This window comes from Paenibacillus sp. NPDC057967, assembly GCF_042887015.1.
GTDB lineage: Bacteria > Bacillota > Bacilli > Paenibacillales > Paenibacillaceae > Pristimantibacillus.
The window spans coordinates 171956-229379 of record NZ_JBHVQB010000004.1; the positions used below are offsets into that span (position 1 = coordinate 171956).

Below are 57424 nucleotides of genomic sequence, written 5' to 3' on the forward strand. Positions count from 1 at the left end.
CATTCGCAACGTCGCTTACTTCCGCGCGCGTCGGCCGCGGATTCACCTGCATCGAATCCAGCATTTGTGTCGCCACGATGACAGGCTTGCCCGCCAGATTGCACTTCTGGATCATTTCCTTCTGGATCATGGGAACGTCCTCTGCCGGAATCTCAACGCCCAGGTCGCCGCGGGCAACCATGATGCCGTCGGACACCTCAATGATCGCATCCAGATTCTCGACGCCCTCTTGATTCTCAATTTTGGAAATAATCTGAATATGACTTGCGCCTGCATCCTCCAGCAGCTGCTTTACTTGCAGCACATCCTCCGCCTTGCGCACGAACGACATCGCAATCATATCGATGCCTTCTTCCACACCGAATGCGATATGCTTAATATCCCGATCCGTTACTCCCGGCAGCGTCGTGCGAATGCCTGGCAGATTGACGCCTTTGCGCGGCTTAAGCGGACCTCCGTTCAGCACGCTGCATATGATTTCCGTATCTTCCACCGCATCGACGCTAAGCTCGATCAAACCATCATCGATCAAGATTCTATCGTCAGCTTTGACTACCTTCGGCATATCCGGGTAATTGACGGCCACACAGCTGCCATTGCCCGTAATCGGTCTGCTGGTCAAAGTCAGCTTGTCGCCTGCTTTCAGCTCGTAGCTGCCTTCCTCCAATGTACCGATTCGAATCTCCGGTCCTTTAATGTCCATCATGATCGCGACGATAGCCGGTGCCGCCGCTGCCGCTTCGCGGATCAAGGCGATGCGCTCACTATGATCGCTAAGCTCGCCATGCGCCATATTCAAGCGGGCTACGTTCATGCCCGCATTCATCATTTCCTTAAGTATCGATATCGAATTGCTGGATGGTCCCATCGTACATACAATTTTCGTCAGACTCATGTCGTCATCCCTCCATCATTAGCTTCGTCCATTGTAGAGGAAATAAGAGACAACGTACATGCACTATAGTATGATAGATATACTATAGTATGATTCGGGGTGTCGTATGCTGTCGTTCGAAGGAATGTGCCAACATCAAGGAATGAACTGGTACGAAGAGCGTACCGTGCAGGACGGCTCCGCTGTGCTTGTTGTGATGACTTATGGAAAATGCGTCTACTGGATCAATGGCGAGAAGCTGCTGCTGGAGAAAGGCGACTTTATGTTCATTGCCCCTGGCTCGGGCTATTACGGCAAGAGCGTGCCGACCGTGTTCCATGAGCAGTTTGTTTTATCGTTCCGCTTAGGGATGGCGGATGAGATTGATCCCTTTCCGGTATCCGGTCCCTTCATTATGGCCAAGGCCGGCTGCTACGATATGATGATCGAGAGGCTTCGAACCGTATGGAAGGAGTGGCAAGAAAGCTTGCCCTATGTCAAGCTGCGAGCCGCAGCATTGACGCTGGAGGCTCTGGCGCTATGGGGCCGGGAGCTGGGTCGGGGCGAGCAGACCGCTATGTCACAGCAGCATATCGAGCGGATGAAGGCTTATCTGCAGGATCACTATCGCGGCAAAGTGACGAAGGAGCATCTGGCAGAATGCATAGGCAGATCGCCGAATCACGCGGCAACCCTGTTCCGCCAAGTGACGGGTCAGACGATCAGCGAATATGTGCATAGCCTCCGCATGCGCACAGCGGTCTATATGCTGACGGAATCGCTGCTGACCGTATCGGAGATTTCCGACTACCTGGGCTATTCCGACATCACGTACTTCCAGCGCGTCTTCAAGCGTACGCTAGGTCACTCCCCTTCAGCGTATTTAAAAGAACGCCGCCAGCACGTATAATGGGGAGATAACCTCTTCATTGGAACCTAACAACATTTCGGAGTGATCCTACCATGAATACATTCTTAGAGAACGGGGTCGTGCGATCCGTCTGTCCGTTCGACTGCCCCGATACATGCGGCCTTCACGTCACGCTTCAGGACGGACGCGTAACGAACGTGACCGGCGATCCCGATCACCCCGTTACCCGGGGTGCTATATGCAACAAAGTAAGGCAATTGCCCGATCGTGTCCATCATCCCGAACGTCTACTTTACCCGATGCGAAGAACCGGCCCGAAGGGCTCTCTTCAATTCGAGCGCATCAGCTGGGATGAGGCTTACGACGAGATTACGCGCCGAATGACTTCAATTATGGACGAGTATGGAGCCGAGGCTATCCTTCCTTACAGCTTCTACGGCAATATGGGTGTGCTGAATGCTGAAGGCATGGATCGCCGCTTCTTCCACCGCCTGGGCGCTAGCAAGCTTGACCGCACAATCTGCAATGCCGCAGGCTCAAAGGGCTATAGCTATACAATGGGCGGCTCCATTGGCATCGATCCCGAGGAAACCGTCCATACGAAGCTGTTCCTCATCTGGGGCGCCAACCTGGTCTCCACCAATATGCACCAGACTATGCTCGCTACAGAAGCTCGCAAAAACGGGGCGCGAATTATTCATATTGACGTTCATCGCAACCGTACCTCTACTTGGGCGGATGAATTCATTCTGCTGCGTCCAGGCAGTGACGGTGCGCTGGCTCTCGGCATGATGCACATTCTGATCCGCGACGGTTATGTGAATGAGAGCTTTATCCAGCATCATACCGTCGGTTATGACGAATTGAAGCTTGAAGCAGCGAAGTATCCCCCTTCCGTAGCGGCTGAGCTGACAGGCATTCCTGTCGAGAAGATAGAGGAGCTGGCCCGCGCCTACGGCACGACCACCCCGTCCTTCATTCGGATCGGCAACGGGCTGCAGCATCATGACAATGGCGGCATGATCGTCCGCACGATTGCTTGCCTCCCTGCCTTGACAGGACAATGGGCCGAGATCGGCGGCAGCGCGATGAAGGGCAATAGCTGGTATGCCCGAATCAACAATGCCGCCATCGAGCGGGAAGATCTGCTGCCGGACCCCGATGTGCGCACCGTCAATATGAATCAGTTGGGCGATGCGTTAACTGCGCTTGAGCCTGCGGTTCGAATGCTGTTCGTCTACAACAGCAACCCCGCTATCGTCGCGCCTGACCAGCGCAAAGTGAGAGAAGGGCTAATGCGGGAGGATCTGTACACAGTCGTGCATGATCTGTTTCTGACGGATACTGGCAAATACGCGGATATTGTCCTGCCGGCAACCGCCCATCTGGAGAATTTGGACTTATATAGCTCTTACTGGCATCATTACGTTCAACTCTCCAAGCCAATCAAGCCGCCTGCGGGCGAGAGCCAATCGAATTTTACGCTCTTCAAGGAATTGGCTCTTCGCATGGGCTTTGAGCCGGAGCTGTTCGATCTGTCCGAAGAAGACATGATTCGTATCGCACTGGACAGCAAGCATAATCCGCTGTTGAAGGACATCACTTTCGAGGCTTTGGTGGCGCATGACTGGATGAAGGCTGGTGACGGCACACGTTATCCGAAGATGGACGATCTGCCGACACCTAGCGGCAAGATCGAGCTTTATTCCGAGGCGATGCGCGGAGCCGGACTACCCCCAGTTGCGACCTATACACCGCTTGTCGAACCGGAGCATTACCCGTTCCTGCTGACGACCGGGCCTAACCACAGCTATATCAACTCTACCTTTGCCAACCAGCCCAAGCTGCAGAAGCTGGAGAAGCGACCGACGCTCCATATGCATGCCGATGATGCCGGCAAGCTTGAGCTTGCCGACGGAGAACGCGTACTGGTTCGCAATGATCGCGGTGAGCTACAATTGACGCTAAAGGTCGGCGGAGATGTGCTTCCCGGTGTCTTGGTAACGCAAGGACTGTGGTGGGACGACGACACGGAAGGTCGCAGCGCGGTGAACGCCCTTACACCGCAGCGCCTCGCGGATATGGGCGGCGGAGCTACCTTCTTCTCCAACCGGGTGGAAGTGGTCAAGCTCCCGGTAGCTGAAGTGAAATAAGAGACTGAACGAATCCGTGGAAGGATACACACAACTTGCCTATAAGATATAAGAAAGCGCCGCTGTATGGAATATACAGTGGCGCTTTCTATATGCAGCGATCAGGATTTGAATTCAGGAACGCGGTAAGGCGGCTCTTCGCCTTGCAAGACAGCTACAAGATTGTGAGCGGCAAGCAACGCCATGTCTTCTCTGGTCTTCGCCGTGCCCGAGCCGATATGCGGCAGCAGCAGCGCATTAGGCAGAGCAATCAGCGGATGATCTGCAGGGAGCGGCTCCTGTTGGTAGACGTCCAGTCCAGCCGCACGAATAGTCCCCTTTTGCAACGCTTCAATCAGTGCCGGTTCATCTACCGTAGCCCCGCGGGAAGCATTAATGAAGATGGCGGAAGGCTTCATCAGGCCGAACTCCCGCTTGCCGATCAACCCTTTGGTTTCATTCGTTAATGGCGCTAACAATACAACATAATCCGATGCAGCCAGCAGCTCGTCCAGTGCCATATAGGTGGCGTCATACTTCGCTTCCGCTTCAGGCTTGCGGCTGCGGTTATGATAGTTCACCTTCATCCCGAAGCCGAACGCTGCCCTGCGGGCAACTGCTTCACCGATGCGTCCCATGCCCACAATGCCTACCGTGGCGTGATGCACGTCTACACCGAACAGATTGTCATTGTCCCCCCGCTTCCAGAGGCCTTCTCTGACATAGCGGTCAAGCTCCGCTACTCGGCGGGCGCTGCCCAGCATTAGCGCGAACACGAGATCCGCTACCGTCTCATCCAGCACCTCCGGCGTATGCGTCCCCGTGACGCCATGACGCTTCATGGCGTCGATGTCGAAGTGATTATAGCCGACGCTGATCGTGCTTACAGCTTTGAGCTTCGGCGCTGCCGCCAGCAGCTCGTCATCAATGCGCCTGCCCCCCGTCAAGTATCCTTCCGCAGCGGCAATCCGCTTATAGAGCTCTCCCCTTGGAATGGTATCCTCTTCCCCCCAAGCATCAACTGTACAATGCTCCAGCAAATAATCCATAACGGCATCGGAAATAGCATAATCAACAAAAATGTTCGGCTTCATACATGTGCTCCTCTCTTGTTGCTACGGCGCAGCAAGAGGCGAGTAGCCTGTCTCTGCCACAAGCTTTTGCCCTTGCTCCGACCGTATCCAGTTAATCAAAGATTCGACATGAGGATTGCTAGTTCCTGCCGTTACGGCATAGAACGGACTGCTGAGCGGATAAGTTTCGTTCACAATGCTTTCCCTGCCAGGATAGGCGCCATCTACAGAGAGCAGCTTAATCTCTCCGTTTCCAATCATTTCCGTAGCATAATACAAAAACGTAAACCCGATCGCATTCGGATAATTGCGATAGTCCGCTGTTTGTGCAATAATTCCGCCCATTCCTGACGCTACATCTTTCCTGGGCGGATGCGCCAAGCTTCTCCCCTTCATGAGCCGCTGCAGCGCAGATTGGCTGCCGCTGCCCTCCGGGCGCTGGAACGCTCTAATGGACGCATGTTTGCCGCCCAGCTCATCCCAATTCGTAATAGTCCCGGAATAGATGTCCTGAATCTGCTCCGTTGTCAGCCCGTTAACCGGATTGTCCGCATGCGTAAAAAACACAAACGCTTCCCTTCCGATCGGCGTCAGCTTCAAATCCACGCCAGCAGCCAGCGCGTCGCCGCGCTGCCGTTCGGACGGTTCAGCCGCAAAGATGATATCCGCTTCCCCAGAGATAAGACTGTCGTAGGCTTGACTCGTCTTCGTGGAGCGAACCTCGCTGCGGATATGATCATATCCCTTCTCGGGATATACGGCCATAGCGAACGCCGAATAGAGCGGGTACAACGCAGTAGCCCCGTCCATAATGGGCAATTCGTCTTTGATTCTAAGAGTGGACGGCTCATCCAGCATTACTGCCTTGGAACCGCGGACGAACGGCTCATAAGCGGCAAGATCGACCTCGCTCTCCGCTACCGTCGGGATGTTGTTGTGATACATCCGGTTCATCTCATAACCGAATATGACAGCGCCCAAGACGAGCAGCAGGCCCGCCATGCAAGACCAATACACTTTGCGCCTCAACCAATTCCCCAATCCGACCACCAGCATGATCGACAGTACGACGCATATGCTAAAAATAATCCAGATATAAAACAGTCTGACTCCGGACAAGACAGCGAAAATATAAACAAAAAAGCCGACAATCCAGATGAGAGGCACAAAAAACAGCCCCGTCAGCACCTTCGACCAAATCGATTCCTTTGCAGCCAAGCCTATCACCTATCCCCTCATAGACATTTCTTTCTATTTATCCACTATAAGGAAATTCCTGGCTTTAGAACAGTACTATTTTGCACTGGTACCGGGTCCTTTGAACCAACCCCGAATAAAGGCCAGAACACATAGCAGGATGGGAAAAATGACAAATCCGATCAGGATATAGCTCGTTCCCGTATTCCCGATAAACGAAGCGACCGTTTGAAAGTCCGGCCCTACCCAAAAACATACGAACAGCAGCAGCAGTCCAACTGGCATGACAATAATTTCGGGCTTCTTAAGCCGAAAGGTTTCGGAGATGCCGCGCGTAATGGCATAATAGTAAACGCTGATTTTAATATACTCGCCCAGCACCCACACCATCATCACGATGGCTTCCAAATGCTCGAAAAACTCGGCGTACGCAATATAGCGTGCCGCCATGAGGACGGGGTAGGTATAATAGCCCGTGCTTTCGCCTACCAGCATGAAGACAGCCAGATTCGACGCCAGCATCACAAACGTAATGCCGGTGACACACCAAAAGCCCCACTTCTTAATGTTGTTTTTGTCGCGTACTAACGGGAGAATATAGACGGCAAGCAGCAATTGGCTGAACCAGCCATCCACAACCAGCGAGCCTTGAAGGACTGGCACGGCACCTCTCTCCAGCAGCGGCAGAAGATGATGGGGATTCAGCTCGGGGATTAGAAGAACGAGAATGAGCACGGTAAACAACGTGATGATCGGCACAAAAATTTGTCCGGTTCGCGCAATGACCTCGAACCCCCTTCTTACCGCCCACCCGCATAAAATAAGCATGGTGCCGATTATGACAACGATTGGCGTCTTGAGGAAGAAGTTCGATTCGATAAATTCAGCATAATCGCGAATGGAAATCGCCACGATGTGGAATTGGAACACGATGAACAGGACGCTGATCATTTTGCCAGGATAAGTTCCAAAGAGGGATTCCAGCAGCCTGACGATTGAGCCCTCCGGCGCGAGCTTGAACAGCTGGTATGCCAGCCACACGACCAGATACCCCACTCCCATCCCAAGCAGCGGGGTCAACCACATATCCTTTGCCGATAAGCGGGTTGTAATGGACGGCATCAGCAGCACGGTTGAGCTGAGTACGAATTGAAACATAATAATCGCAAGCTGAAGCGAGGAGATTTTTCCGCTTAGCATCTCAGTTCACCGGCTCCAGCAGCGGCCTCAGCGGGCTCAAGGCCTGTTCTACCCACTCCGTCATATTCGGAAGCTGCGGATCAATCGCGAGACCTATCGTTAGCGCCAGACTTAAGAACAGCAGCGTGCAGGCAATCCAGGCGTCCCGCTTTTGCAAGCCGCGCCAGGTGCCGTTCATATAACCTAAAGCGAGCGCGAATAACCAGACGAGCAGCATTAAGGGGATGGACATACGCATATCACTCCATTGGGATGTTATTGATTTGCTTCACAAGCGCTCCGGGTCTGCGGATCTGAATGTTGACTTGCGTATTTGTCTCGATCCTCCGGAAGGTTTCGCTCCATTCCGACTTGGCAGCCGCCCATTGCTTCGGGTATTTTCTTCGGTATAGCTTGCTGTATCCCAGAATATCCGATTTATATTTTTGCTGAATCACATTCAAGGATTTGTCGATTTGGTTCTTAATCATCTGCTCGAATAACGTCTCCATCTCCACAAGCTGCTCCGTTACGGAATAATCCAGACGGCTCGCATTCTGAATCAGATTCCCTTCACATTCGATGACCAGCTCCATATGCCATTTGCCGCTGCCGTCAATCTTAGGAATAAGCCTGGACTTGCTTGTCGTCAAATGCACGGCTATCGTTTCATCCTTGGCAACGGCCGCAGTCAGTATTGTGCTCGGTTTAATCTGATTCGTAATCCAGAAATAGCCATGCGTCAGCTCATGATTGAGACTCCCGATCATCTGGCCTTTCTTAAAGATCGTCAGTCCTTTGAAGTACGGCACATTCGCATTGCGCAGATGCTTTTTCTCCGACATGACCGCACTCGTCAGAATATAGGGGATCGTATAAGTCTGCTCCGGCGTCTCCACGATCTGTTCCATAACCGTCTTCAAGTCGACATCGATACTGACCTCTGTCTTCGATAGCTCCGTCAGCGCCTCCATCAAGTTCTGATCCAGTCTCGGTATGACCCCCATCGTATCGATCGCCTTGCCTTGCGTCACGTAGATGTTCGTTCTTTCTCTTGCGCGCACATAGCGCAGGAAGAAATCCAGATCGTCATTGAACCCTCGTTCTGCCCGCTCCTTCCCGAACACATACACATTGTTATGGCCCCAATACAAGCGGCGTGAGAGCCTCTCCTGCAGCTTCGACATGGCGTCAGCCATCGAGGTGCCTGTGGCGCTGGATACGAGAATATTGCCGTTCTTCCTCTCGGATTCCATCCCTTCTTGTCCGCTTCCTGATTCATTGCCGCCGGGAGACGGCAGATAGATCTCGACAGATAGCTTCACTTTATTGTCCTTCTCCTGATCAATGCCTGCGCCCAAAATGATGGCGATATCATTCACCTCAATCCGGTCCCAGCAGCCCGTAAGAAGCGCGATTGCCGAGATAGCCGCAATAACACGAATGAGATTGCGCGCCTTTGTCATCATGTCTGCATCTCACTCCTGTTTTCGATGCAATTTGGATACGTGCATACCCGGCTTATTGCGCTTCCCCCCTCCGCTGTTCGTCAGCCTTGGCCGCCTGCGCGGAAGCCAAGCAGGCGGGCGCATGACAACATCCGTCCATTCCCCAACCATCATAGGCGCTATGGGTGACAAATAAGGCATTCCGAAGGAACGGAGCGAGCATAGATGGATCGCAATGCCGATGATCCCCATTAGCAAGCCCAGCAAGCCGAACACACCCGCCAGCAGCATCATAGGAAATCTCAGCAGTCTGATGGAGATGCCGACAGAATAGTGCGGCAGCAGGAATGAGGCGATGCCCGTAATCGCCACGACCATGACCATAGGAGAAGATACAAGACCGGCAGAGGTAGCAGCTTGCCCGATGACCAGCGCACCCACGATGCTGACGGCGGCGCCTACCTGCTTGGGCAGGCGCACACCAGCTTCTCTTAGCGCCTCGAACATCGTCTCCATCATAAATGCCTCCATCAGCGCAGGGAACGGAATAGCCTCCCTGGACTTGGCGATGCTAAGCAGCAAGGCGGATGGTACCATTTCATGATGGTAGGTCAGCAGTGCTACGTAACCGGATGGGACAAGCAGCGCAATAAAGAAGAAGGAATAGCGCAGCCAGCGTATGGCTGTCGCGATGAGGAACCGCTCGTAGTAATCTTCCGGTGATTGCAGCAAGGAGAACAGGCTGACAGGCGCGATCAGGGCCATTGGCGTATTGTCGGTCAAGATGACGACACGGCCTTCCAGCAGGCCGGCAGCAGCCGCATCCGGCCGTTCCGTGCTTAGCATCTGCGGGAAAGGCGAATACGGCTGATCCTCGATGTATTCTTCAATGGTGCCGCTCTCCAGCACGCCATCGACATCAATCATACCGATGCGTTCCTCTACTTCACGCACCAGCTCCGGCGCTGCCAGACCTTCGATATAGGCGATCGTAACATGGGACTGTGTAATGCGGCCGACCTCAATCCCTTTCATCTTGAGCTTCTGGCTTCTCAGCCTGCGGCGCAGCATCGCCCGATTGTCGACGATGCTTTCCGTGAAGCCTTCGCGCGGTCCACGAATGACGGACTCTGCGGCAGGGTCCTCAATCGCCCGTTTTCGCCACTCTGCCAGGGAAAAGGCATAACCACGGTCGATTCCGTCAACAAGCAGGATCACGCTGCCGATCGAGATATGATTAACCAGCTCTTCCAGCGTTTTAATTTCTTCCGAGCATACACCCGCAACTTTATATTGAAATTGTTCCTGCAAGGAACCGCCGTCTTCATGGAATCTCCAGCCCGCCATTTCTTTGCGGAGATCATCCATTCGATCCTCATGCGTCAGTCCGTTAAAAAAAACTAACATGCCGGGCAATTGTTCGCCAATTCTGAAGTGATAAATCGAAGCATCGCTGCAATCATGCAAAAAATGCTTCAGCTTCTCCCTCGATTCTTCGATATGGCTTGACAGCGGCGTATGATGGTCATGCATAGACATCTCCCCTGACTCCCGATGAGTTAGACGTCCTTATCGTTTGCCAGATCCTGCTTTTTTATCCGCATGACTTCCTTGCATGGCTGGCATTCCCGCAATAGATCGGCAACAGATCGGAGAACTTAATACAGCCCGCTTACTTTGCGGGCCACTATACGCATGATGGAGGAATCTGAACATGGGTCGTCACAAGCAACGCTCCTCAGCAAGCAAAAACGTGTCGTACGCGATTCGCTCAAGGCAAGCCGAGAACGACGTAGCAGGTACAGTGGCTCAGCATCGGAACCAGAAGGGTCATGCGCCGAACAATCCGTCCACAGGCTAGGGCTTAATAACAAGCCTATGGCTCCTTGATTCCTTGGCTGGACGCATAACTGCAACCCTTTTGGGAATGGCAAAAAGACTGTCAGGCCAATGCCTGACAGTCTCAGATTGTCAAGAAACCTGCGTCTTTTTTAGGACGCCAGGTTACCATCACGTCAGTCATTCCGAGTGTCTGCGATTTTCACTCCTCATCGTTTTCGAACAGGTCTCCTATTTTTTTATATCTACGTTGTCTTTGTAGTCTTCGCTTATGCATGATTAATTGCCGGGCAATGGTGTAACCAATAAGGAATGATGCGGCAGAGGTATTCCCATCCACAGTGAACGGGATAATGGAAGCATCAGCAACAATTAACTTTTTCACCCCGTGAACGTGTCCGCGGCGGTCGACAACCCCACCTTTATTCAATGGAGCCATACGGAGCGAGCTTTGCTGATGATGATTGTGGCTGAAATTGTCCTTAATAAATGCCTCCAGTTTGGCATCGTCGTTCATGATATCGATCGTTGGGGATATAAGCTGATAGGTCGAATCAATTGCCGCCAACTCGGACGCTATCTTTCGGACATATACTTTATAGATGTTTTTTACTGCCTCCATATCAGAAGGATTATCAAGAAAACCTTCATCTGCCAGTACTATTTTTAGAGGATCTTTGTTTTGGATTTTAATCGATCCTCGGCTCAAGGGCCGAAGGTAAATAAGCGCTAACGACAATCGGTTTTCTTCCGAACCGATGCCGATCAATTGTACTGCGCGGCGTCTGGGATTCGTGCCCGAAGGCTCCGGCAAGAAAGCTCCCCCGGTATAAAGGGAGTTAGGATCTGAGGCCGGTAATGCCCTGTCATTAGGATTGGTTGCAAAAACAGCGAAGTTTAAGGTGTGGTTTCTTAAGCTTTTTCCCACGTTGGGATTATTAAAAACGGGGGTTATACCTGCTTGTTTAAGCATATTGTAAGGTCCAATACCCGATAGCATCAAAATTTGAGTACTATTAATGCCTGCGGAAATAATGACGTTCTTCCGGGCATATGCCTTTTTGCATTTCCCATCCCTTAAAAACTCGACTCCATTAGCCTGCTTGCCGGAGAACAGCACACGAAGAACCGTTGAGTTAGATAACAGTCGCAATCTTCGCCCTCTTACTCCTCGGCCGCTTGGACTAATTATGTCCGAAGATAGAAACGCAGTTGACGAGCTCACCCTTCGGCCGTTCGGATTTTGATACAGCTGCCAACGGGTAAAGGGGCCGAGAGGGGTTCTCGGATTATTGTAATCAACGATCTCCGGAAACCCCGTAGCTCGTTCTATAGCAGAAACCAGCTTCTTAGCCATGGCTGTCGGACGAACAGGGGCTTGCCGTATGTCGATTCTCCCGTTATAAGCTCGTGCATTCGTATTGGTTGTTTTTCCATTGTATTTCTCCAGTTGTTTAAACCGTCGTATAACCCTTGCCGGCGACCAAAGCGGACCCAAGAGATTTTCCCATTCTTTAAATACAGCGCTTGTATATCGCACATACTGTTCCCCGTTAATCGAGGAGCCGCCGCCGAGAAGCCGCCCAGTAGTCCATTCAAACGTACGATCGTCTACACCTGCTTGGGGGATGCCTTCTCCTTGCCAAAAGTAGTTCGGGAAATATTGCTCCTCCAATTCAGGTGCGAATGTCGAATGGCTAATCGGCTTGTCTTTATCATTATTTTCGCCAGATTCCAAGAGAAGAACGGAAGTTTTTTTCTCGTCGGAGAGCAGTTTTGCAATGACAGCTCCGGCGGGTCCTGTCCCTACGATAATGTAATCGTAGAATAGTGTACGTTTCATCTAGGTTCTCCTTAATAGTTGGACTCCTGCATTATATTACCTTCTGCTGTCCCATGTACCGGAGGAACGGAATTGTTTTCTGGTGTTCTTTTTTATAGGGGATACGAGGCATAAGCTCCTCTTTCTCCTCTCCCTTTAGACAAAAAAAAGAGAAACTCAGCGTTTTGAAAAAAACGTGGGTTTCTCTACATGCTGAGACTGTCAGGCCAATACCTGACAGTCTTTTTTGCTCTGTTGCTAAGCTGACTCATTACCCGGAATGCTCAATTGTTCGTCTATTTGCCCTGCAGTCTTGCGACCAACGTTTCGCTTGGCACTTCTGGACTACCGTTAATGCGTTTCAGAGCAAACAGCGAATCCGAATCGCCTTTGACGATTTGGCTGATGCCCGACTTGGTCGATAAAGTGGCCCGATAACCCATGTCCTTAAGAATTTGCTCAGACAAATGGGAGTAGTAGCCGAACGGATACGTAAAGACATTCACTGTATTGCCAAGCTGCTGCTCGATCGAATCCGCCATGCCTCCGATATCGGTTAGAAGCGCTCTGGCGTAATCCCCGTTTGATTCACCAGGCATTTGCAGCACACCGCTTCGGATGGAAGGATCATCCGGGTTCGATTCATGCATGTCATAGCTGTGATTCTGAATATCAATAATGCCGGAGTCTTGCATTTCCTTAGCCTGCTCCCATGTAAAATGGGGATAGAACTGCTTGCCCGGAATGCGGTGCTCGTTACGTCCAGTGGACCAGCCGATAATGGAGATGGTCGCATTCAGACCCAGTTCCTTCAGAACGGGGTAACCATATTCGTAATTGCTTAAGTATCCATCATCGAACGTAATGGCTACGGGATTATCCGGCAGCTCCTTCTTCCCGTCCACATAATCGATCAGATCCGAGATCAGCACGGCGTTGAAGCCGGCCGCCTTGACTGCTTCCATATCGCTGCGGAACTTTGCAGGCGGTGTAATAAGCGAGTTCGGCTCGTATGGATCGTCATCAATATGATGATAGACAAGGATGGGAATGTTGACCGCATCCGCAGATGGCGCAGCAGGACGATCGAATATCGCAGCTGCGTGCTCCGCAACATTGTCTTTGGTTGTCAATTGTCCGAAGCCGCTCGGCACATATACGCTGTCATCTTGGAAGATGTAGCCCAGCATCATGCTGCCAAGCGTGTTGCGATAATGCATCGTATCGTAGAAGTAGCGCGGGTCCCCGCTGATCGGTGTATATCCGGAGAAATCCCAGAAGTCCGTAACCTCCGCCAGTTTCGTCCAATACGCCTTCAGATCCTCCATGTCATAGCTGAGCAGCTCTTGCTCGGAAGTAGCTCCGGTGATAAGCCGGAAGGTGGCTCCATGCGACTCCGTATAAGCCTTCATTCGCGCCAGCGCCTCTACGTTCTTGTCGAGAGCCGAGGCTTCCAGCTTGCCGAATGGCGCGAAGGCCGCTTTATTCGCTTGCATGTAGGCTTCCAGATCATCGACCTTCTCCGCATCCCGTTTGACCTTGTTATAGACACCGGTCTCCGGTATGAATTGCGAGTATTCGAACGAGTCGACCGCCCGCTTGGCGTAGCCCTCCAATTTGGCATAGCCATAAGAAGGATTCAGCTTCAAATAATCCAGATAGAACGAGAACTTCGAATCGCCCGATACCTTGGCATGGAGCGATTGCTTGAAGTCCGTCGCCTTCTCGTTAAAGTGGCTGAGTTCCTGCAAGCTCATATGCACGACGATATTTTTGGGCTTGTATTCATCCACGAGATAATAAAGCGTCTTCTCATAATCATGGAAGTCGCCGCCGTACATGAGCATACTGTAGAACTTCGCATCGTCGCCGTAATACTTGTTCAGCAGCTCAGGTGAGATCGAGCTGGACTTCGAACCGCCGATAATATACGAATTATAGCGTTCATGATACTGGTCCAGGTAGCCGATCTTGGCTACTCGCGGATTATTGACCATATTATAAGAATGCCATTTCAATACCTTGTCGCCGAATACGCCGAAGGGATCGACGACCATATTAAAGCCGGCCACGACCGTCGCCGCCAGAACCAGCGATGCGACGAACGCGATCAACCATTTGCGCAATTTCACCTGCATCACCTCAGAATTGGAAATATAGGAAATTGGACACCGATGTCATCTGCGCCAGCGAAATGCCAAGCAGCAGTGCTGCAGCCACCGCGTGTCGTACGCCAGGCTTGAAGTCCTGCGTCATCTGTGCCGAGTTTTTCCCGAAGAACGAGATCGCCATGCCAACGAGAAGCAGTGCGATCGTATAAGCGTTGTAAGCAGCGAAGCTCGCCACCTGGTCCAGTGCATCTGTCATATTCATTCCTGCAAAATCCCTCAGGCTGAACATCTTGCGAATGACAAGCCAAGCCTCGCCCATCGTATCGGACACGAACAGAATCCGGGTTCCGATTACGCCTGCGAACGTCAAGGTCCAGGCCAAAATGAACGGCAGCTTCCACTTGTTGCGGTACATGAAGTGGGCCATACATACGAAGACGCCGTTAATGATGCCCCAGACGATAAATTGCCAGCCTGCGCCATGCCAGAAGCCGGAGACAAAAAACGTCATCATGACCGAAAAGTAGAAGTTGAAGCTTCCGCTTCCCTTACGGTAGAAGCTGCGGAAGATATAATCCGATAGAAACTTTGACAGCGTCATATGCCATCTCTGCCAATATTCACGGAAGTTACGCGCCTTGTACGGCGAGTTGAAGTTATGCGGCAGCCGGATATTGAACAGCAGCGCGAGTCCCAGCGCCATGTCCGCATAACCCGACAGATCGAAGTAATACGAGATCGTATACCCGACCGAAGCCAGCCACGCGGAGAGCGTATCGCCTGCTCCGACATTCGCATAGAACGTTGCGGCATAACTCGTGATCGGATCGGCCAGCATGATCTTCTTGGCGCAGCCGATGGAGAACAGGAACATGCCCAGCATAATATTGGCCGGATTGATGCGGCGCATCGCCTTGTCCTGGTATTGCGGAATGACATCGGCATGATGCACGATCGGACCTACGATCAATTGCGGGAAGAAGGTAATGAACAGCAGGAAATCCACTATTGGCGTTTCCTTGGTCAGTCCTTTATAGCAATCGACCAGATAAGCAATCAGCTGGAACGTATAGAATGAGATCCCGAGCGGCAGCACAATCTCCAGCAGCGGGAACGCTTGTCCGGTCAAATGATTAACATTTTCGATGGCGAAATTTGCATATTTGTAATAGCCCAGGAACGCTACATTTAGCAATAAACCGAGTGTAAGCAGCAGCCGCTTCGACCAGCTTGCTCCCCTCTTGCCCGCTTTGACAATCATACTGCCAATTGCAAAGTTGACGAAGATATCGAGCATGAACAGGATGACGAATGTTCCGCTGCCCTGCGCATAGAAGTAAATCGAAGCCATAACAAGCCATAGCTTGGCGACATTCGGCTCCTTCACATAGGTAAGCAACCGGTAGACGAGAAAGGTCACCGGCAGGAATAGGAATATGAATGTATAAGTTGAAAAGATCAACGTGGCAACCTTCTTTCAATAGATGCATGCCAGCAAAAAGGGCCGGCGCGTTCTCCGTACTCCTCTATAGCTTCTTGATCATGCGAATATGCGGGATGCCTTCCTCCATGAATTCATCGGAGTCCGCCGTATACCCCAGCTTCTCGTAGAAGCCCGCAGCTTGCGTCTGTGCATGAAGCTTTGCTTTCGTCAATTCGGCTTCCCTCGCTACTTCTTCAAGCTCTGCCATGACAGCGGCACCGATTTTATGTTTGCGGTACGGCGCAAGCACGCATACTCGTTCCAGCTTCGCAACGCCGTCCACGACCCGAATTCGGCCTGCTCCAGCTGGCTCACCATTATACTTGACCAGCACATGAATCGAATCTTCCTCATGCTCGTCAATCTCGACGTCGGGCGATACGCCCTGTTCATTCACGAATACTTCCATTCGAATGCGGTAAGCCTGGTCCAGCTGTTCTTTCGATTCTACTCTTTCACTTGTTAGCATGGCTCTCTTTCGCCACTCCCTTCATCATATCTTCTCCATTATAATGCTATTTTTCACCGTTTGCCAAAATCGCTTAAAAATCGACGTTTCTCCTCCATGCATCTCTTTATTGAAGAAAAACCATAATAGACATATAATGTCTTGTGTAACAGCTGTTAAAGTTTGGTTATGGAGGTCAATTTATTTATGGGCAATTTTTGGGCGCTTGTCAAAAAAGGCAATACTTCATCCGCCACAGCAGCACTTGGCAATACCGGGCTAGCCATTATTAAGGCCATCGGAGCGTCCATCAGCGGCAGCGGCACCATGTTCGCCTCCGCCATGCATTCCGTCGCGGATGCGGTGAACCAAGGCTTCGTCTTCTTCGGCAGCGTACTGGCCGAGCGACAGCCGACCAAGCGATTCCCGACAGGCTTTGGCCGGGTCGTGAATCTGTTCTGCATGATCGCTGTCATCGTGGTTACGATTATGGCGTATGAGACCTTCCTCAAAGGGATAAAGCTGATCAAGCATCCCGAAGAAGCGACGAGCTTCTGGCTCAACTTCATCATTCTGTTTATTGCCATCGTCATTGACGGTTCTATTCTGATCAAAGCGATGAAAGAGATTGTCAAAGAAACGAGAAGCGGTGCGAAAGGAATGGGTATCATCCCCTCCGCCATCCGCAATGCTGGCCGAGCTGCTCCGCCGACCCGGCTCGTATTCTATGAAGATATCGTCGCTACCCTCGGGGCTGTTTTTGCCTTACTCGCGATTATTCTTGCCGAATATTCCTCATTCAAACTCATGGATGGCATCGCCACCATCTTGATTGCGTGCCTGATGATTGGCGTCGCCTTCAAGGTTGGTTACGACAACATGGTAGGCTTAATCGGAGTCGCGGCGCCGAAGGATGTGGAGGATCGGCTGGGCGCTATCATTCTGGAAAATCCCGACGTTACGGACATCGGCAAGATGCGTATCGTTCAGGAAGGTAAAAATTATCACGTCGAAGCCTATGTAGAGCTTCGGAAAGGCTTCTCGCTTGCAGAAGCAACCGAAATTAATCATCGGATTCGTACCCGGCTGCTGGAAGATCCCGATGTTGCCGATGTAACGCTGGGCATTATGGACGATAACGGGATCATCTCCTGGAAGCGGCCCTAACCCGATTTGACGCGATAGCTCCTGCACCGCCTGCTGCCCGTTTGCTGCAACATGGACATTTTCGAATGGCCATGTCCGCTGCAAACGGGCTTTTCTCCTTCATTGACAGGGGATTCAGCCAGCTCTATAATAGCTCTATTCTAAATGTGACAACAATTTTCAATGCCATCGGAGGGGACGTTCATGTCTCAGGAGCTCGATTTCAGTGTAATTAAAGACTTTTACCATATCTCGCCCGAAGGTGCGGATAAGCCGATATTCGAACTGCCTGCATCCGGGCTCACGAAAGCGGCAAGCGCCAGAGGAGCGCTGGATGAGATGGGCAGGCTGTGGAAAGCCGTTGGCATGGATCTGCCAACCTCCTTCACCGGTATTACACTGTTCAATCTGACGGTCATGAACGTATTTTTTTCCGCCAGCCACAATGTATTTCTGAGACTTCCGCTTAACGCATTGACCTTCCAGCTGGAATGGCATCATGATCACGCCCATTCCGGCTACAAGCTGCAAGCGCTGGAGCAAGTCTGCTTGCCTGTAGACGAGCAGGAGCGCAAGGAAATTCTGATCCGCGAGTGGACCGCCCTATTCCAGGAGACAGTCATCCCTGCGGTCAACGGCATTTCTGCCGCTGGAGGCTTCAAGCCCGACATGATCTGGAACCAGTTCGGCGGAGGCATGCATGGTGTAATCGCTTATGTGCGGCAAGCCTTTGACATCCCTGGATTAGCCGACCGATTGGATGCGGAATTCGCAGTAATCGAAGGTTTGCCTGCGGAAGTATTCCAGCGCAAGCGCAATCCGTTCCTTCATAAGCCGCGCTTTATTGACAATCCTTGGGACCCTTCGGGCAATCCGCAAATGCTGCGATCGTCCTGCTGTATGTATGACCGGCGCGAAGATGGCGCCAAATGCTACAATTGCCCGCAGATGCTGCCGCAGGAGAGAGATGAACGCCGCAAGCAGGTTCTGGATGAGCTGGCTGAGGCCCATTCCTAAAGGAAGCGATCCGTTGTATGATTAGACCGAAGTCTGCTATTTTGGGCAATCGACTATTTACGGAGGAGCTGCAACCTGATGAAATGGCTGAAATGGATTCTTCTCCCCTTAGGAACCGGTGTTGCTGCCGGTTCCGCCTCCGCCATGTTTCTCGCTAGTCTTGATAGCGTTATTGCCATGCAGTTACGTTCTGCCTGGCTCTTATGGCTGCTGCCTATAGGCGGCGCCGCAGTGAGCCTTATCTATATGAAATATGGCAAAGATGCCGTACGCGGCAACAACCTTGTGCTGGAGCAAGTACATAGCGGAAATGGCCATATTCCGTTGCGGATGGCCCCTCTCGTCTTGCTCGGAACGCTGATCACGCATCTCTTCGGCGGCTCGGCGGGACGCGAAGGAACCGCCGTTCAGATGAGCGGCAGCCTCTCCTCGGCCATCGGCGGATGGCTCGGTCTTGATGAGCGCGAACGCAGAATGGCGGTATTATGCGGGATCGGAGCCGGCTTCGGCTCCGTATTCGGCACGCCAATCGCTGGGGCCGTCTTCGGCTTGGAAGCCAGCAGCCGAGGCGCTATGCGCTATCATGCTCTTCTGCCGTGCCTCATCGCCAGCTTCACCGGTCACTATGTAACGCTGGCCTGGGGCATCAAGCATACGCATTATGCTATTGGTGAGCTTCCGACCCTCCACTGGCTCGTAATGGTGAAGGTTGCCGCCGCTGCACTTGCCTTCGGCCTCGCTGCTTGGTTGTTCATCCGTCTTACCGCCACACTGAAGAAGCTGTTCGCGCGAGGATTCAAGCATCCGGCGCTGCGCAGCTTTGTTGGCGGAGTCATTATTATTGCACTTGTCTATGGCATCGGCAGCCGTGATTATCTGGGACTTGGCCTCCCGTTGATGGCAGACGCATTCGATGGCGAAGCCTCTCCGTTTGCCTTTATGTGGAAGATTCTGTTCACTTCTGTCACATTAGGCTCCGGGTTCATGGGCGGAGAAGTGACGCCGCTATTCGTCATCGGCTCCGCGCTTGGGAACACGCTTTCGCCTTACTTGGCCTTGCCGGCATCATTCCTTGCCGCTCTAGGTCTAGCCTCGGTATTCGGTGCCGCATCCAAAACGCCTGTCGCTTGTACCATTCTTGGCCTGGAGCTATTCGGCATACATGGTGCGCTATATTTGCTGATCGCTTGCTTTATCAGCACTGCTGTCTCAGGACGTATGGGAATCTACGAGTCCCATATCCGTACCTATGTCCCAAAGCGTTGACGATAGCCGCACTTGCGGCATAGCTCTTCGACGGCTTCCCTGCGCGAGAAGCCGTCGTACAGATTGGTGGCACGCTCTCCATCCATGATCTCAGCAAAAGGCTTTTCGTGAATATTGCCGAGATTAATAACACCCTCCCCATCCAGACAGCATGGGATGACTGTGCCGTCAATCAAGACACCGGCTTGATTGCGAAGGGCATAGCAGAAGCCTTTCCCGTCATCCTCCTCTTCCTTCAGATCGGGCCACTTGAATTCGGGGTCTTGGTTCAAATAGATGCGGTTCGCAATTTTCACGCCTGTGCCAGGCTTAAATCGTTCTTCAATGTAATAGTCCAGCGAATAAGCCTCCTCGATCATACTAAGAAGCTCCCTGTTTTTCTCCCGCTGCTTGTTCACGTCATTGTCCATGTCCAAATTCCACAGCCGGTAAGAGATAATGACATTACTCGTCTCCTGCGCTTCCTTCACAAAGGCCAAAATATCCGCCAGATAACCCACTTTGTCCTGCGAGCCGGGATGCCCGTCGAAGCTATGCAGCGAGAAATTGATTTGCCGCAGGGCAGGCTTGCCCAGCAGCTTCGCTTTATTTTTCGCAATGAGCGTTCCGTTCGTCGTGATGTTAACCTTGAACCCTTTCTCATGCGCGATATCCAGCAGCTGATCGATCTTCGGATGCAGCAGCGGCTCGCCTTTCACGTGGAAGTAGATATAGTCGGTAAACGGCTTCACTTGATCCAGCGTTCGGCTGTAGTCCTCAACGGACAAGAAGCCTTTGGCTCTTTGCGTCGGCGGACAGAAGGTGCAAGACAGATTGCATATACTAGTTGTCTCTATATAAAACTTTTTAAACTTTTTCATCCGGTTTCTCTCCAATGGTCGCATTCAAAAAAGCAGATTATTACGATGCCGATACTGAAGCAATGCCGTCCTTCACGAATCGGGACATCACTTCAGGGGTAGGCATCAGACAAGACGGAGCGGTGCCGCCGAAGCGATGGCGGTTCTTCGCTATCCATCGATATACGGCATCGCGCAGCGGTGCAGGAACAGCTATGAACGCATATAGCATGCTTCGCCAGCCTCCCAGACCTCTTAACACTCTTAACGCGGCGCCAGAATTCATATAAAAACGTCCGTTGTCATACAGAACGAAGGAATTCCAATTCTCAGTATCCAATCCGCCTTGCCGCAGCAGGCGCTGGCCAGCGACGGATTGCAGCGTCGCGAAGGAAAACGCACGCTTCTTGTCATGTCCAATCAAATATCGGGTAATATGCTGGCACAGATGGCATTCCCCGTCAATCAAGACGATGGCTCCGACACTGGCCTCGCTGTTGTTCTGCAGCAATTCCAAGCCACATCTCCCCTTTCAATTCGATTACCTTCATCCTATCATATTCCTCGAAAAGTTGCACTTGACCCCTGCCCTGGAGTGTACTATAATCAAACGAAACTTCATGAAACTATAGTCTTCTAGGGTTCCGCGGCATAAGCCGGTCTGGTCCGAGGGAAGACACGCGGCTGCAGCCGCGGCAACACGGAGGGATAAAAGCCCGGGAGATCATCGACCAGATGCTTCCAGGGCTTTTTTTTGTGCCTATTTCAGTCATCTGCTGCCCTGTTGGTCCGATGAATGAAGTTTTAGGCAAGATCAAAAACTATAGAAAAGGAGTGGACGAACTATGAAATCAAGCCAAAACAAGTATTGGCTGCTCGTCATTGTGGCAGCTTGCTTTGAGGTGATGTGGGTCATGGGCCTCAAGCATGCGGAAGACTTCCTGTCTTGGGCCGGCACGGTCGTCGCGATCATCGTCAGCTTCCTGCTGCTGATCTATACTGCGAAGAAGCTGCCAACCAGCACGGCCTATGCCGTCTTCGTCGGTCTTGGAACAGTCGGTACTGTTCTTGTCGAGATGGCGGTATTCGGCGAGCCGTTCCGATGGAGCAAGATCGGTCTGATCGCAGTGCTGCTCGTGGGCATTCTCGGTCTGAAAATGGTCACGCACGGCGGAGATGAAGAGCATTCTTCCAAGAAAGAAGGTGAGCCGGCATGAGCTGGTTTCTCGTTATTATGGCAGGATTGTTCGAGGTTGTTGGCGTAGCCGGCATCGCCCAATACAACAAAAAGGCCTCACTGCCTAATGCTCTCATGCTGGGGGGCGGCTTCCTGATCAGCTTCATTCTTCTATCCCTTGGCATGAAAGATATGCCCATGGGTACCGCATACGCGGTATGGACAGGGATCGGCACAGTCGGCAGCGCGTTAGTCGGCATTTTGTTCTTCCGCGAATCCAAAAGTTTTATGCGTATCTTTTTCATCGTACTTGTACTTGGCGCTGTCATTGGCCTCAAACTTATCGGATAATGAATCATACTAATAATCGCCCATGCTCCGTAACGGAACATGGGCGATTGTATGATCAGCAGTTAAAAATCAGATTTCGGCTTGCGAGGCTGCGACTTTGCTTTGTTCTGAACAGGCGGGAGATGTCTCATGCTCCGGTGCATCGGACCGCTGCAGATTGGACATTTCTGCTCGGATGCGGCGAACTCATCCCTTACCCATGCTTTACATTCCGCGTTTCTGCATTTCCAAATCTTCGTAGGCTTAAGATTTTCTTTCGTGTCTATGCTGGTTGTCAACAATAACGATCCCTTTCATATATCCAATTGCAATCGGATTTCTCTTTTTTTATTTAAGTCATTCATTGTTTATACATTAAAGTATGCCGGAATAACACAGACTGGCTTCGTTGCTTCTGCTTCATAGCCTGTAGCCTGCAACGTCCCCTTTTCCGCATCCACGCGGAACGAGACGATATTGTTCGCATCACGATTGGCAGCAAGCAGATATTGGCCATTCGGTGTGAGTGCGAAATGCCTTGGATGTCCGCCGCCCGACGAAATATGCTGGATGAGGCTTAAGCCGCCGTTACCTGGATCCACCGCAAATACAACGATACTGTCATGTCCCCGGTTAGAGCCGTACAGATAGCGCCCGTCCTTGGAGATGGCAATCTCGGCTGTGCCGTTCTCACCGTTATAATCGGCCGGAAGCGTGCTAACCGTTCCCAGCACCTCAAGCTTGCCTTCCGCTGCATCATATGCCAGCGAGGTAACCGTGGAATCCAGTTCATTAATGACAAAAGCAAACTTGCCGTTCGGATGGAACGTCAAGTGACGTGGTCCTGCTCCGGCGTGGAGCTTCACCGTGTCATGGGGTACGAGCTTGCTTGCCTCCGCATCAAGGCGATAGACTGCGATAAGATCCAGTCCCAGATCTTGTACGAGCAGGAAGCGGCCGTCCGGACTGTAGAAGCTGGAATGCGGATGGGGCCTGTCCTGCCGCTCGAGATCAACGCTGCTCCCCTCATGCTGGCGAACATCGGCAACTTCGCCGATCGTGCCGGCTTCCTCGATGTGCAGCAGCCCGGTCATCCCGCCGTGATAGCTGGTCACCGACAAAAACCGGTTGCCTTGATCACGCTGAATATGACAAGTCGTGCCTGCCACCGTCAGTCGACGGCTAAGCAGCTCAAGTTTTCCTTCTTTTTCGTCAATGCGGAATGACGCCGCTTCTCCCGCTTTTTGGCCTTCAGCATTTACGCCTTCCGATATCGAATAAAGCCGTTTCCGCTCGGGATCGACATGGACGAACGTCGGATTTTTCAAGCCGGCATAGGAGCCGGTCTCCGTTAATTGCCCACTCGACTCATCAATTCGGAATACGCGCAGTCCTTGATCGGATTCTTCGGCGTACGAGCCGGAGAAGACAAGCAATTGACGTTGTTCAGCAGCCACAACCTATTCCTCCCCAAGAAATCAGATAGTTAGTATGGACGGCAACTGGCCTGTCCATTCGCCTAATCAGGCTTTATTGTCCGTGCCGGGAGCGCAATACCCGTCGGTGCAAGCAGCACCCTCCTGGTCGTCGCCTACTTGCACAAGTGTCGGATACTTCGCCTCCCATGCTTTATTCAGCGTATCCAGAAATACGGCCGGAGATTGTGCGCCAGACACGGCGTACTTCCGGTCGACAACGAAAAACGGCACACCCCGAATGCCCAAGCGGCTGCCTTCTTCCTCTTGCCCGCGGACGACATCCGCGAATTGTTCTGATTCCAGCACTTCTCTTGCACCTGCTTCATCAAGCCCAGCCTCGACTGCAAGCTCTACCAGACGGGTCTTGTCTGAAATATCTTCATTATCGGTAAAGTAGGCACGGAACAAGCGCTCAGCCGTCTGCGCCCCGCAGCCTTCTGACTCGCCATACTGAGCCAGACGATGCGCGTCGAATGTATTCAGCGCGAGAGCGCCGTCAAATCTGAACTCTAGCCCTACTGCAGCAGCCTGCTGCACCAGATTGTCGCTGGATGCTTTCGCTTGCTCCATCGTCATGCCGTACTTTTTGGACAGCATCTCATACGTATTCATTCTCGCGCTTGAATCCGCATTCGGATCAAGCTCGAAGCTTCTGAATTCCGTCACGACCTGTTCCTTGTGGGCGAACTGAGCAAGTGCCTCCTCGAATTTCTTCTTTCCGATATAACAAAACGGACATACAAAGTCCGACCATATTTCAACTTTCATGTACTTCCACCTCCTGAATGAATGTAACCTTTATTATACCATGTTCTATGCCAATGAACGAATAGCGGCAACCAAAAAAAAGCCCCGCCATTCCAATGGCGGAGCATGCTGTCTAGACTGCAAATATATGGCGTCCAATCTTGCCTGTCTGTGTCCGTGTCCAGATCCACGAGGAAGTCGCAGTGTCCGGATTAAAATAGTACAGTGCGCCATTCGTCGGATCGTAGCCGCGAACGGCGTCAAGTGCGGCCAGGTAAGCTTGCTTGTTCGGCACCATATCATATTGGCCGTCATCGACAGCGGTGAACGCTCGCGGTTGTTCAATCACGCCCTTCACCGTATTCGGGAAGCTCGAGGATGCCAGCCGGTTCATCACGACCGCGCCAACAGCCACTTGCCCGACATACGGCTCGCCTCTGGCTTCGCCATAGATGATTCTGGCCAATAGATCAAGCTCATGCTTGTTTACAGATACTTTCTTCAGCATCGCCCATGTCTGCTTTCCTGCAATGCCGTCAGCGGCAAGACCGTAATCCCTCTGGAAGCGGACAAGTGAATCTTTTGTTACTGGGCCAAAAAACGGTGTGACGTCTGTATTGAAATAACCTAATACTTTTAACCGATATTGTAAGTCCGGAACATCCGGAGCGGTGCTTCCATAAAACAACGTTTGCGGTGCGGCTGCGTGCGCAGACGGAACCGACAAGCTGGTTAATGCGGATAATCCTAAAGCGAATGCCAACGTCATGATAACAAGCTTCTTCTTCATTTAGAGACATGACCTCCTTGATTCATTTACGCTCAAGCGACTCGTTGTAGTGTAACATGAATGAGATAATCATGTAACAGAATTGAACTAATTACATGAATTTACTAATAAAATCCGCTTTTTTTAATTCGACGTTAGAATTATGAGGATATAAATAAAACTATTACGTTTTTTCACTCGAGATAATGTTCAGATTACGAATATTTTCATTATACAAACATACTCTATTGAATCTTGTATGATCATCATCGAGGATTGTCCGCAACCAAGCCCCTTGGTACAATAAGCTAAAGAGCTGGATTTATGAGGAGACACGTGATGAATATTATTAAAATGAAAGACCGGCAGGAGCTGGACGCCAAGCTCCCTACCATGCCATGGTACATCGAGCAATTCATCAACTATAAGCTGCCCGATCTCTCCCCCTCCTCGCTTGTGGAATATATGAGAGATTACGAGACCTTTCTCCATTGGCTCATTAGCGAAGGACTGACGGAAGCGGCCAATCTGAAGGAAGTCCCCCTTCAGGATCTGGAAACGCTGAAGATGGAGAGCATCGATGCGTACCGCATGTTCCTCTCAACGTATAAGCCGGAGCGCAACAACCGAACGACAATCTCCAGAAAGCTGTCTTCACTCCGCTCCTTGTTTCATTATTTGAGCCAAATTGCAGAGGACGACGACTTCTATCCGCTGCTGAAGCGCAATGTGATGGCGAAGGTATCCATCAAGCGTACGCACAAGCCGAAAGATACGGCGGCCAAGCTGGAGGGCAAGCTGCTGCAAGAGGAGGAAATTACGGAGTTCCTTGATTACGTTAAGCAAGGGTATGGCGTAGAGATCGCGAACAATAAACAAGCCTCCTATTCCTATGAACTGAACAAGATTAGAGATGCTTGCATGATCAGCTTTATTCTTCATTCCGGTCTTCGTGTCTCGGAGCTGGTCAATCTGAACACCGATGATATCGATCTGAAGAAGAAGTTATGTTATGTATACCGCAAGGGCAAAAACGACGACACCTTCAAAACACCCGTCTACTTCCGCTACGAAGCGGTTGAGGATTTAAACCATTATTTGTCGGTGCGGGAAACCCGTTATAAATGTCCGAGACGGGAAAAAGCGCTGTTCCTCGCCGTAGCTAACGGCAACAACGAAGGTTCACGAATGACGAAACGAGCGATTCAGGCGATGGTCATCAAATACGCCAAGCGTTTCGGCAAACCTTATCTGTCCGTCCATAAGCTTCGGCATTCCTTTGCTACGGACTATTATTTGCAGAATGATATTTACAAAACGCAAGAGCAGCTGGGGCATGCTTCACCCGAGACTACACAAATTTATGCGCATCTGACAGACAAGACGATGGCCGAGGCCATCGACCGCAGACAACAAGAAGGCAAGTCGGACGATTAGGGCGCTGCCCCGTCCAACTTGCCTTCTTCTGTATCTTCGCATATACGCATAGCCGCTGTTATACTTCCAGGTCCTCAGCAGAGATGCCTTCCTCTACTGCAAACTCGAAATCCTCGATATCATATACTTGCACAGGCACTTCAGCCTCGATCAGCTTATCTTGAAACTCGAATTGATCCGACAATAGCGGAATCCCCAGCTTCATACCGGTCAGCAGCAGCTCGGTCTCGATCGGATCGAAGATTTCGCCATACTGCGCATTGTCCATCGCATTCACCACAGTAAAATGAATATCTTCACTTAGCAAGAGCGCCGAACTTTCCCGCCAAGGCACCTGCAGCGCCTTCTCAATCTTCTTCCGGTTCAGCGAATCCTCGAAAAACGCAATCAATTCAATGATTTTCTCCTTCACGTGACCGTCATCATCGGCATTGTCCATCACCGGGTCCGAACCGTCCCTCATATCATACAGCTCTGCAATGGAGGAATAGGGAACAACATAATCAACCGGACGACTCGGCACGAGAAGATGTCCATACGTTGCCACCATTACTGCTTCTATTACAAATCGTCGACGCATGTCACTCCCCCTGTTTCAATCAGTTTAACGTAAAGCTTCCACCATATTATACAATAAACAGATGCTCGTTCAAGATAGTTATTCGCCAAATTTGCGCACTGGCGCAGTCCGAAGTACAATGTGAATAATCATAATACGTACAAGTAACCGCTCTACAGGAGGATTCATCCATGTCTAATGATACAATTGAACATACCATTATTATCGGCGCCGGACCTTGCGGCCTCGCTGCGGCTATCGAGCTGCAGCGCGAGGGCATTAGTCCGCTCATTATTGAAAAGCGCAATATCGTCCATTCCATCTCTCAATACCCTACATACATGCATTTTTTCAGCTCGCCCGAAAATCTGGAGATCGGTGAAATCCCGTTCACAACGGCTAATGAGAAGCCATCCCGGCTGGAGGCGCTTAACTACTATCGCACCGCCGCGCAGCGCCATAACGTACGCGTTCAGCCCTTTGAGACCGTTTTGTCCATCGAGCGTACCGAAGACGGCTTCAAGCTGAGTGGCGAAGACCGTTTCGGATCGCCGCGGGAGCGTTATTGCCGCCATGTCATTATCGCAACCGGCTACTTCGACCATCCGAATCGGCTGGGTATCCCCGGCGAGGATAAGGATAAAGTAAGCCACTTTTTCCGTGAAGCCCATCCTTATGCAGGCATGGAGGTTGCCATTATCGGAGGCAGCAACTCCGCAATCGATGCCGCGCTTGAGCTTGAGCGTGTCGGCGCGAAGGTAACGGTCATCTACCGAGGAGCGCAATATTCCTCTAGCATTAAGCCTTGGGTCAGACCTACATTTGAGGGCAAAGTAATCAAAGGCTCCATCACCATGAAATTTTCATCCCAAGTCATAGATATTGCCGATACGTATGTTATTATTCAGCACGAAGGCGGAGAAGAGAAGCTCACCAACGATTTTGTGCTGGCTTTGACCGGCTTTCATCCTGACCGCGGCTTCCTGATGGAAAGCGGCGTAACCATTGAAGCAGAGGGATATCCGACATTTGATGAGAATACGATGCAGACCAACGTGCCGGGCATCTATCTGGCAGGCGTCGTAGCTTCAAAGCATGAGGCCAATGAAATCTTTATCGAGTCCGGCCGCTTCCATGGACGAAAGATCGTCCAGCATATGCTTGAACAACAAAAATAACGGCGATCCGCCGTTATTTTTTGTTGCGTTTATGAGTCTGCAATTTTGTTCGGAATTGCTGTACTTGATCATCTTGGGGCTCTTTGTCTCCATAGCGGACTGCCTCGTATTGATCAATAAAGGGATGAACCCACTCCCTGTCGCTTGGCTGCTGCACGCTCCCTTGATCGGCAGCGGTCTCACGCGGGGTCAAATGCGGCTTATGCTCATAGCCTCGCTTCTTTGCATCTGCTACCCAGCTTCGGTACAAGTACCTGACTCTGTCGCGATTCGTAGATAAGGAATCCCATTCATCGCCTTTGCCCCCGCCTGAGCCGAACAAGGAACGAAGCCTGTTCTTCATCCGGTTGCGAAGGTCGGAGAAAGACATCAAGTCCTCAATTTCATCGGTAAATCCCGTTTCAGGCTCCGGCTGAGCGACTCTGCGTCCAAGCAGTTGGTTGATCATCGCCTTGATGGCATGGCCGAATTTCTTGATCACCAGCTTAATAAGGTACACTGTGCCTACAGCCATTAGAATTGTGAAGACGACAACAACTATTATATCCAAATAGTCCCAGACACGATATCCATCCGGATTAAACTTTGGCAGCATGCCCGGTGGCGGAGTTTCTTCAATTGGCGGCGGCTCCGGCTCGCCTGATCCGAATATGGCGAGCAACGCACGAAGGATGGAGCGGAGCATATCCTCTATCGCATGTCTGAGCTGCGCAATGGCCATCACCAAACCAAGCAAAGCCATAAGAGAAACAATCCAAATACGGTTCTGTCTGCGTGTAGCTCTCAACGCTTGGGATGAACGGTGATCGACCACTTCATTCGTGACATGGCGTTCATTCCTAATGACCAGCAGCAGAAATATGGAAGCAATCATGCCTGCATTCAGAATGCTTGTATACTCGCTGAGCGGCTGGATCATCCCCATCTTCAAAATCTGGGTCGCAATATAAGCCATTATTCCTACTAACATATGCACAATATGGAAGCTGGCCTTCCAGCCTTGATTCAGTTGCTGGTAGCCTCTATTCACGAACACTGCGGCTAATAGCGTCATGGTCACTAGCGGTACCGGAGACAGAGCCACTCCAGTGAACATGGCAACAACGACGCCATGGGCTGCCGCTGCCGCTAAGACCAGCAGCAAGCGGGTTACAAGCCTGATTCGCGTATGTAAGCTGAGCAAAGCAAGCGGCACGCAGTAAGCCAGAGGCAACGTCGCCAGCCACCAGTTCAGCGTCGCGGCAGGCAATAATAATATGGTGAGGGTCAACAATACCGGAAAATAAAATAATAGCTCGATATAGCCAGTAGCGACAGCTCTCCAGAGAGGAATCCGCGATGCGTTCTTCATGCGCTGACCTCCTCTCCTGTCTTCGCCCCGGCTTGGAACGGTTCCAAGCCCTCTCTCGGAATGACCCAAACGGTTACCGAGTTGCCGCAAGCGCGCAGCTTGTCCGAAGCAAGCTCCAACGTATCGGTCCAATAAGCGGATAAAATGACGATGTCTTGGTTGGAATAACCAAGCGACGCCTCGTGCTCCAGCAGCTGGCTGAAGGAGACCGTCCGGCTAAGCTGCAGCATAGCCATAACCTCCAGCAGAAGCAGCATATGCTCATGTCCGCGATTGCTCTCGATGCGAACGCTGTCAGGGCCGGATCCGATCGGCATATTCGCTGTGAATCCGGCCGCCATGCCTTGCAAGATTGCGGCGTTTGCAACGCCTGCGGCCCATTCGATCCCCCGCTCGATCAGCGCCTCGTTCGATACGGCGCGCCACATCTTTTCATTGTCCTCTACGTTCAGCAGAATCATCATATTCCGCTCCGCCGTATAGTCGTACTGGTGTACCTGAAGCCCACCCGTTCGCGCGCTCGCTTTCCAGTTGATTTGCTTCATGGAATCGCCTGGCTGGTACTCTCGCGATCCGGAAACGACGAATGGATCGGGCACTATAAAGCGCTTAACGGCATATTCGCCTTGCATGCTCCGGGAAGGCAAGAGATGAAACGGAACATCGGCAGGCCGGGGATAGACGATCAGCTCGTCCTGAAGCTGGAATTGCGTGTGCTGCCGGAAAACGCCCAGCAGGTCGCTGCTTGTCATCGTTACGGAGCTAAGCCGATAGCTGCCTCTCCTAAGCGCTTTAACATAATGCGTGCGAGTCAGCCGCTTGTAGCTGCCCAGGCTGAAGAAGCTTCGATGGTTCTGATACAGGCTGCCGCTGCTTACTTCGATATTTTCTCCTTGCAGGAATTGAAGCTGCGCCGGAAGCTGCGACTCCACGCGCAGCCAGGGCACAGGCAGGCTCTTGCGATTCTCCAGCTGCTCCACCAGTTCAATCTCGTCCCCTGCAAAACAAGTGTGCTGGCGGAATTTCCGGCTGTAGCCGAGCTTGCGAAGCGAATACCGCCTGAACATACGCCCTTGGCCATAGATGGCAGCCATGCCGAACAACAGCACCCATAGAATAAACATATTCAGACTACCTCGATGCCAGGCCGATCTCGGCCGGCACTTCGATGTGGCGAATGATCTCTTCCAGCACCTTTTCCGCCTGCCCTTGCGTTCGGGCGATGCCGCGCAAGGCAAGACGGTGCGCAAGCGTTGGGAACGCCATCGCCTTAATATCGTCCGGCGTCACATAATCGCGCCCCCGCAGAACGGCATGGACCTGGGAGGCCCGCAGCAGCGCCTGGCTGCCGCGAGGACTTACGCCAATGGCCACGTCCTCCCTGGTACGCGAGCGCTCCACAATTGCAAGCAGATAAGCCAGAACGTCGTCGGCGATTCCTACCGAGCGATAGGCTTGTCTTGCCGCCGCAAGCTCCTCTGACCCGGCAATCGGCTGAAGCGTCTCCAGCGGATCATGCTCCTTGAAGCGCTTCAGCAGCCGCAGACCTTCCTCCGTAGTCGGGTAGCCCATCTTCACCTTGAACAGGAAGCGGTCGAGCTGGGCTTCAGGCAACGCGAATGTCCCTTGATGCTCGATCGGATTTTGCGTCGCAATAACCATAAACGGAAGATTCAGCTGCATCGTCTCCCCGTCAATACTCACTTGACGCTCTTCCATACATTCCAGCAGACTGGACTGCGTTCTTGGCGTGGCCCGGTTAATCTCATCCGCCAGCAGCAGGTTGGTGAACAACGGTCCCGGACGGAATTGAAATTCTCCATGCTTTTGATTAAAGTAATGAATGCCGCTTAAGTCCGAAGGAAGCAGATCTGGTGTGAATTGTACACGCTTGAAGGTAAGCGACAGCGACTTCGCGAACGACTTGGCGAGCACCGTCTTTCCTGTTCCAGGCACATCCTCCAGCAGCACATGACCGGATGTCAGCAGGCCAATGAACAGCAGCTCGACGACTTCTTCCTTGCCGATTATCACTTCGCTGACATTACGCTTGATGTCCTCTGCTAATTGTTTAACCGCTTGCAAAGACATAGATTCAACTCCTTATGTGGTGGGGTTAGATTATGCACGGCTTCTCTGCAGCTGCTGAAGATCACTCCAGCGTACTAACTTGATCCCCTGCTCTTCAATCATCTTACGCACTTCCGAGTCGCGGAAGATTTCGAACTCCATGCCTCGCTTTACCGGTTCACGGTGGAAGGCGTTCAGCTCATCCGTCACTTGAGAGGGATGAATAATTAATTCCGATACGCCCGGCTTTAAGTTGGCCAGCAATTGCTTCATATCGGCTTTGAACGAATCAAAGCTCTCTCCCTCCTGAAGCGGGAATGGCAGGCCTAGCAAATAATCCAGAATGACGACGCCTTTGGCATCCGCAAGCGCCGCTACTGCACGCGCCTGCTCCTCCATCTCCGCCGGTGCGACACCGCTCTCCACCTGCACGTACCTCGGCAGCCGGAACGGCAATCCGTAAGCTGCGCACACGTCCAGCACCTCAACCATAAAATGCTTTCCAGTCTGCAGCCCGTACAAGCTGCCCATGTGATTATCTGCATGCGTAGGCTTCATGCCAAGCTTGATCGCTTTCTCGATTTGATTCACGAGCTCACGCTTCACATGCTCCGATTCCGCTTGCAGCTCGAAGCTGCGAACATCCGGATGAAAGTAACCCTCCGATGTGGTCAACGAAGAGACATCACCGTTATCCGTAACAGGTCCCCAGCCGTAAGCCTCCCATTCGCTTGTAAAGGTCAGATGCACGCCAACATCATACTGAGGATGAGCGGCGCTCCAATGCGCAGCCTCCCTTGCCCACCCGCAAGGCATCATAATGGTGGCAGAACTGATCGCGCCCTCTGTCAGCAGCTGTTGTGCAGCTGTATTGACCGAATGGCATAATCCATAATCATCAGCGTTAATAAGAAGAAGCCGATCATCTGATTGGTATCCTAGCGCCTGCGCCAAGCTCATCTTCATTCCTCCACCTGATTATTTAATGGCATCAATTATTCAAGTCGTTCTGACAGCTTGCTCAATCTCGCCGTCAATTGATCGCGCCAGCTCGCTGCCAATTCCTGTACCTCAAGCAGTAACTCAATCGCTTTTGAATTGGATTTCTCCTTATACATCACATGATTGGCTGCTGCAATTGAGAATTTCGCCTTATGGCGCTCCCGAATGACGATAGAATCTCCCGCCTTCACCATACCTTCCTGCAGCACTCGGAAGTAGAAGCCCGTATAACCCGTCTGCTGCGCCAATGCAGGCAGCTCCGGCCATTCATTGCGCAAGCCCAGCTTGTAGCAAGGCTGCCTAGGCTGGCTGACTTGCAGCACGGTATCACCGATCCCGACAATATCACCGATATGCAGCTCTTCCTCTGTCCAGTCCGTCAACGTAAAGTTCTCGCCGAACGCCCCGTTCCGCAGGGGACGGCCAAGCTGCTGCGACCAATACGGGTACCTGTTCACAAAGTAGGCGCAGATGGCCTTGTCAGGCCCGCCATGATGAACGGTATCGCCTTGTCCATCCCCTTCAATGCCGAGAAGATGTACCTTCCTCGCTTCATCCGAAGCCGATTTGAATATTCCGCTGAGCACTTGTTTCGCGCCATGCTGCAGCAACTGAGGTTGCCCCACTTGCAGCGAAGCTAGAGTAGCCGTATCGCCTGCGTCCATGACTGCTCCTCTTTTCTATTAATCTCGTTTAACTATGTCCATTATAAGCTTCGCAGGGAGAAGTTGGCAAGAAAACAAACTAGTGCCATTAATGATTAATGACACTAGTTAAATGGCATATGAACTTCATTGTCTTTCGACATGTTCTCTGCCAGCCTTACAGCCGCTGTCGAAACCATTTAGTTTCTGTCCGTTATTGCGCTTCCCCGGGAAATGAAGGGCAGGAAATAATTCATTTCCCGCCTCTATTTCCTTCCTCCTGCTCCACTTTACTTTCGCATTTCATTGCCAAGTGTATGCACTCTTCCTCTCCAATCGGACCATGCTTCGGTAAGCACCAACAGCAGACCGAGGACGAGAGCGGCGATAGCCGCATCCCACGTCAAGAAGACAATGGAAAGCGCAGCGCATACGCCCAGCCAACAAAAGGCAATCGCATTGACAGGATGACTCCATTCTCCAAGATGCCACGGCGCGTCCTGCCAGATCCCGTCATTCCCGCTCTTGCTTCTTCCATGCCGGATCGATTGGCGAACGAATCGTTCTCTCAGCCTTAGCCCGATCGGAATTCCATAAGCGGTGTGCAGAAATACGATAGATATAGTTAAAAGTCCGACGAACGACTCGTTATTCCACCGTAGCTGTGCGCATCCCAGAAGAAGCAGAGCCATTCCGGCAGCAGCCCAACTGCCGTGGGAAGTGATTCTTCCCTCAGGAGTGACACGTCCGATAAAGCGGCTGCACGGAATGGATTCATCCCTCGCCAAGCTGAACATTGCACGAGCACAGACGGACATGGACTGAAGACCGCTTGCCCATAATGAGGCGATAATTAGAACAGCGATGAACATCGAGCCACCCCAGCTTGCAATGGCAGACTCTGCGAACAGCGCGATATTTGGCTTGTCTGGCATTCCTATTGCCGATTGGACCAGAGTACCTGTCCCATAGCTATATGCGACCGCCAAAGTAACGACCGTAAGTAAAATCAGACCGCCAATATACGTATAAGCGGTGGACAAATAAATCGCCCAAGGCACTCGCACTCGAGGCTCCAGCGTCTCCTCCGCACCGGCTGCCGCACCGTCCATCCCGAGAAAAAGCTTCAGAAGCAGCAGCAGACCAACCATATAGGATTCCGGGCGGACATGCCCCATAAAGCTCGCCGTATCGAATTGATACAGAACGGCAGCAGAATATGAATTCGGCCAAAGCAGCCATAGCATTGATCCCGTCACAAGTCCAATAATTAGCAATTGCAGCCATATACCCGCTCCATGCAGCCAGCCAAGCCAAGCAGCTCCCCAATGCAAGCAGGCAGCTTGCGCGACTGCGATAAGTGCAGCCAGACACAAGAAACTGACGACTGAAGGGGCATATCCGAGATACCAAGATGCGAAGCTGTCCGTCAAGTAGGCGCATCCGCCAATGAAGAGCGCCAGCATCGCCAGATGGCCGGCAAGGTGGAACCAGCCGGCTCTTCTTCCCCATTTCATGCCTCCAAGAATAATCGACGTATGTGACAGGCTGCCTGCCGTTGGCATAGCGGAGGCGATCTCCGCCAGGCTGCCGCTTACACATATATAGAAGAGCGCAAGGATCGGCAAGCCGAATCCGATGATGGACAGTCCCCCCTGCCCCACTGCCGGTCCGAACCACAGTGCCGAGCTTCCGATCAGAGCCATCGTGCCAAATGATAGACCGGCCGTCTGCCAGCCGCTTCTGTCACGACGCAACGGCTGGGTCAAGCCGAATCGGTACAGATCCTGCCTGTCTTGCATGGCTTGCGTTTCTTTGCCGTAGCGCATCATACTCTGATACCTGCTGGTCCGATAGCCATTGCTGGCTTTATAAGCCAACCCGAAGATCAGCACGCATACTAGGGCAGATAACAGCAACCCGATATAAGCGGCAATCATGTCCCCACCTCCATACCCTACTCTATGTGAAGAGACTTCAGGGCATGCAACACAGTCCATTTATGGAGAATGCAAAAAAACCTCTGACCCTGCATCCAGCAAGTCAGAGGTTTCGATTAACTGATCTCCCGGTGATGCATGCCGCCGGCCATTTCGCGTACGGCTTGCTTCACATGAAGCAGATCAAATGGTTTGTCGAGCAAGCAATGAAAGACAAGCTTTCTGGCTTCCGCCAGCATATCCGCGTCGGCGAATGCCGTCATGAGCGCTACAGGTGCCAGATTGTTGGCCTTGCGAATTTCCCTCAGAACGTCAATACCGCTTATATCCGGCAGCCGGATATCCAGCAGGACGCAATCCGGCTTTTCGCTCAGCCATGTGTCAATGGCCTCCCGTCCCGTACAAGCCTGCAGCACGCAATAGCCTTCCTCCTGCAGCATCTCGGCCATCAGCATGCGCAAGGCATTCCCGTCGTCCACAATTAGGACTAACGGCTGCTCACGCTTAACCGCCGGTTCGAATAACCGCTCCTTTAGCGGAGAAGCTTTGGCAAAGGCGTTCGCTTGCACGGCAGCTTCGTCGGCCGGGAATTGATGCCGCGCCGAATGGCTGCTCTCTTCGCGATTCCGCGCACTTCGTTTTGCCCGGATGAAAGCCGCTGCCAGCACTAGCAGCGCCAAGGCAGCGGCGAGCCAATACGTAACGATCATAATTTACTCCCTCATGTTAGTCATTTGCGAGCATAGGACCAAGCGGCCCTTCTTCATTAATCATATCTTGAAGAGCGTAGACCGATATCGGAAAATACAGAAAACCATAAACATATGCAGCCAGCTCATATAATCCGAAATAAATGACAAGCGAACGGTCCGCAATATAAAAGGGCTGATCCGGCGCAATGCTCTTGAACGGCTCCAATGTGGGAATATCCCGTTCCTCTATGCCCTGGACGACAAATTCATTAATCCGGGCCACATAATCACTGCCAGGCTTGAACAGCTCGCTAAGACTGTAAACCTTGCCTGTCGAGGCTTTGAATGTCAGCGATTTCTGAAGCGTCATGCCATGGGCGCCTCCCGTATAGGCGTAATTAAATAACGAGAGGCTGAGCACATCCTTTTCGTTCGTCTTCACTTCATAATAAGCGATCATCTCCGCGCGCGGATCTTCCAGACTTCCTTGGCTATTGACAAGCTGCTGAGCAGCCGCGAGTATCGCTTGATTGATCCGGGCATCCGCCTCGGCACTCGTACCGCCGCTTACGTATGGCAGGGACAAATCCGCCTTGGGGAACGTTGCCTTTGCCGTCTGTATGACAAGAGGCGCTTGAGGAGCCATATGCTTTCACCATCCTGTACTTAAGATGGTTCATTGTATGCCGCGTGGCGCTCGGACCATTACAGCTGCATCTTCTCGCGTTCTGTTAGTCGTCTTCCGTATACATCAAGCACGAGATTGCCTTTGTTCAGGCCCAATATGCGGTCCGCATACCGCTCTGCCCAATCGCCCTGATGCAGAACGGCAATGACGATGATGCCTTCGTTTTTGCACAGTGCCTTCAGCTCGCTCAGCACCGCATCCGCCGCATGCGGGTCCAGTCCCGACACCGGCTCGTCGGCCACAATAACTTTCGCCCCGTGAACCAAAGCTCTTGCGATCGCCATACGCTGCCGCTCGCCGCCGCTCAAGTGCTTGGCAGGCAATTTTGCTTTATCCAGCAGCCCTCGTTTCTCAATCATGTCCATTGCGCCCATATAATCGTCGCTGCGAACCATGCCTGTCCATCGCCGCCATGCGGGCGTTTGGCTAACAGAGCCGATGATGACGTTTTTCAATCCGCTTTTATCCGGGAACAGGAATGGCTTCTCTTCCAGATAAGCAACCTGCTGCTTCACTTTCCGCTTAGCCAGAATACCTTCCTTGAATACATCCTTCCCATTGAACATGTATGTACCGGAGCTCCAGCTCTCCTGCAGCGCCAGACATTTCAGCAGCATCGACTTCCCGCTTCCGCTGCTTCCCTTCACGGCGATGAAGTCGCCTTCATACGCCTCGAAGCTAATATCATTAAGCACCTTTGGACCGCCCGGGATCCGCTTCGACAAACCCTTAATTCTTAACATGTTCCGCACTCCTTCTGCTCGATGCCAGCCTTCTATGAATCTAGTTTAAAGTAAATAAAAAACTCTTTCCACACGAACAAATGTTTGCTATAATAAAAACAAGAACAAATGTTCTGAATATTACAAAACATATCCTTGAAGGAGGCTAGATCACCATGAAATCCAACTGTGAAAATTTCCGCTTTGTAGAGAGAGGACGCTCCTCACGAGACTTAACGTTTAAGTTTTATAATGACGGGCGGCTCGTTATTCTTGATAACGATACAGAGGAGGTGATCAGCCCTAGAGATCTGCGAAGCGATAGCCGCGATTTCTATGTTCGCAAGCGTATCGCCTTTATTAAGAACCAGCTGGTGGCCAGCCAGTTGAAATATGCCTAATGAAGAGGAGAGAGCAGCTACTCTAGCGGCTCTCTCCTCTTTTTTCCTGCCCTACGGCTGTTTGTCAATTCCGTTCAGGCTTGGAGGACGTTTCGCTTGCTTATCCGTCTTCGGCGTGATCGCCTCTTCCTTTTGGCTTGCGTTGTCCTGCTGATTGTGGGTCTTCTCGCTTTTGTTGAACGGCATCCGATCACCTCCACTTACATTATGCGGAAGCACGAACCGTCCTATGCCCCCGCCAGACAAGTTACGCAGCCGCTCATTGACTATTGCCTGCCATTTGCGGTAGATTGGTCATACAACAGCAATAGAAGCAACGGCTTATGAGAAGGAGACTGACCTGTCATGAAACAACATATATTATTTGATTTGGACGATACATTGATTTATTGCAACAAATACTTCTTTTTTGTCGTGGATCAGTTCGTGGATTCCATGTCCACCTGGTTCAGCGGCTATGGCATCGTCACGCCCGAAGCGATTCGCGACAAGCAAATGGAACGGGACATCGCGCTTATTGGTGTTACCGGTTTCAAGAGTGAGCATTTCCCCCAGTCGTTCCTTGACACCTACACTTACTACAGCGATACAACTGGAAGAAAACGCTCGGTCCTGGAAGAGGATTTTTTGTGGAAGCTCGGCATCAGCGTATACGATCATGAGACCGAGCCTTATCCCAACATGGAGCATACGCTAGATGAGCTTGCTTCCTCTGGACACGAGCTGCATCTCTACACGGGCGGCGAGCTTCTGATTCAACAACGCAAGATAGAGCGAATGGGACTGGAACGTTATTTCAGCTCACGTATCTATATTAGACAGTTGAAGAATAACGCTGCTTTGGAGCAGATCTTGCAGCATGGCACCTTTGACCGCGAGCATACGTGGATGATCGGCAATTCCATTCGTACAGATGTTGTGCCAGCCTTAACCGCAGGCATTCACGCCATTCATGTGCGCACGCCTGAAGAATGGCATTACAATGTCGTACAGATTGATGTGCAGCCAAAAGGCGCTTTCTTTACATTAGATAAGCTTGTAGAGGTACCCGATACGATTCATCGTTACTTGAACCGCGATTAGCGATCAGCTTCTACAGCCAGCTCGCCAGTCGCCTCATTTCTCAGCACGATCTTGCCTTGCGTCTCCGTTCCGTCAGCCATGGTCAGCTTCAGCTTGGCGGTTTTGCCTTTCTCCGCAATGGCCCGTACCTGAGCATCCGTCAAGCTGCGACCGAAGCTTTCCTTCCAGATGACGAACGAGCAGCCGCTCCGGTAATGGGTACACCCATACCCCTTCCGCCCCATAAACAATCTGCCGCCGCAGCCCGGGCGGGGGCATGCCGCAATCGTGCCGTCTCCTGGCGCTTCGGCGCGTTCTTTGACAGCCGTGCTTTTAGCCGGTGCGCTTGATGAAGCTCCTGATGGGCCGCTGCTTGTCCGACTCGTGCGCCCTGACGAAGTGCTGCGCGTGGAACGCTGTCCTCTGGCGGACTTCCCTTTCCCCGGCTTCTCGTCTCCTTCGAATGCCTTGATATCGGCTCTTGCTTGTTGGCGAACCTTATCTACGATCATCGTGGCGAACTTCTTCACATTTTCCATAAAAGTAGCATCCGACGCGCTGCCTCTGGCGATCTCATTCAGCCTGCGCTCCCACATGCCGGTCATCTCCGGTGAGGTCAACAACTCCACACCGGCTGCGCGGATCAGCTCAATTGCCGTTCGCCCCTTCTGGGAAATCATGATCCGTTTGCCCTGCATCGTTACATATCCTACGTTTTTAAGCCTCTCGATTGTAGCCGCGCGGGTAGCAGGCGTGCCAAGACCGGAATCCTTCATCGCATCCCGAACCTCTTCGTCCTCGATCTGCTTGCCTGCGCTTTCCATCGCCTTCAGCAGCGTACCTTCCGTATAATGCTTGGGAGGCTGCGTCTCCTTCTCTTTCATTGCGGCATCTGTGCATTTCACACTCGCCGCCGGATTCACAGAGAACGGCTCCAGCACTTCTTCTTCATCCTCGGAATCGTCGTCCTTGTCCCTCTTGCCGCCTTTGGGCCGTTCTTTCTTCTGATCAGCGTAAAGCACCTTCCAGCCTAAGCTGAGAAGCTCCTTCACCGTCGTTTTGAATGTTTCTTGCTCCACCTCGGTCAGTACCGTATGGGATTTGTATTCCGCTGCCGGATAGAACTGTGACAGGAATCGGCGTACGATGAGATCATACAGCTTGGCTTCATCGGGTGAAAGTCCGCTAGCCTTCCGGTGCGTCGGCAGAATGGCATGATGATCCTCGACCTTCGCTGGATTGCAAATGAACTTATTACCCTTATTCACGAGACTTTTATTTGCTCCCTTGGCCCACTCGTCGTACGAAGTGCCATGCAAAGAGGACAAGGTCTTGTGCATCTCCGGAATGTTCTGCTCCGTTACATAGTTGGAATTGGTACGGGGATACGTGATCACCTTATGTTTCTCGTACAAGGCTTGCGCCGTATCCAGCGTCTTCTTCGCCGAAAATCCGAATTTGCCGTTCGCTTCCCGCTGCAAGAGCGTCAGATCATACAGCTTGAACGGATACTCCTTCACATCCTTCACTTCATACGACGCGATCGATCCGGTTTTCCCCTTCACCTTCGCGGCGATCGCTTCCGCCTTCTTGGGATCGGTCAGCCGCTCGCCCTGCCATAATCCGCGATACGCTGTATCTTCTTGAAGAAATTTGGCCTCCACTTCATAAAATTTCAGCGAATCGAAGGTCTCGATTATTTTTTGGCGGTCATAGATAAGCGCCAGAACGGGCGTCTGTACCCGGCCGACGGACAATAATACATTATGTTTTGTTGTAAAAGCGCGCGAGCCGTTCATGCCAATCAGCCAGTCGGCCTCGCTTCGAGCCGTCGCGGCTTTCGTCAAGTTATCATATTCGGAGCCTTCTCTAAGCTCCGCGAAGCCTCTTCGTATCGTCTCCGGCGTCAAATCCGATATCCAGAGTCGCTTGACGGGTTGGCGCAGCTTCAGATGGCGCTGAATGAGGGAGAAGATGTATTGCCCCTCTCTCCCGGCGTCGCAGCCGTTCACAAGCGAATCGCATCGCTTCGCCAGTTCTTTGATCACTTTCAGCTGATCCATCGTTTTTTTGTTGGGTACCAGCTTGAATACTTCTGGAATGATAGGCAGGTCGCCAATATTCCAGCGCTTGTACTTATCATCATAAGCATCGGGCTCGGCTAAGCCGATCAAATGGCCGATGGCCCACGTAATGATGTAGTGTTCGCCTTCTATATAGGTACGGTGATTTTTGGCTCTGGGATCGATAGCGGCCGCGATATTGCGTCCCATGTCGGGTTTCTCCGCAATGATTAGTGTCTTCAACTGGGCTCGCTCCTTTGGTCAACTCTAGTCATCAGGACGTCTCCAATGTCTTCATTATGGAAGTGAAAATGGTGCGCACGCCCTTCGACCAATTAGGGTCTTCTGCATATTCCCGGTTAATCCATGTAAACGGGTCTACCTCAGACGGCCTGTCCTTGCTCAGTCTCGTAATGGTTCTTGCCGCAATCTGCGACGATTGCTCAATCGTCGTATTGAATTCTTGCCAGCTATGAAAGACGTTAAAGGGATTGTTGGCGATTTCCTTCGCCCGCTCATGCTTTCGCGGGACAAACCCCTGCTCCTGGCCCGTGATGGCGATCAGGAAAACGGGATGAATATCAAACTCCTTCGCTGTTTTCATAATGGCGTCTATATAAAACGAATCTGCTAGAATCGAAGATTTGTTCTCCAGAAAAGCAACAAGCTTGTCCTTATCAATAGCGGCATACTTAAGCTCCGCCGGCAATTCATTGGGCGATGCGGCAGGAGCCTCTGCAGGAACCAGCATCCCGCTCTCCGCTCCATTGGCTGAAAGCTCTTGCACCCGTTCATCCGTCAAGGACCAGCCAAAAAGCATAGATGCCGCTATCACGACTGCCGTCAATGTCCCATAGAGTATGAAGCTTCTTCGGCGCTGCTTCCTGATTATCGCTGCGCTTGCAGAAGGCAGCGGGATGACAACAGCAACGTCTGATTCGCCATTCATCCGTCCCCCGAGGGGTATGCTGGCGGAACTCAGGCCCCTCCATGAAGCTTCCTGCTCTCTTGTCCACTTGCGCAGCGGCTCCGCTACTGCCGGATTCTCCAGATCAAGCTCCATACACATGACGTAAATATCGTCGGGACTGACGGGGCGCTGCTGCTCCAGTACCGTCGAGCGAATGAGCCGGTAGGTTAATTGCTTCTTCGTCTCGGGATCAAAGTCCGGCAATTGATTATGAATGATGCGCGCAACTGCGTCTGCGACGATCTCCGCACGCTGATCGCTTGGCATAGAGGCATACTTATGATGCACATAGTTGCGTATGTTGTGAACATCGGTTGGTGTTAACACATAGGCATGCTCTGCAGACATCTGCCTCTCCTCCTACGCAGGATCTATCCATAATTTTACCACAACTTGCCTTATTGCGGGGGAGTCAGGTTAGAAATCGCTTCCTGAATAGCGGGTTGCGTCATATAGGCGCTCACCTGTTCTTTCTCACTGAATGTCAGCTGATATTCACAGTCGCAATCCTCATCCTGAGGGACCATCTGGACAATCGTGCCATCCAGCGTGCAGATCACATAGAGGGTGAATTGGATCAGATCATCCGGTACAGGCGTGCCCTCATCTACTGTCGGCCGAAGCACGATATCTACCCATTGATCGTCGCGGCGCTCCATTGATGCATCAAAGCGAGTAAACCGAAGCTCCGTTATCTGGTCTGAACCGTATTTAATCATATCTTCTCTCTCCATTCCCACAGAATCTGGACAAGCAAGAAAAGCGCCCTAGGGCGCTTCCTTATGAAACCTATAGGTATAGCCTAACATAGAGGCGCTGCTTATGGAAGCATCGATGAGCCCATCAAATACTTATCCACTTCACGGGCAGCCTCGCGGCCTTCGTTGATCGCCCAGACCACCAAGCTTTGTCCGCGGCGCATATCGCCAGCTGCGAATACCTTGTCGACATTCGTCGTGTATTTGCCATACGGAGCTTTCACATTGGAACGACGATCCTGTGCTAGACCAAGCTGCTCGATCAGCGTTGTTTCCGGACCTTCAAAGCCTACCGCGATGAAGACCAGATCTGCTGGCCATACCTTTTCCGTTCCCGGAATTTCTTTATAGATTTTGCGGCCGGTTTCGTCAACCGTACGCTCGATTTGTACCGTGTGAAGCTCCTTCAGGACGCCATTCTCGTCGCCTACAAACTTTTTCGTCAGGACGGAAAATGCACGAGGATCTTCGCCGTATAGCGCTTTTGCTTCCTCTTGCGCATAATCCAGCGTATAGACGTTCGGGAATTGCGGCCAAGGGTTGCTAATCTGATCGCGCTCAAGCGGAGCTTTCGCATGCGTACCGAATTGCGTAACCGACTTGCAGCCATGGCGTAGCGCCGTTGCTACACAGTCTGTACCTGTATCGCCGCCACCGATAACGATAACATCCTTATCTTTTGCGGAAATATAGTTGCCGTCTTCCAGATTGGAGTCCAGGTAGCTCTTGATTGTGCCGTTCAAATAGTCCATCGCCATATGCACGCCGTTCAGATCGCGTCCCTCGATATCTACATCGCGTGCGCGCGTCGCGCCGCCGCACAGAACAACTGCATCAAATTTCTCCAACAGCTCGCTTGCTGTAATATCTTTGCCGATCTCCGTATTCGTGACAAACTCGATGCCCTCTTCTGTCATCAAGTCTACACGGCGCTGTACGACATGCTTCTCCAGCTTCATCGTCGGGATGCCGTATGTGAGCAATCCGCCGATGCGATCGGCACGCTCATATACCGTAACGGTATGGCCCGCTTTGTTCAATTGAGCGGCCGTAGCCATGCCAGCAGGGCCGGAGCCTACGACTGCTACACGCTTGCCGGTACGCACTTTAGGAGGCTGAGGAACAACCCAACCCTCTTCAAAGCCGCGATCGATAATCGCTTGTTCGATCGTCTTGATTGTGACGGCATCCCCGATAAGGCCGACCGTACAAGAGCCTTCGCATGGCGCCGGGCATACACGGCCCGTGAACTCAGGGAAGTTATTCGTCTTGTGCAGGCGCTCCAACGCCTCGCGCCACAGTCCTCTGTAGATCAGGTTGTTCCACTCGGGAATCAGGTTGTTGACCGGGCAACCGGACACCGATCCGGCGAGCTCCATGCCTGTATGGCAATAAGGCGTTCCGCAATCCATACAGCGTGCGCCTTGGGTGCGCAACTGTTCGTCGGACAAATGCTTATGAAATTCGTTCCAATCCTTGATGCGCTCAAGCGGGTCGCGATCGGCCGGCAATTCGCGCTGATATTCCATAAATCCAGTTGGTGTAGACATGATCGAATTTCCTCCATCCCTGTTTCCCGGTTGCTTCACGTACACGTACAAGATACGATATGAGACCACTTGCGGGAATCCATATATTATTGAACACAGCGTGCTGTGCCAAATCCGGTGACTTATTATAACATGCTAGCATTCCTCTAATGATCACGTTAATGGACTATCCGTACAATCATTTGCACTTTATGACATATTGTTCGTACATCAGCCGCTTTAACACGCTCTATTTTAGATGCGTTCATAATTTTGGAATGTGAAGTCATAGGGATTCCGATCATCTTTCGCTTTGAACTCGCTGCTGGCAAGTCTCCATGCACTCTCATCAAATACCGGGAAATACGCATCCGCCTCATCGACTTCCGTTTCCACTTCGGTCAACAATATCCGATCCGCATGAGGCAAGGCCAGCGCATAGATCTCCGCACCGCCAATAATCATGAGATCTTCCTCTCCGAACATCTGTATCGCATCCTCCAGATTATGAATCACTTCACAACCCTCAAGATGCAAATCCGTCTGGCGAGAGAGGACGACATTGCGCCGGTTCGGCAGCGGTTTGCCGAGCGATTCGAACGTTTTTCTGCCCATTAGCACGGTCTTGCCTGTCGTCATTCTCTTGAAATACGCCAAGTCTCCAGGCAAGCGCCAAGGAAGAGTGTTGCGGACACCAATAGCCCGGTTCCGGTCCATTGCCGCTATTAACGTAATCGTCATCGTCTGTTCCTCCTCCCCTTACACCGCTACGGGTGCTTTGATCGACGGATGCGGATTGTAAGCTTCGAGCATCAAGTCTTCCATTTCAAAATCAAATACCGATTGCTTGTCCGTATTCAATAGCAGCTTCGGCAGCGGCTTCGGATCACGGGACAGCTGAATCTCAATCTGTTCCATATGGTTCGAATAAATGTGGGCATCGCCAAGCGTATGAACAAAATCGCCTACTCCCAGCCCGCATTCATGTGCGATCAGGTGCGTCAAAAGCGCGTAGCTCGCGATATTGAACGGAATACCCAGGAAAATATCACCGCTTCTTTGGTATAGCTGGCAAGAGAGCTTGCCCTCAGACACATAGAACTGGAACATTGTATGACATGGCGGAAGAGCCATCGTCGGCACATCCTCAGGATTCCAGGCCGATACGATAAGCCTTCTGGATTCCGGGTTGCTCTTAATCGTTGAGATGACATCCTTAAGCTGGTCGATGGTTCCGCCTTGAGTCGTCTTCCAATCTCTCCACTGCTTCCCATAGACATTGCCTAGTTCTCCATATTGAGCTGCAAAATCGGGATCGGTCAAAATACGCTCCTTGAACGCTTCCATCTGCCCTTCATATTGGGCGGCGAATGCCGAGTCCGTCTGGGAGCGCAATCCGAAATTCGTCATATCCGGTCCCGAATAAGCTTCGCTCTCTACCCAGCGCTTAAATGCCCATTCATTCCAAATGTTGTTGTTATGTTGAAGCAAATAGCGGATGTTCGTATCCCCTTTAATAAACCAAAGCAATTCGCTCGCTACAAGCTTGAAGGGTACACGCTTCGTCGTCAGAAGCGGAAAGCCCTCGCTGAGCGGGAATCTCATCTGATAGCCGAACGTGGAGATCGTCCCGGTCCCTGTACGATCTTCCTTGCGGACGCCACCCTGCAGCACATCCCTTAATAATTGCAAATAAGCCTGTTCACTCGTGCTCATAGGAGACCCTCCTTTATCATAATCGCCATCATCGACGTCATTCTATACGAAAAGCTTGTGCTTCTATCTCTTAAAGCAAGCTTTCTTTCGCAAAATAACTATTATTATAACATTACTTGTAATTAGTTGCCCAGCCTGTCTTTCTTCCGTTTTTTGCGCAGCTGATGCCGATCTGGCGCTGTGGCGAACAGCTGGCGCTCCAATTCACTCTCCGGTACAACGGAAGGAACCGGGCATGGCTTGCCGTCCTCACCGAGCGCAACAAAAGTGAAAAAGGCGGTCACCGTAACCGCACGCGTCCCAGCGTACAGATTCTCCGCCGTGACGGAGACGTAAATTTCCATGGAGCTGCGATGCGTCCAAGAAACGAACGCCTCCACCTCGATGACTTCGCCGACCCTGATCGGCGCAAGAAAATCAAGGCTGTCTGTTGACGCCGTCACCACTCTTGTTCTCGCATGTCTCATGGCCGCAATCGCGGCTACCTTATCCATATACTCCATCAGCTTGCCGCCGAACATGGTATCGTAATGATTCGTATCCAAAGGGAAAATGAGCTGCGTCATAATCGTTCGTGATTCACTCGATCGTTTTTGTTCTTCTTGATTCATGCTGATTCAGCCCCTTCTCATCATCTGCGCATTTTGTTTCTTCATTATAATATATGCAAAAAGCGATAGGCAAAGGAAACCGCATGAAATTCATGCAAAGCCATACATGTGAAGGTTGTTGTGAACGCAAAGAAACCCCGCTGTGCCTTAAAGGCCAGCGAGGCTTCTCATTCAAGCTAATTTAGATCAAGTCGGCTAAGTGAATTACTTAGCAACCGTATGGATCGGATGGCCAAGTGCAACTTCAGCCGCATCCAATACGATCTCGCCCAAAGTTGGGTGAGCATGGATTGTCAGTGCGATATCTTCAAGTGTTGCGCCCATCTCGATTGCCAGAGCAAGCTCAGCGATCATGTTGGAAGCTTCAAGGCCTACGATATGCGCTCCCAGTACCAGACCGGAATCAGCGTCTGCTACCAGCTTCACAAAGCCTTCTGTAGCGTTAAGCGACATTGCGCGGCCGTTGATAGCGAATGGGAATTTGCCCACTTTCACGTTGTGGCCTTGCTCCTTCGCTTCTTTCTCACTCAGGCCTACGCTTGCGCATTCCGGATCGGAGAAGCATACAGCCGGTACGCATTTGTAATCGATCACGCTTGGTTGTCCTGCGATCGCTTCAGCCGCTACGCGGCCTTCGTACATCGCTTTGTGCGCAAGCGCTGGTCCTGCGATGATATCGCCGATTGCGAAGATGTGCGGAATGCTGGTACGGCATTGTTGGTCAACTTCAACCAGACCGCGATCTGTTGTTTTCACGCCAATCAGGTCAAGGCCAAGCTCGCCATCCGTGTTCGGGCGGCGGCCAACCGTAACAAGCAGGTAGTCCGCTGTTACTTTTTCCTCTTTGTCACCTACTGTGTAGGTAACTGTTACATCTTTATCCGTTTGCTCTGCGCTTTTCGCTTGAGCGCCTGTTACGATGTCTACGTTTTTCGCTTTCAGCTTCTTCGCAACGATGGAAGACATATCTTTGTCGAAGCCTGGAAGTACGGAATCGGAACCTTCGATTACCGTTACTTTCGTGCCAAACTTGGAGTACATTTGGCCAAGCTCGATACCGATGTAGCCGCCGCCGATTACGACAAGGCTCTTCGGAATTTCAGGCAGCGACAATGCGCCTGTCGAGGACACGATGCGTCCGCCGTAAGGGAACGCCTTCAGCTCGATTGGACGGGAACCAGTCGCGATGATGCAGTTTTTGAAACGATAGCGCGGCGCTTCTTGATCGTTGAATACGCGAGCTTCGTTTTCGTTAATGAACATCACTTCGCCTTGGAAGAATTGCACTTTGTTCGCTTTCAGCAGCGAAGCAACGCCGCCAGTCAGCTTCTTCACAATGCCGTTTTTGAATTCTTGCACCTTGCTAAAGTCAACCTTCGCTTCGCCCACTTCGATACCGAAAGCGGAAGCGTGGCTTACAGACTCATATTGGTGAGCTGCCGAAATCAGCGCTTTGGACGGGATACAGCCAACGTTCAAGCACACGCCGCCGACATACTCTTTATCTACGACCAATACGTTTTGACCAAGCTGTGCTGCGCGGATAGCGGCTACGTAACCGCCAGGACCTGCGCCAATGACTAGAGTATCAATATCTAAGGAAGCATCTCCAACTACCATTTGTTAGACCTCCATTATGAACAGCTCAGGCTGTGCCAGCAACTGTTTGATATAGTTCATAAAGTTTTGTGCTGTTGCGCCGTCAATCAGACGGTGGTCGAAGCTCAGGGACAATGCCATAACAGGTGCTGCTACAATCTCGCCGTCGCGTACAATCGCCTTCTCGGAGATGCGGCCTGTACCCAGAATCGCAACTTCAGGGAAGTTGATAACTGGAGTAAAGAACATGCCGCCTGCGGAACCGATGTTCGAGATCGTAATCGTGCTGCCTCTCAGTTCGTTCGCAGCAAGCTTGCCGTCGCGGCCGCGTACAGCCAGATCACGAATCGTGTCAGCAACCATAAAGATGTTTTTGCGGTCAGCATCTTCGATAACCGGAACGATCAAGCCGTTGTCCGTATCGGTAGCGATACCGATGTTGTAGTACTTGCGGTATACGATTTCTTGATTTTGCTCATCCAGCGTGGAGTTCATGATTGGGAACTGGCGGCAAGCCGCTACCAGGGCCTTCACGATGAACGGCAGATACGTAAGCTTGGAGCCTTTTTTCTCTGCGTATGGCTTATATTTCGAGCGAAGGGCAACCAGCTCAGTAACGTCTACTTCGTCCATGATCGTTACGTGCGGAGCCGTGTAAACCGACTTCACCATTGCATTAGAGATCGCTTTGCGGATACCTTTGAACGGTACGCGCTCTTCTGGACGGTAAGGTGTGCCAGCCGCTACTGGAGCTGCTGCTTTTGCCTCGCCAGCCGAAGCTGCTTTTTCTTCCGCAGGCGCTGCCGCTTCTACAGCTGCAGGTGCTCCGCCGAATCCGTTCACATCGTCACGCGTGATGCGTCCGTTTTTGCCTGTACCGCTCACTTGAGTCAGGTCTACACCTTTCTCGCGAGCGTATTTGCGTACGCTTGGTGTTGCCAATACTTGAGTGTTCGTTGCTTTAGCTTCAGGAGCAGGAGCTGCAGCAGGTGCGCTTGCAGGAGCTGCCTCTTCCTTCTTCGGCTCTTCAGCCGCAGCAGGAGTCGCTTGCTCAGGAAGGTCGCCTTCCGCCTCAATTACAGCTACCAGTTCGCCAACATGGCATACCTGACCGTCCTTCACCAATACTTCCAGCACTTTGCCGTTAACCGGGCAAGGTACTTCGACGATAGCTTTATCGTTTTGTACTTCCATAATAATGTCATCGTCCGTCACTGTCGCGCCCGGCTTAATCAGCACTTTGATGATTTCGCCCTCATGCAGGCCTTCGCCTAGCTCTGGGAATCGATATTCGAATTTAGCCACCGATCATAACCTCCTTTAAAAAATGTTCCGTCCATTAAATTAGAAATTGATAACTTTTTGAGCCGCAGCCACGATGCGTGCTGGCGTAGGCAGCCATTGATCTTCGATTTGAGCGAACGGATATACCGTATCCGGACCCGCTACGCGAAGCACTGGCGCTTCCAGGTGCAGAATCGCTTTTTCGTTGATTTGCGCGATAACTTCAGCAGCTACGCCGGAAGTTTTTTGCGCTTCTTGAACGACGATTGCACGGTTTGTTTTTTGGATAGATGCCACGATGGTATCGATATCAAGCGGCACTAGGGAACGAAGGTCGATCACTTCCGCTTTGATGCCTTGCTTCTCGAGCTCATCTGCTGCTTTCACCGCTGTATGAACCATCATGCCGTAAGCGATGATCGTTACGTCGCTTCCTTCACGAACCACGTTTGCTTTACCAATCTCAACGGTGTATTCGCCTTCTGGAACGTCAGCTTTGAATGCACGGTACAAGTTCAGATGCTCCATGAAGAATACCGGGTCGTTGTCGCGAATCGCGGAGATCATCAGACCTTTTGCATCGTATGGATTGGATGGAATAACCACTTTAATACCAGGAGTCTGTACAGCCAGACCTTCCAGGGAATCCGTATGCAGCTCAGCTGCTTTGACACCGCCGCCGAACGGCGTACGGAATACGATTGGTGCGTTGTAGCGACCGCCGGAACGGTAACGCATACGCGCAGCCTGGATGAACATTTGGTCAAGTGCTTCGTAAATGAAGCCTACGAATTGGATCTCGGCGATTGGACGCAAGCCTTGCACGCCCATACCTACTGCCAAACCTCCGATTGCGGATTCAGCCAGCGGCGTATCGAATACGCGCTCTTCTCCGAATTCTTCCTGCAAGCCTTCCGTTACGCGGAATACACCGCCGACTTTACCTACATCCTCACCGAAGATGAGCACGTTGGAGTCACGTTTCAGTTCTACGCGCATCGCATCGCGAATCGCTTCAAGCATATTCATTTGAGCCATGATCGTTTCATCCTCCCCTTTTATTGAAAATCAGCCTTTTGCTCTTCCAAGTATTGCGGTGTTGTTTCGAACATTGTATCGATCAAGCCGGCAACAGTCATTTTCTCTACTGCTTCCGCTTTTTTGATGTTTTCGTTAACCGCTGCTTTTGCTTCTTCTTTTACGCGGGCTGTATCTTCTTCTGTCCAAAGGCCTTTTTTCTCCAGGAACTTGCCGAAGCGGGTCAGCGGATCTTTCAGCGCCCATTCTGCTTCTTCGTCCTTCGTACGGTATTTCGTCGCGTCATCCGCCATGGAGTGAGGACGGAAACGGTAAGTCAGCATCTCGATTAATGTCGCGCCTTCACCGTTACGTCCCAGTTCAGCAGCGTCTCTAACGGCTTTAATAACAGCAAGAACGTCCATGCCGTCAACTTGCACGCCTTTGATGCCAGCCGCAACCGCTTTGTGAGCGATCGACAACGCAGCTGTTTGCTTCTCGAAAGGTGTCGTAATCGCGTAGCCGTTGTTTTGTACAGCGTAGATAACAGGCAGTTTGAACACACCTGCAAAGTTCAGGCCTTCGTAGAAGTCGCCTTCCGACGAACCGCCATCGCCCGTGTACGTAATCGCAACGCGCTTCTCGCCTTTTTTCTTGAATGCCATCGCTACGCCAGTTGCATGAAGAATCTGAGCGCCGATGATGATTTGCGGCATGAGAACATGCACGTCTTCAGGAATTTGACCGCCGTGTTGATGACCGCGGGAATATAGGAATGCCTGGTACAGAGGCAGGCCATGCCATACTAGCTGAGGCATGTCACGATAGCCAGGGCAGATAAAATCGTCTTTGTTCAGCGCGTATTCGCTGCCGATCATCGAAGCCTCTTGTCCCGATACAGGAGCATAGAAGCCAAGACGGCCTTGGCGGCCCAGGTTAACGGCACGCTCGTCCCATGTGCGTGTGAATACCATGCGATACATAATTTCTTTCAGTTGCTCATCAGTCAAATCCGGCATCAGATCCGGATTAATTACGTCTCCATCGAGTGACAATACAGATAGCGGCGTAACCGGTTCCGTTTGAACTTCGTATGGCAGTTTGCTCATTTTGAACGCTCACCTCAATCGAAATATTTGAAAATCGGGTACCTCTGTTATAGAATTATTATAACCCTGTTTAATGAAAATGGTCAAAGCAAAAAACAAAAAAACCGTTGTTTTTTCGCTTATTCTAACCATTCTGTTAAGGAATTGTATATGCTACAGCGTCCGAAATTTAGTAGTACAGCATAATACAACAGCTTGTTTTCGCCCCATTTCCCGTATACACCTTACTATTGTTTACCCACAACAACGGTAATCCATTCAATTCAGATAAGGAGTTTTGAGCATGACTGATGCACGCTATTTGAAAAGAACGATTTTGAAGGAAACGGTAGACAGCCGTTACTTGGCCGAAGGGCAGCGCAATCTGCGCGTATTTCTCCCGCCGGGCTATAATGAAGTGCTAAGCTATCCTGTTATCTATTGTCAGGATGGAGAGGATTTCTTCAACTTTGGCCGAGTAGCGACGACGGCGACGCAGCTGATATTGGATGAAGGGCTGGAGCCTTTCATTATAGTAGGCGTTGATGTCGACAAAAAAGTGCGCACTGAGGAATACGCGGCGGACGGTAATCGTCATGAAGCTTACCTCCGCTTTTTCGCTGAGGAGCTTGTGCCTTTTATTGAAGAGAAATATCCGGTACGTCGCGAGCCTGAGCACCGGGTGTTAGCGGGCGACTCGCTCGGAGGTACGGTCTCGCTGCATCTGGCGTTGTCGTATCCACAGCTCTTTACACGAGTAATGTCGATGTCCGGCGCTTTCTACGCCAGCTCTCAGAGCATAGTAGGCAACGCCCTCGATCTTAGCTGGCTGGACATTTATATGATCGTTGGCCTTCAGGAAGACGCTTATGAGACAGACCGCGGTGTCTACGACTTCGTCGCACTGAACCGCAACACGCGTGCCCTGCTGGAGCACAAGGGCGCCAACATCTTCTATGAAGAGAAAGACGGCAAGCATCAATGGGGCTTCTGGCAAAAGGAGATCCCGCAAGCGCTGCGTTACTTTATAGAAGTGGAGTAGGTGGCGATTGTTAGCGCCACTCGCTTATTTGAATAAGGGAGCTTCAAGGCTGGTTGAGTCTTGTAGCTCCCTTTTTCTAGAATTAGTGCAGATGCGTTGGCTGCTTTCTCCGCTCTAAGCCGAGTTTCTCGGCTTGCAGCACGCTCAGCGGTTACTTCCCGCTCTCTAAGCCGAGTTTTTCGGCTTGCAGCATGCTCAGCGGCTACTTTCGGCTCTCTAAGCCGAGTTTCTCGGCTTGCAGCACGCTCAGCGGCTACTTTCGGCTCTCTAAGCCGAGTTTCTCGGCTTGCAGCACACTCAGCAGCTACTTTCGGCTCTCTAAGCCGAATTTCTCGGCTTGCAGCACGCTCAGCGGCTACTTTCGGCTCTCTAAGCCGAGTTTCTCGGCTTGCAGCATGCTCAGCGGCTACTTTCGGCTCTCTAAGCCGAGTTTCTCGGCTTGCAGCATGCTCAGCGGCTACTTTCGCATCAACCCTTTGCCATATGTACACAAAAAGAACTGCTCCAGAAGTTAATTAGCATAACTTTCGGAGCAGCCCTTCAATTTGCATCGGTTTAAAGCGGAATGAAGACGAGACGCTACACTAGGAAGACCATATTTATTAATTAGGTTAAGTACGGATACGGGGACAGAGTGTCATTCGAGCACGAAAGTTACTATCAGCAAAGTACATCCCATCTATCTGTCCATTACACATCTAGCCAGTTCAACACCCGATACCTGTACATCACACCTATTTCCATACAGCACTTCGATATCTGTCCATTACACATCCAGCCAGTTCAGAAACCCGATACCTGTAAATCACGCCTATATCCATACAGTACTCTGATACCTCTAAATTACACCTATATCAAGTACAGTGCACCCTCCACCAACGAATACAGAATAGTACAGGCACACCGCAGTCAAACACACACACCCTAACCTACGACCAGCCCATGTCCGCCTTAATTTTATCGAGCAAAGCGTGACATCCTTCGTCAACCAGCTCATACACATAGTCGAAGTTACCTTCATAATACGGGTCCGGCACATCCGGCACGCCTCTGCCTGGAATCAGCTCCATGAATGTGAACAGCTTCCCTGCAGCTTGCTGTCCGAGAGCGCTCTCCATCATCTCGTGCGCATCCTTTAGATTTTTCCGGTCCATGCAGACAATATAGTGAAAGTCAGCCGCGTCCTGCGGGATGACCTGCCGAGCTTTCATGCCGACATACGTGATGCCGTGGGCGTCAAGCACACCCCGAGTACCCTCATGTGGCTCACGGCCAATATGCCAATCTCCTGTTCCAGCAGAGTCAACAGCTATACGTTCCTCCAGCCCCTTCTCTGCAACCAGCTTGCGCATCACCGCTTCCGCCATAGGCGATCTGCATATGTTGCCAAGACATACGAATAATACTCGAACGTTGTGGTCCATACTTATTATTCTCCTTTCTTATGCTTCAACTTCCGAATGGCCGCTTGCTCCGATGCGCTAAAAGCACCTCTAAGCGACCTTCTTGGAAGCTTCCATTTGTAGTAAACCGACAGCATCCTGAATGTAATAATGATCACGAATAACGCCAGCAGCTCGATTGTCGACTTAAACCAGCCAAGTCCGATCGCCACACCAGCCAGCATGGCCCATACCGCGTAGATCTCATCCTTTAAGACAAGCGGCTTGCGTCCCGCCAGGACGTCGCGGATAATCCCGCCGCCAATACCGGTGAGCATAGCGGCAACAAGCACTGCGCTAAGCGGATGCTCCATCTTGGTCGCATACAATGCGCCTTGAATGGCAAACGCCGACAAACCGATCGCATCGAAAAAGGCTTCGCTTCGTCTCCACCGCAATATCCACCTGACCGGCAGAATAAAGGCAATGGTCATAGCCGAGAGCGCCGTCATGAACAAATAACCTTGGCTCCATAGCGTCGTTACCGGAACACCGATCAACAGGTTCCGCACCACCCCGCCTCCAAAAGCCGTCACGAGTCCAAGCACGTATACGCCCAAAATATCGTATTCTTCCTCCATCGCCACAACCGCGCCGCTCACCGCAAAGGCAATTGTACCGATTAAGCTGAATACATTGAAAATGTCCATGCTCATGGTCAAGTTCACTGCCGATATCCCCGCTTCCCGTCCGTTATGCATGGCAAGCACCATGCGTCCATACCCATTTTATATCCGGCTCCCTCTAATCGCAACGACAATTTTTGAGCACATTGTCGAATTCAGCGGGAAACGATATACTGAGAGTCGTGTCCACCTCTTGCGGACACTCGACCCTTATTCATAGGCCAGAGAGGAAGTACCTTTCATGCAGCAACGCATCATTATTTTCGCCGGAGGAAATTTAGGGCCCTGGGCTCTTCAGCATATTACACCCTCCGATACGTTGATCGGCGCGGATAGCGGCGCCATCTATCTGATATCGAACGGCTTCGCACCTCATATCGCCATTGGCGATTTCGATTCTGTCACAGAATCGGAGATGGAGCTGATCCGCGAACGCAGCGGCAATACCATCTCCTGTGACCCCATAGACAAGAACTACACCGACACCGAGATGGCCTTCCGTCTGGCACTGGACATGAAACCTGACGGCTTGCTTCTGCTAGGCGCACTCGGAACGCGTTTCGACCACTCACTCGCGAATGTGCATCTGCTGGCACTTGCTAATGAACTGGGCATAGAAGCTGCAATCGTAGACGAGCATAATGAAATTTGTCTCATTTCGAAAACAACCCTGTTCCAGCGCGGCCACCATCCGCAAGTATCCCTTCTGCCCCTGTCCGAACAAGTAACCGGTATTACGCTTACGGGCTTCCAATACCCGCTGAACGAAGCTACGCTTACCATCGGGCAATCGTTAGGCATCAGCAACGTCATGAAGGCTGAGCAAGGCAAGATTGAAGTGCGAAATGGCAGACTTCTAGTCATCCGAAGCCGCGACTAACGCAAACATGGACTGACCACAATCTGCCCCCTATTCTGGGGGCAGAACAATTTCCAACCCTTCAACATGCTTCCGGCTCATCTCATGGCGCATCTTTCGATGTTCTTTGGATTCAAAAACAATATCCAGATCGTAGATTTCACCAGGATACAGCTTCTCCTTGGCGATGTACATCTTCAGACGCTTGTGGTTAAAGCTTAGCTTTTCCCCTTTCACCTGAACAATGACATTTCCTCTCTCGTCTGCCGGCTGGTAAACGACGCCTGCCCGCTTCAGCGGATAGATCCACACGGAATCCCCTTTTTGGAACACACGCCGCTTTGGCTTGGATGCCGAAGCTTCACTCTGCGCATCTGCCCCTAGCGGTAGAGGCTGCCTAGCAAGCGACGGAATAGTAACTGGTCTAGCTGCTTCGGATGGCCCCGTAGCATCATGTGGTCTGATCCATGCTGCGGTCTTCTGCTCATTCATATCCGCTTCAATGTCGGCACTTCTTTGATTAATCCCTTCATCCATGACCTTGGCGCTCGACATCTGCTCCTTCTTGCCTGTTAACAGCCGTTCCGCACGGAGCATGACTGTCTCCGGCAATCCGAACCGTCTGGCAATGGCGAATGCATGGCTGTCACCGGCTTCGCCAATCTCAAGCCGATAAAGCGGCTTAAGCGTAGCCGGATCAAAAGCCATACGGCCATTCTGGCATCCTGGCGTGCGCGCGGCAAACGATTTAATTTCATTGAAGTGTGTAGTCGCGCCAACAAGAGAGCCTCTCTCCAGCAGCATTTCCAGCACAGCAATAGATAACGCGATTCCTTCCGACGGATCGGTGCCAGCCGCCATTTCGTCCAGCAATAGCAGCGATCTGGCGTCGGCGACATCGAACATTTCCTTTAGTACGGCAATATGCGAGGAGAAGGTGCTAAGCGATTGCTCCAAGCTTTGCCCGTCACCCACATCCGCTATGACATGACGGAAGATACCCAGTACGCTGCCTTCCTCGGCCGGTATAAGCAGACCGGATTGCGCCATGAGCACGAGAAGGCCCATTGTTTTGAGGGATACCGTCTTCCCTCCCGTATTTGGTCCTGTTATGATCAGCTGCTTCCAGCGCATGCCGAGCTCCGCATCAAGCGGCATGCTGCCCGCTCCCAGCAGTGGATGTCTTGCACTCTTCAACCATATGACAGGCTGCTCGCTCAGCGTCACACGCTGTCCTTCATAATTGCGAGCCAGCTTGCCGCGGGCCATAATAAAATCAAAGGTCGCCATCGCCTGAGCGTCCGTCTCTAGCGCGTGGGCGTAACCCTCCGCTAATTGGGAGAGCTGAGCCAGCACAACCATGCGTTCCCGCTCCTCCGCCGCCCGCCATTCAGCCAGCTCCTGTTGAAGCTCCGATACATCGGCAGGCTCGATAAAGAGCGTCTGGCCGCTGGACGATTCATCCAGCACGGTTCCCGGCACTTGCTTGCGAAGCTCACGCTTCACTGCCAGCACGAATCGGTCTCTTCGTTTACTGACGATGCTCTCCTGCAGCGAGCTGCGGTACTTACTTAGGGAATGGTCCATTTTCCGGCTAATCTTATCCTCGGTTGAATAGATATGCCTGCGAACATACCCAAGATCGGGGCTTGCTTCATCCGTCAGCCTGCCATACCGAATGCATCTTCCCAGCTCTTCGCGAAGAGTCTTGCAGTCATCCAACGATTCGGCATATGACGCAATTGTCGGAGCAATATGCATCTTCCCGCGCATATACCTCTTCATTTGGGCGACCGAGGCAAGCCATACGGCTAGCGCTTCTAGCTCC

General features: G+C 51.7%; 57 protein-coding genes and 1 riboswitch (2 of these 58 cut by a window edge). Of the genes, 14 read left to right on the top strand and 43 right to left on the bottom strand.

Annotation, left to right across the window (positions count from 1 at the left end; genetic code table 11):
• Window positions 1-895 carry the 5' portion of a pyruvate kinase gene (pyk, locus tag ACFVSO_RS11155; protein WP_387473238.1) on the bottom strand. The gene continues 524 nt to the left of window position 1, outside the view, so the window shows 895 of its 1419 coding nt (coding positions 1-895); its start codon is at window positions 893-895; its stop codon lies off the left edge, out of view.
• A gap of 106 nt (window positions 896-1001) precedes the next feature.
• Between pyk and ACFVSO_RS11160 the strand changes: the two genes are divergently transcribed.
• Both ACFVSO_RS11160 and ACFVSO_RS11165 read left to right on the top strand, forming a co-directional pair.
• A complete protein-coding gene (locus ACFVSO_RS11160; protein ID WP_387473240.1) occupies window positions 1002-1784 on the top strand; it encodes a helix-turn-helix domain-containing protein in 783 nt (260 codons plus the stop codon).
• A 53-nt stretch (window positions 1785-1837) separates the two neighbouring features.
• Entirely contained in the window at window positions 1838-3898 is a 2061-nt protein-coding gene (locus tag ACFVSO_RS11165; protein WP_387473243.1) for a molybdopterin-containing oxidoreductase family protein, read from the top strand.
• A 101-nt stretch (window positions 3899-3999) separates the two neighbouring features.
• Here ACFVSO_RS11165 and ACFVSO_RS11170 read toward each other — a convergent pair whose 3' ends face one another.
• The 6 genes from ACFVSO_RS11170 to ACFVSO_RS11195 form a co-directional block, all read right to left on the bottom strand.
• A complete protein-coding gene (locus ACFVSO_RS11170; RefSeq protein WP_387473245.1) occupies window positions 4000-4971 on the bottom strand; it encodes a 2-hydroxyacid dehydrogenase in 972 nt (323 codons plus the stop codon).
• A 21-nt stretch (window positions 4972-4992) separates the two neighbouring features.
• Complete coding sequence (locus ACFVSO_RS11175) at window positions 4993-6177, bottom strand: PstS family phosphate ABC transporter substrate-binding protein (protein ID WP_387473247.1); 1185 nt, start codon at window positions 6175-6177, stop codon at window positions 4993-4995.
• A 66-nt stretch (window positions 6178-6243) separates the two neighbouring features.
• A complete protein-coding gene (locus tag ACFVSO_RS11180) occupies window positions 6244-7347 on the bottom strand; it encodes a GerAB/ArcD/ProY family transporter (RefSeq protein WP_387473249.1) in 1104 nt (367 codons plus the stop codon).
• Window position 7348: 1 nt separating this feature from the next.
• Window positions 7349-7579 (bottom strand): hypothetical protein, encoded by a 231-nt coding sequence (locus ACFVSO_RS11185; RefSeq protein WP_387473252.1) that lies wholly within the window; start codon window positions 7577-7579, stop codon window positions 7349-7351.
• Between the two features lie 7 nt (window positions 7580-7586).
• A complete protein-coding gene (locus tag ACFVSO_RS11190) occupies window positions 7587-8795 on the bottom strand; it encodes a Ger(x)C family spore germination protein (RefSeq protein ID WP_387473254.1) in 1209 nt (402 codons plus the stop codon).
• Window positions 8796-8804: 9 nt separating this feature from the next.
• Entirely contained in the window at window positions 8805-10313 is a 1509-nt protein-coding gene (locus ACFVSO_RS11195; protein WP_387473257.1) for a spore germination protein, read from the bottom strand.
• 175 nt (window positions 10314-10488) lie between these two features.
• Between ACFVSO_RS11195 and ACFVSO_RS11200 the strand changes: the two genes are divergently transcribed.
• Window positions 10489-10635, top strand: a complete 147-nt coding sequence (locus ACFVSO_RS11200) for a hypothetical protein (RefSeq protein ID WP_387473259.1) — start codon at window positions 10489-10491, stop codon at window positions 10633-10635.
• Window positions 10636-10815: 180 nt separating this feature from the next.
• Here the strand turns inward: ACFVSO_RS11200 and ACFVSO_RS11205 are convergent, their stop codons facing one another.
• The 4 genes from ACFVSO_RS11205 to ACFVSO_RS11220 form a co-directional block, all read right to left on the bottom strand.
• Complete coding sequence (locus tag ACFVSO_RS11205) at window positions 10816-12456, bottom strand: GMC family oxidoreductase (protein WP_387473261.1); 1641 nt, start codon at window positions 12454-12456, stop codon at window positions 10816-10818.
• 275 nt (window positions 12457-12731) lie between these two features.
• Complete coding sequence (locus tag ACFVSO_RS11210) at window positions 12732-14567, bottom strand: polysaccharide deacetylase family protein (RefSeq protein ID WP_387473264.1); 1836 nt, start codon at window positions 14565-14567, stop codon at window positions 12732-12734.
• Between the two features lie 10 nt (window positions 14568-14577).
• Window positions 14578-16008 (bottom strand): MBOAT family O-acyltransferase, encoded by a 1431-nt coding sequence (locus tag ACFVSO_RS11215; RefSeq protein WP_387473267.1) that lies wholly within the window; start codon window positions 16006-16008, stop codon window positions 14578-14580.
• Window positions 16009-16072: 64 nt separating this feature from the next.
• A complete protein-coding gene (locus ACFVSO_RS11220) occupies window positions 16073-16498 on the bottom strand; it encodes a GNAT family N-acetyltransferase (protein WP_387473269.1) in 426 nt (141 codons plus the stop codon).
• A gap of 186 nt (window positions 16499-16684) precedes the next feature.
• On the opposite strand from ACFVSO_RS11220, the gene ACFVSO_RS11225 reads away from it, so the two are divergent.
• The 3 genes from ACFVSO_RS11225 (at window position 16685) to ACFVSO_RS11235 (ending at window position 19906) form a co-directional block, all read left to right on the top strand.
• Window positions 16685-17644, top strand: coding sequence for a cation diffusion facilitator family transporter (locus ACFVSO_RS11225; protein WP_387473272.1), 960 nt, complete (start codon window positions 16685-16687; stop codon window positions 17642-17644).
• Between the two features lie 183 nt (window positions 17645-17827).
• Window positions 17828-18640 carry a (2Fe-2S)-binding protein gene (locus tag ACFVSO_RS11230; protein WP_387473275.1) on the top strand — a complete coding sequence of 271 codons (813 nt, stop codon included), beginning with the start codon at window positions 17828-17830 and terminating at the stop codon, window positions 18638-18640.
• Window positions 18641-18718: 78 nt separating this feature from the next.
• The gene (locus ACFVSO_RS11235; RefSeq protein ID WP_387473277.1) at window positions 18719-19906 is read left to right on the top strand and encodes a chloride channel protein; all 1188 of its coding nucleotides are present in this window, start codon (window positions 18719-18721) and stop codon (window positions 19904-19906) included.
• On the opposite strand, the gene ACFVSO_RS11240 is transcribed toward ACFVSO_RS11235, so the two are convergent.
• Both ACFVSO_RS11240 and ACFVSO_RS11245 read right to left on the bottom strand, forming a co-directional pair.
• Complete coding sequence (locus ACFVSO_RS11240; RefSeq protein ID WP_387473280.1) at window positions 19888-20766, bottom strand: radical SAM/SPASM domain-containing protein; 879 nt, start codon at window positions 20764-20766, stop codon at window positions 19888-19890. The two genes, ACFVSO_RS11235 and ACFVSO_RS11240, sit on opposite strands and share 19 nt — an antisense overlap.
• Before the next feature lie 40 nt (window positions 20767-20806).
• Entirely contained in the window at window positions 20807-21262 is a 456-nt protein-coding gene (locus ACFVSO_RS11245) for a thiol-disulfide oxidoreductase DCC family protein (protein WP_387473282.1), read from the bottom strand.
• A gap of 108 nt (window positions 21263-21370) precedes the next feature.
• Window positions 21371-21470: riboswitch (guanidine-I (ykkC/yxkD leader) on the top strand.
• A 120-nt stretch (window positions 21471-21590) separates the two neighbouring features.
• Here ACFVSO_RS11245 and ACFVSO_RS11250 point away from each other — a divergent pair.
• Complete coding sequence (locus ACFVSO_RS11250) at window positions 21591-21962, top strand: DMT family transporter (RefSeq protein ID WP_387473285.1); 372 nt, start codon at window positions 21591-21593, stop codon at window positions 21960-21962.
• Window positions 21959-22273, top strand: coding sequence for a DMT family transporter (locus ACFVSO_RS11255; RefSeq protein WP_387473287.1), 315 nt, complete (start codon window positions 21959-21961; stop codon window positions 22271-22273). The genes ACFVSO_RS11250 and ACFVSO_RS11255 overlap by 4 nt, the downstream gene beginning before the upstream one ends.
• Before the next feature lie 62 nt (window positions 22274-22335).
• Here the strand turns inward: ACFVSO_RS11255 and ACFVSO_RS11260 are convergent, their stop codons facing one another.
• The 4 genes from ACFVSO_RS11260 to ACFVSO_RS11275 form a co-directional block, all read right to left on the bottom strand.
• Window positions 22336-22554 (bottom strand): cold-inducible protein YdjO-related protein, encoded by a 219-nt coding sequence (locus ACFVSO_RS11260; protein WP_387473289.1) that lies wholly within the window; start codon window positions 22552-22554, stop codon window positions 22336-22338.
• A 66-nt stretch (window positions 22555-22620) separates the two neighbouring features.
• Window positions 22621-23709: a lactonase family protein gene (locus ACFVSO_RS11265; RefSeq protein WP_387473291.1), complete on the bottom strand. Its 1089-nt coding sequence runs from the start codon at window positions 23707-23709 to the stop codon at window positions 22621-22623.
• 66 nt (window positions 23710-23775) lie between these two features.
• Complete coding sequence (locus ACFVSO_RS11270; RefSeq protein ID WP_387473294.1) at window positions 23776-24498, bottom strand: DsbA family oxidoreductase; 723 nt, start codon at window positions 24496-24498, stop codon at window positions 23776-23778.
• A gap of 112 nt (window positions 24499-24610) precedes the next feature.
• A complete protein-coding gene (locus ACFVSO_RS11275; protein ID WP_387473296.1) occupies window positions 24611-25267 on the bottom strand; it encodes a cell wall hydrolase in 657 nt (218 codons plus the stop codon).
• Between the two features lie 318 nt (window positions 25268-25585).
• Between ACFVSO_RS11275 and xerS the strand changes: the two genes are divergently transcribed.
• On the top strand, window positions 25586-26683 hold the full coding sequence (xerS, locus tag ACFVSO_RS11280; protein ID WP_387473298.1) for a tyrosine recombinase XerS: 1098 nt from the start codon (window positions 25586-25588) through the stop codon (window positions 26681-26683).
• A gap of 58 nt (window positions 26684-26741) precedes the next feature.
• Here xerS and ACFVSO_RS11285 read toward each other — a convergent pair whose 3' ends face one another.
• Window positions 26742-27263: an ADP-heptose synthase gene (locus tag ACFVSO_RS11285; RefSeq protein ID WP_387473301.1), complete on the bottom strand. Its 522-nt coding sequence runs from the start codon at window positions 27261-27263 to the stop codon at window positions 26742-26744.
• 170 nt (window positions 27264-27433) lie between these two features.
• On the opposite strand from ACFVSO_RS11285, the gene ACFVSO_RS11290 reads away from it, so the two are divergent.
• Entirely contained in the window at window positions 27434-28420 is a 987-nt protein-coding gene (locus ACFVSO_RS11290) for a YpdA family putative bacillithiol disulfide reductase (RefSeq protein WP_387473304.1), read from the top strand.
• Between the two features lie 13 nt (window positions 28421-28433).
• On the opposite strand, the gene ACFVSO_RS11295 is transcribed toward ACFVSO_RS11290, so the two are convergent.
• From ACFVSO_RS11295 to ACFVSO_RS11335, 9 genes are all read right to left on the bottom strand, one after another.
• Window positions 28434-29771, bottom strand: coding sequence for a DUF4129 domain-containing protein (locus ACFVSO_RS11295; RefSeq protein ID WP_387473306.1), 1338 nt, complete (start codon window positions 29769-29771; stop codon window positions 28434-28436).
• Window positions 29768-30895: a DUF58 domain-containing protein gene (locus ACFVSO_RS11300; RefSeq protein ID WP_387473308.1), complete on the bottom strand. Its 1128-nt coding sequence runs from the start codon at window positions 30893-30895 to the stop codon at window positions 29768-29770. The genes ACFVSO_RS11295 and ACFVSO_RS11300 overlap by 4 nt, the downstream gene beginning before the upstream one ends.
• A gap of 7 nt (window positions 30896-30902) precedes the next feature.
• Window positions 30903-31862, bottom strand: coding sequence for an AAA family ATPase (locus ACFVSO_RS11305; protein ID WP_387473311.1), 960 nt, complete (start codon window positions 31860-31862; stop codon window positions 30903-30905).
• Window positions 31863-31892: 30 nt separating this feature from the next.
• Window positions 31893-32801, bottom strand: coding sequence for a polysaccharide deacetylase family protein (locus ACFVSO_RS11310; RefSeq protein ID WP_387473314.1), 909 nt, complete (start codon window positions 32799-32801; stop codon window positions 31893-31895).
• Between the two features lie 35 nt (window positions 32802-32836).
• The gene (locus tag ACFVSO_RS11315) at window positions 32837-33508 is read right to left on the bottom strand and encodes an MOSC domain-containing protein (RefSeq protein WP_387473316.1); all 672 of its coding nucleotides are present in this window, start codon (window positions 33506-33508) and stop codon (window positions 32837-32839) included.
• A 269-nt stretch (window positions 33509-33777) separates the two neighbouring features.
• Window positions 33778-35427, bottom strand: a complete 1650-nt coding sequence (locus ACFVSO_RS11320) for an amino acid permease (protein WP_387473319.1) — start codon at window positions 35425-35427, stop codon at window positions 33778-33780.
• Window positions 35428-35543: 116 nt separating this feature from the next.
• Window positions 35544-36137, bottom strand: a complete 594-nt coding sequence (locus ACFVSO_RS11325; protein ID WP_387473321.1) for a response regulator — start codon at window positions 36135-36137, stop codon at window positions 35544-35546.
• A gap of 16 nt (window positions 36138-36153) precedes the next feature.
• Window positions 36154-36765: a DUF3298 and DUF4163 domain-containing protein gene (locus ACFVSO_RS11330; RefSeq protein ID WP_387473323.1), complete on the bottom strand. Its 612-nt coding sequence runs from the start codon at window positions 36763-36765 to the stop codon at window positions 36154-36156.
• A gap of 59 nt (window positions 36766-36824) precedes the next feature.
• Window positions 36825-37550, bottom strand: coding sequence for a phosphonate ABC transporter ATP-binding protein (locus ACFVSO_RS11335; RefSeq protein WP_387473325.1), 726 nt, complete (start codon window positions 37548-37550; stop codon window positions 36825-36827).
• Window positions 37551-37705: 155 nt separating this feature from the next.
• Here ACFVSO_RS11335 and ACFVSO_RS11340 point away from each other — a divergent pair, with 155 nt between their 5' ends.
• Window positions 37706-37930, top strand: coding sequence for a hypothetical protein (locus ACFVSO_RS11340; protein WP_387473328.1), 225 nt, complete (start codon window positions 37706-37708; stop codon window positions 37928-37930).
• 51 nt (window positions 37931-37981) lie between these two features.
• Here ACFVSO_RS11340 and ACFVSO_RS11345 read toward each other — a convergent pair whose 3' ends face one another.
• On the bottom strand, window positions 37982-38116 hold the full coding sequence (locus ACFVSO_RS11345; RefSeq protein ID WP_387473330.1) for a hypothetical protein: 135 nt from the start codon (window positions 38114-38116) through the stop codon (window positions 37982-37984).
• Window positions 38117-38275: 159 nt separating this feature from the next.
• Between ACFVSO_RS11345 and ACFVSO_RS11350 the strand changes: the two genes are divergently transcribed.
• Window positions 38276-39013 (top strand): HAD family hydrolase, encoded by a 738-nt coding sequence (locus ACFVSO_RS11350; protein WP_387473332.1) that lies wholly within the window; start codon window positions 38276-38278, stop codon window positions 39011-39013.
• Here the strand turns inward: ACFVSO_RS11350 and ACFVSO_RS11355 are convergent.
• From ACFVSO_RS11355 to pdhA, 11 genes are all read right to left on the bottom strand, one after another.
• Window positions 39010-41298, bottom strand: a complete 2289-nt coding sequence (locus ACFVSO_RS11355) for a type IA DNA topoisomerase (protein ID WP_387473334.1) — start codon at window positions 41296-41298, stop codon at window positions 39010-39012. The two genes, ACFVSO_RS11350 and ACFVSO_RS11355, sit on opposite strands and share 4 nt — an antisense overlap.
• A gap of 31 nt (window positions 41299-41329) precedes the next feature.
• On the bottom strand, window positions 41330-42373 hold the full coding sequence (locus ACFVSO_RS11360; protein ID WP_387473336.1) for a hypothetical protein: 1044 nt from the start codon (window positions 42371-42373) through the stop codon (window positions 41330-41332).
• Window positions 42374-42423: 50 nt separating this feature from the next.
• A complete protein-coding gene (locus tag ACFVSO_RS11365) occupies window positions 42424-42744 on the bottom strand; it encodes a hypothetical protein (RefSeq protein WP_387473338.1) in 321 nt (106 codons plus the stop codon).
• A 101-nt stretch (window positions 42745-42845) separates the two neighbouring features.
• Window positions 42846-44333: a glutamate synthase subunit beta gene (locus ACFVSO_RS11370; protein WP_387473340.1), complete on the bottom strand. Its 1488-nt coding sequence runs from the start codon at window positions 44331-44333 to the stop codon at window positions 42846-42848.
• A 234-nt stretch (window positions 44334-44567) separates the two neighbouring features.
• On the bottom strand, window positions 44568-45053 hold the full coding sequence (locus ACFVSO_RS11375) for a dihydrofolate reductase (RefSeq protein ID WP_387473342.1): 486 nt from the start codon (window positions 45051-45053) through the stop codon (window positions 44568-44570).
• 18 nt (window positions 45054-45071) lie between these two features.
• Window positions 45072-46028: a thymidylate synthase gene (locus ACFVSO_RS11380; protein ID WP_387473345.1), complete on the bottom strand. Its 957-nt coding sequence runs from the start codon at window positions 46026-46028 to the stop codon at window positions 45072-45074.
• 122 nt (window positions 46029-46150) lie between these two features.
• Complete coding sequence (locus ACFVSO_RS11385) at window positions 46151-46639, bottom strand: acyl-CoA thioesterase (protein WP_387473347.1); 489 nt, start codon at window positions 46637-46639, stop codon at window positions 46151-46153.
• A 204-nt stretch (window positions 46640-46843) separates the two neighbouring features.
• Window positions 46844-48259 (bottom strand): dihydrolipoyl dehydrogenase, encoded by a 1416-nt coding sequence (gene lpdA / locus ACFVSO_RS11390; RefSeq protein WP_119799704.1) that lies wholly within the window; start codon window positions 48257-48259, stop codon window positions 46844-46846.
• Window positions 48260-48262: 3 nt separating this feature from the next.
• Window positions 48263-49543 carry a dihydrolipoamide acetyltransferase family protein gene (locus ACFVSO_RS11395; protein WP_387473351.1) on the bottom strand — a complete coding sequence of 427 codons (1281 nt, stop codon included), beginning with the start codon at window positions 49541-49543 and terminating at the stop codon, window positions 48263-48265.
• Window positions 49544-49582: 39 nt separating this feature from the next.
• Window positions 49583-50560 (bottom strand): alpha-ketoacid dehydrogenase subunit beta, encoded by a 978-nt coding sequence (locus tag ACFVSO_RS11400; RefSeq protein ID WP_387473353.1) that lies wholly within the window; start codon window positions 50558-50560, stop codon window positions 49583-49585.
• A gap of 20 nt (window positions 50561-50580) precedes the next feature.
• Entirely contained in the window at window positions 50581-51648 is a 1068-nt protein-coding gene (pdhA, locus tag ACFVSO_RS11405; RefSeq protein WP_387473355.1) for a pyruvate dehydrogenase (acetyl-transferring) E1 component subunit alpha, read from the bottom strand.
• A gap of 283 nt (window positions 51649-51931) precedes the next feature.
• Between pdhA and ACFVSO_RS11410 the strand changes: the two genes are divergently transcribed.
• Entirely contained in the window at window positions 51932-52669 is a 738-nt protein-coding gene (locus ACFVSO_RS11410; RefSeq protein WP_387473357.1) for an alpha/beta hydrolase, read from the top strand.
• Here ACFVSO_RS11410 and ACFVSO_RS11415 read toward each other — a convergent pair.
• The 3 genes from ACFVSO_RS11415 to ACFVSO_RS11425 all read right to left on the bottom strand — a co-directional run bounded on the left by ACFVSO_RS11415 (window position 52648) and on the right by ACFVSO_RS11425 (window position 54761).
• Entirely contained in the window at window positions 52648-53160 is a 513-nt protein-coding gene (locus ACFVSO_RS11415) for a hypothetical protein (RefSeq protein ID WP_387473359.1), read from the bottom strand. The genes ACFVSO_RS11410 and ACFVSO_RS11415 overlap by 22 nt on opposite strands.
• A gap of 438 nt (window positions 53161-53598) precedes the next feature.
• On the bottom strand, window positions 53599-54093 hold the full coding sequence (locus ACFVSO_RS11420) for a low molecular weight protein-tyrosine-phosphatase (RefSeq protein ID WP_387473361.1): 495 nt from the start codon (window positions 54091-54093) through the stop codon (window positions 53599-53601).
• Window positions 54094-54098: 5 nt separating this feature from the next.
• On the bottom strand, window positions 54099-54761 hold the full coding sequence (locus ACFVSO_RS11425) for a trimeric intracellular cation channel family protein (protein WP_387474257.1): 663 nt from the start codon (window positions 54759-54761) through the stop codon (window positions 54099-54101).
• A gap of 217 nt (window positions 54762-54978) precedes the next feature.
• Here ACFVSO_RS11425 and ACFVSO_RS11430 point away from each other — a divergent pair, with 217 nt between their 5' ends.
• Window positions 54979-55617 (top strand): thiamine diphosphokinase, encoded by a 639-nt coding sequence (locus ACFVSO_RS11430; protein WP_387473363.1) that lies wholly within the window; start codon window positions 54979-54981, stop codon window positions 55615-55617.
• A gap of 30 nt (window positions 55618-55647) precedes the next feature.
• Here ACFVSO_RS11430 and ACFVSO_RS11435 read toward each other — a convergent pair whose 3' ends face one another.
• Window positions 55648-57424: the 3' portion of an endonuclease MutS2 gene (locus ACFVSO_RS11435; protein WP_387473365.1), read on the bottom strand. Its footprint extends 260 nt past the window's final position; 1777 of the gene's 2037 nt are visible here — the last part of the coding sequence; the start codon falls outside the window, past its right edge; its stop codon occupies window positions 55648-55650.

Bases quoted from the DNA above. Each gene is read 5' to 3' on its own strand.
- ACFVSO_RS11285 (WP_387473301.1), bottom strand. From the start codon at position 27,263: ATGCGTCGACGATTTGTAATAGAAGCAGTAATGGTGGCAACGTATGGA.
- ACFVSO_RS11165 (WP_387473243.1), top strand. From the start codon at position 1,838: ATGAATACATTCTTAGAGAACGGGGTCGTGCGATCCGTCTGTCCGTTC.
- ACFVSO_RS11345 (WP_387473330.1), bottom strand. From the start codon at position 38,116: ATGCCGTTCAACAAAAGCGAGAAGACCCACAATCAGCAGGACAACGCA.
- ACFVSO_RS11400 (WP_387473353.1), bottom strand. From the start codon at position 50,560: ATGGCTCAAATGAATATGCTTGAAGCGATTCGCGATGCGATGCGCGTA.
- ACFVSO_RS11240 (WP_387473280.1), bottom strand. From the start codon at position 20,766: ATGAAAAAGTTTAAAAAGTTTTATATAGAGACAACTAGTATATGCAAT.
- ACFVSO_RS11205 (WP_387473261.1), bottom strand. From the start codon at position 12,456: ATGAAACGTACACTATTCTACGATTACATTATCGTAGGGACAGGACCC.
- ACFVSO_RS11190 (WP_387473254.1), bottom strand. From the start codon at position 8,795: ATGATGACAAAGGCGCGCAATCTCATTCGTGTTATTGCGGCTATCTCG.
- ACFVSO_RS11170 (WP_387473245.1), bottom strand. From the start codon at position 4,971: ATGAAGCCGAACATTTTTGTTGATTATGCTATTTCCGATGCCGTTATG.
- ACFVSO_RS11185 (WP_387473252.1), bottom strand. From the start codon at position 7,579: ATGTCCATCCCCTTAATGCTGCTCGTCTGGTTATTCGCGCTCGCTTTA.
- ACFVSO_RS11290 (WP_387473304.1), top strand. From the start codon at position 27,434: ATGTCTAATGATACAATTGAACATACCATTATTATCGGCGCCGGACCT.
- ACFVSO_RS11255 (WP_387473287.1), top strand. From the start codon at position 21,959: ATGAGCTGGTTTCTCGTTATTATGGCAGGATTGTTCGAGGTTGTTGGC.
- ACFVSO_RS11230 (WP_387473275.1), top strand. From the start codon at position 17,828: ATGTCTCAGGAGCTCGATTTCAGTGTAATTAAAGACTTTTACCATATC.
- ACFVSO_RS11315 (WP_387473316.1), bottom strand. From the start codon at position 33,508: ATGGACGCAGGCGATACGGCTACTCTAGCTTCGCTGCAAGTGGGGCAA.
- ACFVSO_RS11385 (WP_387473347.1), bottom strand. From the start codon at position 46,639: ATGAATCAAGAAGAACAAAAACGATCGAGTGAATCACGAACGATTATG.
- ACFVSO_RS11370 (WP_387473340.1), bottom strand. From the start codon at position 44,333: ATGTCTACACCAACTGGATTTATGGAATATCAGCGCGAATTGCCGGCC.
- ACFVSO_RS11325 (WP_387473321.1), bottom strand. From the start codon at position 36,137: ATGATCGTTACGTATTGGCTCGCCGCTGCCTTGGCGCTGCTAGTGCTG.
- ACFVSO_RS11340 (WP_387473328.1), top strand. From the start codon at position 37,706: ATGAAATCCAACTGTGAAAATTTCCGCTTTGTAGAGAGAGGACGCTCC.
- ACFVSO_RS11430 (WP_387473363.1), top strand. From the start codon at position 54,979: ATGCAGCAACGCATCATTATTTTCGCCGGAGGAAATTTAGGGCCCTGG.
- lpdA (WP_119799704.1), bottom strand. From the start codon at position 48,259: ATGGTAGTTGGAGATGCTTCCTTAGATATTGATACTCTAGTCATTGGC.
- ACFVSO_RS11295 (WP_387473306.1), bottom strand. From the start codon at position 29,771: ATGAAGAACGCATCGCGGATTCCTCTCTGGAGAGCTGTCGCTACTGGC.
- ACFVSO_RS11270 (WP_387473294.1), bottom strand. From the start codon at position 24,498: ATGAAAGTTGAAATATGGTCGGACTTTGTATGTCCGTTTTGTTATATC.
- ACFVSO_RS11300 (WP_387473308.1), bottom strand. From the start codon at position 30,895: ATGTTTATTCTATGGGTGCTGTTGTTCGGCATGGCTGCCATCTATGGC.
- ACFVSO_RS11220 (WP_387473269.1), bottom strand. From the start codon at position 16,498: ATGCTAACAAGTGAAAGAGTAGAATCGAAAGAACAGCTGGACCAGGCT.
- ACFVSO_RS11310 (WP_387473314.1), bottom strand. From the start codon at position 32,801: ATGAGCTTGGCGCAGGCGCTAGGATACCAATCAGATGATCGGCTTCTT.
- ACFVSO_RS11180 (WP_387473249.1), bottom strand. From the start codon at position 7,347: ATGCTAAGCGGAAAAATCTCCTCGCTTCAGCTTGCGATTATTATGTTT.
- ACFVSO_RS11225 (WP_387473272.1), top strand. From the start codon at position 16,685: ATGGGCAATTTTTGGGCGCTTGTCAAAAAAGGCAATACTTCATCCGCC.
- ACFVSO_RS11410 (WP_387473357.1), top strand. From the start codon at position 51,932: ATGACTGATGCACGCTATTTGAAAAGAACGATTTTGAAGGAAACGGTA.
- xerS (WP_387473298.1), top strand. From the start codon at position 25,586: ATGAATATTATTAAAATGAAAGACCGGCAGGAGCTGGACGCCAAGCTC.
- ACFVSO_RS11420 (WP_387473361.1), bottom strand. From the start codon at position 54,093: ATGGACCACAACGTTCGAGTATTATTCGTATGTCTTGGCAACATATGC.
- ACFVSO_RS11320 (WP_387473319.1), bottom strand. From the start codon at position 35,427: ATGATTGCCGCTTATATCGGGTTGCTGTTATCTGCCCTAGTATGCGTG.
- ACFVSO_RS11330 (WP_387473323.1), bottom strand. From the start codon at position 36,765: ATGGCTCCTCAAGCGCCTCTTGTCATACAGACGGCAAAGGCAACGTTC.
- ACFVSO_RS11380 (WP_387473345.1), bottom strand. From the start codon at position 46,028: ATGAGCACGAGTGAACAGGCTTATTTGCAATTATTAAGGGATGTGCTG.
- ACFVSO_RS11360 (WP_387473336.1), bottom strand. From the start codon at position 42,373: ATGTCTGCAGAGCATGCCTATGTGTTAACACCAACCGATGTTCACAAC.
- ACFVSO_RS11335 (WP_387473325.1), bottom strand. From the start codon at position 37,550: ATGTTAAGAATTAAGGGTTTGTCGAAGCGGATCCCGGGCGGTCCAAAG.
- ACFVSO_RS11365 (WP_387473338.1), bottom strand. From the start codon at position 42,744: ATGATTAAATACGGTTCAGACCAGATAACGGAGCTTCGGTTTACTCGC.
- ACFVSO_RS11350 (WP_387473332.1), top strand. From the start codon at position 38,276: ATGAAACAACATATATTATTTGATTTGGACGATACATTGATTTATTGC.
- ACFVSO_RS11200 (WP_387473259.1), top strand. From the start codon at position 10,489: ATGGGTCGTCACAAGCAACGCTCCTCAGCAAGCAAAAACGTGTCGTAC.
- pdhA (WP_387473355.1), bottom strand. From the start codon at position 51,648: ATGAGCAAACTGCCATACGAAGTTCAAACGGAACCGGTTACGCCGCTA.
- ACFVSO_RS11425 (WP_387474257.1), bottom strand. From the start codon at position 54,761: ATGGACATTTTCAATGTATTCAGCTTAATCGGTACAATTGCCTTTGCG.
- ACFVSO_RS11275 (WP_387473296.1), bottom strand. From the start codon at position 25,267: ATGAAGAAGAAGCTTGTTATCATGACGTTGGCATTCGCTTTAGGATTA.
- ACFVSO_RS11235 (WP_387473277.1), top strand. From the start codon at position 18,719: ATGAAATGGCTGAAATGGATTCTTCTCCCCTTAGGAACCGGTGTTGCT.
- ACFVSO_RS11375 (WP_387473342.1), bottom strand. From the start codon at position 45,053: ATGACGATTACGTTAATAGCGGCAATGGACCGGAACCGGGCTATTGGT.
- ACFVSO_RS11160 (WP_387473240.1), top strand. From the start codon at position 1,002: ATGCTGTCGTTCGAAGGAATGTGCCAACATCAAGGAATGAACTGGTAC.
- ACFVSO_RS11195 (WP_387473257.1), bottom strand. From the start codon at position 10,313: ATGTCTATGCATGACCATCATACGCCGCTGTCAAGCCATATCGAAGAA.
- ACFVSO_RS11250 (WP_387473285.1), top strand. From the start codon at position 21,591: ATGAAATCAAGCCAAAACAAGTATTGGCTGCTCGTCATTGTGGCAGCT.
- ACFVSO_RS11305 (WP_387473311.1), bottom strand. From the start codon at position 31,862: ATGTCTTTGCAAGCGGTTAAACAATTAGCAGAGGACATCAAGCGTAAT.